This window comes from Pseudovibrio sp. W64 (assembly GCF_001623145.1).
In the GTDB taxonomy this organism is placed as follows: domain Bacteria; phylum Pseudomonadota; class Alphaproteobacteria; order Rhizobiales; family Stappiaceae; genus Pseudovibrio.
Genome location: NZ_LMCI01000001.1, coordinates 113,633 through 170,304 on the forward strand (window position 1 = coordinate 113,633; position 56,672 = coordinate 170,304).

A 56,672-nucleotide genomic window follows, 5' to 3' on the forward strand; every position below is an offset into this window, starting at 1 on the left:
TTGAATATGGTGCCTATTGAAGACGGGGACAAGTAAATTTCCTGTCACTTTTGTGGTGAAAGAGGCGCTAAAATAGCTTCATGACTGAGATTTTATGGACACGTCCTGAAGGTGAGTGCCATGGCACTCTTGTGTTGGCTCATGGTGCGGGTGCGCCGATGGATGCCAATTTTATGAACCGGTTTGCGGAAGCTGCGGCTGCGAATGGCATTGCTGTTGCGCGGTTTGAATTTGCTTACATGGCGAGGCGTCGGGAGACAGGCAAGAAGGCTCCTCCTCCACGGGCGGACAAACTCATTGGCGAATTTCAGAGCGCTATGCAGGATATTCTTGAACAAACTCAAGGCCCTGTCCTGATTGGTGGCAAGTCCATGGGTGGGCGCGTTGCAGCTATGCTGGCGGGTGGAGAGAGCCTGCCGAAGCGTATTGCTGGCGTTGTGTGTCTTGGGTATCCGTTCCATACAGAAGCGAAGAAAGAGTTGGCGGACTGGCGGCTTGAGCCGTTGCAGAAATCCACTCGTCCTATCTTGATTGCGCAGGGTGATCGGGATCAGATGGGGCATCAGGCTGAGGTGGAAGCTGTTGATTTACCTGAGTTTGTTCGGCTTTTCTGGTTGGAGGATGGAAACCACGACCTTGCCCCGCGCGGTGCTTCTCCCGCGACCTGGAAAGGCAATATTGAACAATCTGCCAGAGAGACGGCAGAGTTCTTTAAGTCGCTGATTTCCTGATAGTATTTTGCCCTGCGCCTTGTTGTGCGGGGCTTTTTTTTATTCGATTTATTGCGGAGTGGTTGAAGTGAGTGATGCTGTTTGGACGGCGCGTCAAAGCGGTTGGGTTCCCAAGTCGGATGATGCGCGGACACCTTATGACGTGGATTATGCCCGCATCGTTCATTCTCATGCCTTTCGCCGCCTGCAGGGGAAAACCCAGATCCTCAATCTGGGTGACAGCGACTTTTATCGCACGCGCCTAACGCATACGCTGGAAGTGGCACAGATCGCTTCGGGCATTACCCGGCAGTTCCGGGCGTTCTTCAAGGATCATCCGGCTTACGATTACATCCCTGAGGAAAGCCTCGTAAAAACAATCAGTTATTGCCATGATATCGGGCATCCACCTTTCGGGCATGGGGGTGAAGTGGCACTGAATTACTGCATGCGCGAGGCTGGTGGCTATGAAGGCAATGGCCAGACCCTGCGCATTGTTTCAAAGCTGGAGAAAATGTCGGAGAAGCATGGGGCTGATCTAACGCGGCGGGCATTGCTTGGCATGATGAAGTATCCAGTGGCGTTCTCAAAGGTCCATAATCCTGAGTTATCCCCGCGGCTTAACCCCAACACCTCCACAGTGAGCCTGATTGACCGGAAGCGCTCTGCTCCGCCCAAGTGTTTTATGGATGGGGAACAAGAGATCGTCGACTGGGTGCTGGAACCACTCTCTGAGCGGGACCGCTCACTGTTCTGCAGCTTTACACGCAAGGACGGTAAGCACGGGAAATCTCGTTTTAAATCATGGGATTGCTCCATCATGGATCTGGCTGATGACATTGCCTATGGAGTCCATGACTTTGAAGATGCGATTGCTTTGGGGCTGGTTCGGGAAGAGCAGTTCCGGGAGGATATCTCTGCAGACGTTTGCGCGGCATTTTTGGATGATCTGATCGAGAGCAATCCGAAGAAATATTCTGGCAATGCCTATGAACAGATGATTGCAGGGCTGTTCGGCAATGCTAATCGGCGAAAGCAATTCATCGGGAAGCTGGTTCACTTCTTCATTGTAGCTGTTCAGATCAAGGCTCAGGAAGCTTTCAGCGAACCACTTTTGAAGTACAAAGCTGTTCTGCCAGAGGGGCATGCCAAGGTGCTGGATGCGCTGAAAGGCTTTGTGTTTGAACGGGTTATTCAGGCACCGAATGTTCAACATCTTGAGTTCAAAGGGCAGACTATGGTGGTGGCTGTCTTTGAGACGCTTATGAGCGAGCCCAAGGCGTTCTTACCGGAAGATGTTTATGCTGACTTCGTTGAGACTGAAGACGGTTCACGGATCGTCTGTGATTACGTTGCCAGCATGACCGACATGATGCTCCTAAAAACCTACGACCGGTTGTTCAGCCCGCGCATGGGGTCGATCTTCGACCGCGTTTAGTTAAGGTTCTCATTCAATATCAATGAGTTAAAGAAAAACGCTGCCAGTGATTTTCTGGCAGCGTTTTTTTGTGCGTTGGTTTGCGTTTTTTACGCTTTTCCTGAGCTGTTGTGTCAGGCAGCAGTCATGTTCATTCACACTGCCTGCCACAACTTTTTACCTAAGCGAATTCTAGTCGCTTGATTGAATCCAACCAAGCGGAACGCGCTTTAGTCTTCGAACACCTTGTTCGCGTCCAGCTCATAATCCTTGGAGCAGAAGTCGCACTTGATGTGAACGGTTCCTTCCGCTCTCATCTCGGTTTTGTCTGCCTCAGAAAAGTTCTGCATCATGGCAGTGATCTTTTCTTCAGAGCAGGTGCATTTGTCTGCCATCTCCTGCGGGGAGAAGACGGATGCACCACGTTCGTGGAACAAGCGGTACAGAAGACCTTCGACAGTCAGGCTTGGATCGATGAGCTCGTCATCTTTTACGGTCTCGACCAGCGAGCGCGCTTCAACCCAGGCATCGTCCTCGTCAATCTCGTGAGCTTCATGTCCTTCCGGTGCGTCGCCCGGATGGATGTCAGCCTGCTTGAGGCGATCCAGAGACTGAGGCAGGAACTGAACCATGATGCCACCAGCAGCCCAGGAGTGATCAGCACCACCCTCTTCGGCTTTGGTCAACACTTCAGCCACGCCGAGGCGGACGAAAGTCGGGATCTGCTCTGACTTCTGGAAGTACTCGTGAGCCGCCTCTTCCAGGGTGGTGCCGTTCAGGACCACGATCCCCTGGTAGCGACTGGTGTGTGCTCCCTGATCAATGGTGAAGGCCAGATGGCCTTTACCGAGCAGGTGGTCTGGTTTGAACCCATCTTTGGCTGCAACTTCGGCGACCTTGTCTTCGCTGAACTGCGCCATAGCACGCAGCCCGTCAGGCGCGTTGAAATCAACAACGAGCGTGGAGACTGCACCATCGGTCTGGGCTTGCAAGGTCAGGCGACCTTCGAATTTGAGGGTACTGCCAAGCATGGCTGTCAGGACAATTGCCTCTGACAGCAGCTTGTTGACTGGCGCAGGGTACTTGTGCCGCGCCAGCATAGAGTTCAGCACCGGCCCCATATTGATAACCCGACCGCGAACGTCCAATGCTTCAACAGCAAAAGGAACAACAGCGTCAACGCCAGCGGCGGTCGGTTGAGCAGGTGTATTTGTCATCTTGTTCTTTTATCCTTGCACATATCTTTGTCTGAAAACCGGAAAACCACTTTTCAGCGATATGCTTTATCCTTCAGGCAAAGCACCCATGCACCACGCCATAATGCCTTTTTGGGCGTGGAGTCGGTTTTCTGCCTCGTCGAATACCACAGAATGCGGGCCGTCGATTACCTCATTTGTCACTTCTTCCCCACGATGCGCAGGCAGGCAGTGCATAAACAAAGATGAATCGTTGGCTTCGCTCATCAGGCGTTCATTGACCTGATAAGGAGCCAGCAGGTTATGACGCGTTTGTGCTTCGTCATCTCCCATGGACACCCAGCAATCGGTGATAACACAATCACTGTTTTTCACAGCAGCAAACGGGTCGTCTGTCACGACGAGTTCAGCACCGGATGTATAGGCCTTTTCGATCCATTCAAGAGGTACTGTCAGTTCATTTGGTGCGGCGACGTTAATTTTGAAGTCAAACTTTGCTGCCGCTTCGATCCAAGAGTAAAGAACGTTGTTGCTATCGCCCACCCAGGAAACGGTTTTACCCTTAATGCTTCCGCGGTGTTCTTCGAATGTCATAATGTCAGCCATGATCTGACAAGGATGCGAAACCTTAGTCAGGCCGTTGATGACCGGAACGGTAGCGTACTCTGCCAGTTCTCTCACAGCATCATGGTCCAACATGCGGATCATGATCATGTCCACGAAGCGGGACAATACGCGGGCGGTATCTGGAATGGACTCGCCGCGGCCAAGCTGCATCTCTGCGCCAGTCAGCATCAGGGTTTCGCCGCCCAGTTCCCGCATGCCCACATCAAAGGAGATGCGGGTTCTGGTGGAAGGCTGCTCAAAGACCATGGCGAGCACTTTGCCTGCCAACGGCCCCTGCCCGCGATGAACGCCATTGCGGGTGGCTTTGATCTGATTGGAGACCTGCATAATCTGGCGAAGGTCATCACCGGAAAAATCGCTGATATCGAGAAAGTGCTGTGGTTTTGTCATAGTGGTCATTTGGCAGTCTCGGCAGTTTTCAGCTCGGTTTCCACGTCCGCAGCAGCGGCTTCGATTTTTTGGACGAGCATGTCAATTTCTTCAGCGGTAATGATCATTGGCGGCATAATACGGAGCACGTTGTCTCCGGCACCAACTGGCAGCAGGCCGTTGTTGCGCATGTGTGCCAGTACTTGTGTGTTCGGCACTTTGCATTTCAAGCCAAGCATCAGGCCTTCACCGCGCACCAGCTCAAACACATCGCTGTGCTGATCAACAGTGCAGGCCAGCTTCTGCTTCAGCTGCAAGCCTTTTTCCTGCACAGCTTCCAGAAAACCCGGTTCCAGAACCGTTTCCAGAACAGCATTCCCAACAGCCATCGCCAGCGGGTTGCCGCCGAAGGTGGTGCCGTGAACGCCAGGAACCATGCCACTGGCCGCTTCATTTGTTGCGAGGAACGCCCCCATTGGGAAGCCGCCACCGATGCCTTTTGCAATCGCCATCAGATCCGGTGCAACGCCTGCCCATTCATGGGCAAAGAGTTTGCCGGTTCTGCCAACGCCTGTCTGGATCTCATCGTAGATCAGCAACAAGTCATTTTCATCACAGATCTGGCGCAGACCTTTCAGAAAGGCCGGGTCCATGGTGCGGATACCACCTTCACCCTGAACCGGCTCCAGCATGATAGCTGCAGTTTCCGGTCCGACCATCTTCTTAACCGCGTCCAGATCACCAGCGGGCACCTGATCGAACCCTTCTGGCGCAGGGCCGAAGCCTTCGAGGTACTTTTGCTGGCCACCAGCGGCGAGCGCTGCCATGGTTCTGCCGTGGAACGCATTTTCAAAGGTGATAATGCGGTTCTTTTCCGGATTGCCCTTGGCAAAGTGATAGCGCCGTGCGGCCTTCATGGCCCCTTCGGTTGCTTCCGTCCCGGAGTTGGTGAAGAACACAACATCAGCAAAGGTGTTGTCTGTCAGCAGCTTTGCAAGCTTCTCACCCTCTGGAATTGTATAGAGATTGGTGACGTGCCACAGCTTTTCAGCCTGAGACTTCAGCGCCTCAACGAGCTTTGGGTGTGCATGACCCAAGCCGGAGACGGCAATACCCGAGGCACAATCCATGTATCGTCGACCATCAGCCGCAATCAGCCAGACACCTTCCCCACGCTCGAACGCGAGGTCTGAGCGTGCATAAGTCTGCATTAGCGACGAAGTCGTCATTTCTTACTCCTCATGGATTGAGCTTTCTCGATATGCTCAAAAGTCCTGGTTGCTACAAAAACAAAAAAACGCCGTGTGGCGTTTTGAAACTAAGAGAAGCGACATATAAACCGCGTTCCCTCAGGGCAGTCAATAACACGTATTACCAGCAATACCTTACTCCCGTTCAGGAATTGACTGCCAGCCTTGTGTCTCTCCCTCTGGTGCAGCTTAAACAGGCTGCTACCGGAAGAAGCATGCATTGTGGCATTTTTAGAGGATGGAGTAGAGATTAAATCCCATGCTCTATGACCAGTTTTTTTCCACGGTTCTTAAGGTTTATTCAATACACCTCTAGCGTGTACTACGGCATATGAGAGAGGAGTGCGCTTAGTTCTTGTGTTATGCAATTTGTAGTTTACTAGTGTTTTTTACTAGTTGTTTTTCAGTGGTAAATATATGTATTAAATATCAACGGGGTAACGCTATCAGCTCTTACTTTGTGTTGGAAAGAATGCGGTGGAACTTGGTTTAACAAACAGCTCCTATTCTTTAGATTGATAATCTTCTCCCACCACAAGAAGGCTGTTATAGGTAAGTAGTAGTACGGCAATTCTGGGGAAAACCAGAGTCTTCCCCACCTCAATTCTTTGAGGTTATTGCTCGTATCAACGCCCATATAGTACTGTGTGACAAGAGTTATACACCATCTCGTAGTTACTGAACGCTGCAAGCACACACGCTCAGGTAAGCGGCACTTTCGGATGCGTCCGAACTGAGCGAATGCTGTTTTGCGCGCCACTGAAGGAAGACGGGGCCCTTTAATGAGCTGGACAGCAGAACGTGTAGAGTTACTAACCAAACTTTGGGCAGACGGGTTAAGCGCCAGTCAAATCGCGGGGGAACTTGGCAATGTAACCCGTAATGCGGTGATTGGTAAGGTTCATCGCCTTGGTCTTTCAGGTCGCGCCAAATCGGGAGGTGGTGCAACCAAAACGAGAAAGGCACCTGCCCCAGCGGCAAGGGTCGTCACCTCAACCAAACCAACAGTGGCTGAAGCGATTGCAGCTGTTGCGCCTTCCCCAAGTCCCCGACAAATTCAGCCAACGATAGCCGGTGCCAACGCCCTTAAAGTTGAACCGATTGAAGCTATCCAACCAGAAATTTCTCCAGTCCCAACCTCCGATCTCTTTATTCCGGTTTCAGAACGCGCCTCCATCCTGACTTTGAATGAACGCACCTGTAAGTGGCCGATTGGTGATCCGAGTTCTGATGACTTCTATTTCTGTGGGCGCCAGTCAGATGCAGGCACACCTTATTGTGCGCATCACCGCAGCATTGCCTATCAGCCCGTCAGCGACCGCCGCAACCGCCGCGCAAGCTAATTTGAGCTGAAAAAGCAACGTATTGAGCCGGGTCCAAAGCCCGGCTTTTTGCCGTTTGCGTGTCGTTCTGATCTGACGCTTGTCGCTCTGGCCTGAGAACTAGTGAGCTTTAAAGGTTTGGCGGGTGACGGCGCCCCAGTATGGGTCCGTATAGTTTTCTTCCAAAAATTGGCCTGAGGTGTAAGTGCTGATAACGGAACGCCAAAAGGCAATGGCCTGATCAGCGCCTTCAATCTGCTTGATCTGCCAGTGACCGGGCATTTGATCAAACAACGCAGCGGCAAAACGCTGTCCTAGTTTATGTCTGCGGAACACTGGCACCACGTAAAACTCGCAGACTTCAAAGTCGTGATGATCTTGCCGCTTGATTGCAGCTAACCCGGCCGGGATATCATCATTTAAAGCCAGATAGCCGGTGATGTTGCCTTCAAGGAGCGTGTCTTTGGCAAACAAACCATCCGCGTTTGGATGTTTGTGTGTGAGAGGTGAGAACTCTGCCTCATAGGCCTGACAGAGATTGTCGTAGATATGAGCGGTCGCTCGATCAACCGTCTTGATTATCATTTGTTATCCGCATTGTTTTTATTCTGCACCTCTGGAAGGGAGATGCAGTTTCACAATGCGCATATAGCAGAGATCAATTACCCAACAGCGAACTGGTCGTTGAAAGCGTATCCGGCGCCGCGAACGGTGCGGATCGGGTCTTTCATGCGGCCTTTGTTGATGGCTTTGCGCAGGCGGCCTACGTGGACGTCCACGGTGCGCTCATCTACGTAGACATCATGGCCCCAGACACCATCCAGCAGCTGTTCACGGGAGTAAACGCGGCCCGGTGCGCTCATGAGGAACTCCAGCAGGCGGTATTCTGTGGGGCCGAGGTGGATTTCGCGGCCTGTTCTGCGCACGCGGTGGGTTTCGCGGTCGAGCTCAATGTCGCCAGACTTGAGCATTGTGGAAACAACTTCTGGCAATGCACGGCGGAAGATCGCACGAACACGGGCCATAAGTTCCGGAACGGAGAACGGTTTGACGACATAATCGTCGGCCCCGGTTGCCAGACCGCGGATGCGCTCGGATTCTTCACCGCGCGCTGTGAGCATGATAATCGGCATGCGCTCGGTTTCTGAGCGTGCCCGCAAACGACGGCAAAGCTCGATGCCAGAGAGGCCCGGAAGCATCCAGTCCAGCAACAGCAGGTCCGGCTGGCTTTCCTGCAGCAGGACTTCCGCCTCATCTCCTCTTGCGCACACGTCAACAGTGTAGCCCTCTGCTTCAAGGTTATAGCGCAGCAGCAGGCTTAGCGGTTCTTCGTCTTCTACAATCAGTATCTTAGGCATATTAAAGTGCTCTCTTTGCACCTTCTCTTATAAAGCAATTGCGTGTGTTCTGCTCGTTATAAGTGAACACACTCTACACGGTTGTGCTCTGCGCCAGCTCGTCCGTCTTTGGACGATCTGTTGGAAGGTGGCTTCCGGAGATCATGTAGTAGATGTTTTCTGCGATATTGGTTGCATGATCACCGATGCGCTCAATATTCTTTGCGCAGAACAACAAGTGCGCGCACATGGTGATGGAGCGCGGGTCTTCCATCATGTAGGTGAGCAGCTGACGGAACAGGCTTGTATAAAGCGCATCCACTTCGTCATCGCGAACATGTACGCGCTGGACAACCTCAAGATCGCCAGAGGTGTAGGCATCCAGAACGGCTTTGAGCTGCTCAAGCGCCAGATCAGACATGTGCTCAACACCAACAGCGAGCTGCTTGTTGTTGAACTCAGATTCAATCGCCAGCGTCCGCTTGCCGATGTTCTTGGCCATGTCACCGACGCGCTCCAGATCGTTGGAGATGCGCATGGCGGCGATGATGTCGCGCAGATCGCTTGCCATTGGCTGGCGGCGTGCGATCACGGAGATGCACAGCTCTTCCAGCTCGGCCTGCATGTTGTCCAGGCGCTGGTCGGCGGCGATGGTGCGGGTTGCCAGTTCGCGGTCCTGTCTCAGCAGTGCAGTGACAGCGTCGTGAACCAGGGTTTCTGCCAGTCCGCCCATTTCAACGACACGTCCGGCCAGTTCTTTCAGCTCTTCATTGAAGGAAGAGACAATATGATCTTTCATCGGATATCTCCTTAGAGTACCGCTCTTTTATTTTTAACCAAAACGGCCTGTGATGTAATCCTGCGTGCGCTGGTCTTTTGGGTTGGTGAAGATGTCGTTGGTCAGCCCCTCTTCCACCAGATTACCCAGATGGAAGAACGCGGTGCGCTGGGATACACGTGCGGCCTGCTGCATGGAGTGGGTTACGATGACGATGGTGTAGTTCTGGCGCAGTTCGTCCATCAGCTCTTCCACTTTCGCGGTGGCAATCGGGTCGAGCGCAGAACACGGCTCATCCATCAGGATCACTTCCGGAGACACAGCGATTGCGCGCGCGATGCACAAACGCTGCTGCTGACCACCGGAAAGGCCTGTGCCTGGCTCGTCCAGACGGTCTTTCACTTCTTCAAACAAACCTGCACGCTGCAGGGAACTTGCGACGATATCTTCCAGATCCGACTTGCCTTGTGCCAGACCATGGATGCGTGGGCCGTAGGCCACGTTCTCAAAGATTGATTTTGGGAACGGGTTGGGCTTCTGGAACACCATGCCAACACGGGCCCGCAGTTCCACCACATCAATGCGCGGGTCATAGACATCGTCATTGTCGAGGAGAATATCGCCTTGCACGCGGCAGATGTCGATGGTGTCGTTCATGCGGTTCAGACAGCGCAGGAAGGTGGACTTGCCGCAACCGGACGGGCCGATCAGCGCGGTCACCTGATTTTTGCGGACATCCAGATCAACACCATGAAGGGCCTGCTTGTCGCCGTAAAACACTTTTACATCGCGGCCACGCATCTTGAGTGTTTCGCCTTCAGCTGAAACGGCTGGAGGGGCGCTCATTGTTGTATCCATTGCACTCTCGGTGTCTGTGGTCATTTCCAATGCCATGATCTTGCCTTTCAAATCACCAGCGGCGCTCAAAACGTTTACGAAGGACGATTGCGATTGCATTCATCGAGATCAGGAAGCCGAGCAGCACCATGATCGCGGCAGAGGTTTTCTGCTGGAAAGCAGGCTCCGGGAAGTCTGCCCACATGAAGATCTGCACGGGCAGCACGGTAGAGGGATCAACCGGACTTGCCGGGATGTCTACAATGAAGGCCACCATGCCGATCATGAGAAGTGGTGCGGTCTCACCCAGTGCCTGTGCCATGCCGATGATGGTTCCGGTCAGGATGCCCGGCATTGCCAGTGGCAGCACATGATGGAACACGGCCTGCAAGCGGGAGGCTCCGACGCCGAGCGCGGCTTCGCGAATGCTTGGTGGCACGGCCTGAAGCGCTGCACGGGAGGCGATGATGATGGTTGGCAGGGTCATGAGCGCCAGCACCATACCGCCAACAACGGGTGCCGATCTCGGTAATCCAAAGACGTTGAGGAACACCGCCAGACCAAGCAGACCAAACACAATAGACGGCACGGCTGCAAGGTTGTTGATGTTCACCTCAATCAGATGTGTCCAACGGTTCTTTGGCGCGAACTCTTCCAGATAGATTGCAGCGGACACACCAATTGGAAACGAGAGGGACAGGGTAACGAGCATGGTCCAGAAGGAGCCAACGGCTGCGCCCCAGATGCCAGCCATCTCCGGCTCACGGCTTGCGCCGGACTTGAAGAAGATGGAGTTCCACTCGTTTGCAACAGTGCCTTTGGAGACCAGATAGTCGGTGTAGGCGATTTCTTTGTCTGAAAACTTGCGGAAACTTTCTGGCGTTTCCAGCTCTTCAACGCCCCACTGGCCAGCAGGCACGGCAGCATCCGTAGACAGCGGAATAAAGGCTGTTCCGGTGACGCTGGTTGGTGTCACCTTTTCTGCTTTAATGGTTCCGCCGTTCACCTCTACAAAGAAACTTGGCATGTTGGCGTTGAGTGTGCCGCCCGTGCCAGTGTTGGCAAGATGGCCCTGCAGAGTGACCAGTTCAGCTTTTTGCTTTTCCAGCGCACTCATGATCTTGACCAGAGCGGCTTTATTGCCTTCAACCTCAGAGGTCAGGCGCTGTGCTACCAGAGGATCTTTCTCGTTGGCCAACCGGGTTTCCAAGCCTGCGATCTTGGTTTTCACGCTGATTTCTGATCGGCCACGCGCTTCGATCTTGCCTGTCAGCAGTTCGATTTCGCGATCATAATAGGTCTTCAACGCCGCAAGGATCTTCTCAAACTCAGGCTTCTGCGCACTGATGGTCACCTGACCGTCCGTGCCGGAAACTGTTGCTGCGCTTGAGGTGGCGATCTCGGTTTTCTTTGTGATCAGGCCTTTGACATAAAGGTCGGCAAAGTCGGAGAGCGGGATTGCAACCGGACCAGTCCCACCCAGTATGGATGGGTCGGCTATTGCCTGCTTTTGCAGCGTGACATTGGCACCGGAAGACACCAGAGAGTAGAGCACACGGCGGTTTTTGCGGTCGGAAGCGAATGGCAATTCTGCCTTCAGACCGTCGCGAATGATCTTGTTGTAGCTTGCGCCAGCCGGATTGGCCGGATCGACCTTTTCTGCGCTCAGATTGAGCGGCACGCTTACGTAGTTGTAAGTGAAGGCAGGCAAGCCTGAGCCGACAATTGTGAAGAGCAGCAAAACCAGAAATGTTGCGGCCAGTGCGATGGCACCCATGCCGTAAGCTTTGAAGCGCGCTTCCATGCTGTAGCGCTTTTTCAGGCGCTTGCGAGCTTCGTCTGTCGTATGGACGCCGGAAGGAATGCCTTTGACACGCCCGCCAATGGCAGTACCGGCAGTGTCCTGAGCGATATCAATCATACTGTTCCCTATATTTCTTCACGACGCGCAGAGCGAAGATGTTCAGAGCAAGTGTGATGCAGAAGAGGAGAAGACCGAGTGCAAATGCTGCGAGTGTTTTCGCGCTGTCGAATTCCTGGTCACCGACCAGCAAGGTGACGATTTGCACGGTCACGGTTGTTACAGCCTCCAGCGGGTTTGCCGTTATGTTTGCGGCAAGCCCTGCAGCCATCACCACGATCATGGTTTCACCAATGGCGCGGGAGATGGCGAGGATGAGAGCAGACACGATGCCCGGAAGCGCGGCTGGCAGAACAACCCGGCGGATTGTTTCCGACTTGGTGGCACCAAGACCGGCAGAGCCATCGCGCAGTGACTGTGGTACCGCGTTGATCACATCGTCAGAAAGGGAGGAGACGAACGGAATGATCATAATGCCCATGACAAGGCCAGCAGCCAGCGCAGATTCTGAACTGACTGACAGGCCGATGCTTTCGCCCCAGCCACGGATAAAGGGTGCCACAGTCAACGCCGCGAAGAAGCCGTAGACCACGGTTGGAATGCCAGCCAGAATTTCAAGAACCGGCTTTGCAATGGCGCGCACTGGCGTGCTTGCATAATCGGAGAGGTAAATTGCGGAGAGCAGACCAACGGGCGCGGCTACGAAAATAGCAATTGCTGTGATCAGCATGGTGCCAACCAGAAGCGGGATTGCACCGAAGATTTCTGTATTGGCTTCGCCTTGCTCGGCCCCTGCCCCTTCAAAGGCGCTTTGCGGGCTCCAGTGAGTGCCGAAGACGAAATCCAGAATTGGGATCTGGCGGAAGAACATCAAGCTTTCGAAGATAAGCGAGAGAACGATGCCGATGGTTGTGAAGATCGCGACAGCGGAACAAAGGATCAGCAATCCCATGACGGTGCGCTCTACAAAATGACGGGCTCGCATTGTCGGTGTGATGGTGCGATTGCCGTACCACAGACCACCAGCAACCAGGGCGATGATCAGCGTTGTTTTAAGAATGAATGATGTTTGTGCGAGCGAGCTGAACACTTCTGCCGCCTGCTCCTTGCCGGCATCAGAGAAGGCTACAATGCCGCCGAATGCGATGGCGCGTGCGTCCCGCAAGAATGCCTGAAGTTCTGCTTTCGACAGTCCTGCAACACTCTCGGCCTTCGCGCTGATCACCATTGTGTCAAGCAAGCGCGGCTCAACGATTGCCCATGCAATCAAAAGGACAAATGCTGGAAGAGCGGCCAGAATGGCCAGGTATCCACCATGGTAGCTTGGACGGGAATGCAGTGCAGAGAGCTGATGACCAGCAACCTGCATAGCCCGGAAACGCCCGTAGACATTAGCGGTTACGAAGACCAGTAGAAGAAGGGCAGCGTAAGTCCAGAACATTTGTTGTGTCGCCTTATCTGGCTTTAGAGCAAGTTGCGTTCATTTGCATTCACGCATTTCGCTCTAACTTCTTTGCCTGAGCGAATTCTTGTCGTTTAATTCTATCCAATCAAACGGAACGCGCTTTAGTTTTTGGAGGATGCAGGAAAGCGGTCAGCTGGACATGCTGACCGCTCTCTTAGCGTTTGCAATTAGAATGCAAGTGGTGTCAGCGCTGCTGCAGATTTGGAAACTGCTGCGCGGTCAGCTGCTGGCATCGGGATCAGACCCTTGTCAGCCAGATAACCTTCGTCACCCCATGTGTCTTCATTGGTGAACTCACCGAGGTATTCAGCGATACCTGGGATTACGCCAACGTGCTCTTTCTTGATGTAGAAGTACAAGGAGCGGGACACTGGGTAGTCGCCTGCAGCAATTGCATCAAATGTTGGTGCAACGCCTGCAATGTTTGCGCCCTGGATCTTGTCAGCGTTCTGATCAAGGAAGGAGAAACCGAAGATGCCGAGTGCATTCGGGTTCGCATCAAGCTTCTGAACGATCAGGTTGTCGTTCTCACCAGCTTCGATGTACGCGCCATCTTCACGGACTTCGTGACACGCTTTTTTCTTCAGACCGAGGTCAGCAGCACCTGGTACCATTTTACAGCCGCCCTGCATTGCCAGCTCGGCAAATGCGTCACGGGTACCGGATGTTGGTGGAGGGCCGAGCACTTCGATCTTCGAGTTAGGAAGGGAAGGATCGATGTCGGACCAGGTCTGGTATGGGTTTGCAACCAGTTTGCCGTCCACTGGAACTTCTTTCGCAAGCGCGAGGAAGATCTGAGCCAGTGTCAGGTCCAGCTGAGTGCCAGCCTTGGAGTTCGCAAGAACGATGCCGTCGAAGCCGACAGTAACTTCTACTGGGGTTACGCCAGCTTCGTTACACTTCACCAGCTCCTTGCCCTTCATGCGGCGGGAAGCATTGGTGATGTCAGGAGTGTTTTCGCCAACGCCTTCACAGAAGAGCTTGATGCCGCCACCTGAACCAGTGGATTCAACAACTGGTGTTTTGAAGTTTGTCTTCTGACCAAACTGCTCAGCTACAGCTGTTGCAAATGGGAAAACAGTGGAAGAACCAACGATCTGAATCTGATCACGAGCCTGTGCGGAACCAGCAGCAATGGTACCTGCGAGAGCGAGCGCTGCAACGCTTGCGAATGCCTTGATTTTCACCTGAAGTCTCCTGGGAGTCTTGGTTTAAGAGCGCGTTGCGTTCATAATATTCACACAACGTGCTCTCATCTTTGCTTGAGCGAATTCTTTTCATTTGATTGGAACCAATCAAATGGAACGCGCTCTAAACTGTTTAACTACGTTCACCTCACAGCGCCCCGGCTGCGAGCTGGCTGTAACCTAGCGTTTGGCTGTGATGGTTATATGAACGTTGCGTATCAGTTTTATGACATTGCAAGCATTTGAATTTATTAGATTATTTTAATCGATATCATTTTCATCATAAATAACAGCGCCGGGTATGAACACGCGGAAGCAGGCGCCTTCATCTGGTTTGCTCTCAATTTCCAAGCGAGCCCTGTGCCTTGTCAGAATGTGTTTTACGATGGCCAGACCGAGGCCTGTGCCCTTCATCTGACGGCTTGTGACCACGTCAACCCGATAGAAACGCTCGGTTAACCGCGGCAGGTGCTCTGGATCAATACCCGGACCGAAGTCGCGGACCTCTGCAATCCAGTGCGGTGTCTCAGTGGAATCAGGGTCGAGGCGGCATGTGACATCGACTCGGCCCCCGCTTGAGCCGTATTTCAGCGCGTTTTCGATGAGATTGCTGAAGACCTGAACGAGTTCGTCCTTCTCACCGCGAATCTCGGCAGGTTCCTCAGGCACATTCACATTCACCTCAACACCCGATTCTTTCGCGACCGGGAGCAAAGTCTCTACGGAATGACGCATGATCAGGCTGAGATCCACGAGGGTTTCCGGCTGCACGTGCACCTTCATTTCAATACGGGACAGGGACAGCAGGTCGTCGATAAGACGGCGCATGCGCTCTGCCTGATCCAGCATAATACCGAGAAACTGGTCCTGTGCCTTCGGGTCGCCCTTGGCTGGGCCCTGCAGAGTTTCAATGAAGCCTGTCAGAGATGCCAGCGGGGTGCGCAGCTCATGGGAGGCGTTGGCGACAAAGTCAGCCCGCATCCGCTCTAAGCGGCGGGCTTCGGTCAGGTCGCGAATGACAACGAGAATGAGGCCCGGACGTCCGCGTGGGACGGCGAGGTTTCCGCTGGAGACGGACCAGAGCGGCGCGATGTGCGCTTCCAGCCAGAGTTCCATCGGTACTTTCTCGGTCCAGTCGATGACTTCTGTGGAGCCACCATTGGAGACACGGTCCAGCGCTTCCAGCAGCGATGGCGCGCGGATACGGAAGGACAGAGGATCGCCAACTGCAATGGTGCCGAAGCGGCGCTGTGCCGCGAGGTTCACGTATTGGGTGGTGCCGCGATAATCGACGACAAAGCACGGGTCTGGCAGGGCGTTGACGGCGGACTTCATGCCGCGGTCAACAATCTCGCTGGCTTCCTTGCGACTGACACCGCTTGGTGCTTTGACCTTGGTGCGGCTTTTCATGCCACCGCCGATGACCAGAACAAAAATGAGAGCGTAGGCGAAGAACGAGGCCCAGACGGGTACGTCAAAAGCTATGGAGAAGAGAGCGAAAATGCCGGCAGATGCCAGAAGGATCCAGCGCACATCAACGGGTTTGCGATAAACCGCCCGCCGGTTGAGACCCAGTCTCAACGGCTCCTGATTGGCCTGCTTTTCTTCCTTGTCGGTATCCAGGGACATACGTGCCACTCTCTAAACGCCGCTGTGCGTTTACGTTGTTTTTCTTTCAAGACTGGCCGAGAATTTAACAGGGCCAGCATGACATTCTCGCGACGGCGGCACCTCATTTCTTCAGTTTTCCCAACTGGAGATTGTCAAAGACGTAGCGAAACCAAGGATCTTAGAGGGCCTGCGCCCAAGGGCAAACAATGTTTATCCGCTGAGATCGTATCGACGAGTTGCTGCGGTTATATATTTAGCAGGTTTAACAAATCAAGCAGAAGAGAAGCTGAGGAATAATAATTAATCGGCAAACCTTCATTTGCGGCAGTGCAGACGTCATGCAACTATCATGTTTGGCGTTTAGTGCTCAATTGAAGTGCAGTGTCCTCCCCCTCTTACCTTTGGTAATTGTATTTAAATGGCCTGCGTCTTTAAATAGGTCATGCGAGCGGTGTTCGGCTTCTATGATTGGACCGCTTTTGTGGGGTGTAACGAAGGGCGAACGATGGAAGAGATTCTCGAAAAGCTGGAAGCTGCGATTGCACAGGAGGATTGGGCGGTAGCGGAAAAGTACATTCTTCTCATGCTGGAGGAGGATGAGACCAACCCGAGCCTTTGGTACAACCTTGGCCTTGTGCGCCGCCGTGCGGGCAACAATGTGCAGGCCCTTGAGAATTTCGAGAAGACACTGGACCTCAACCCGCAACACAAAGGCGCGATGTTTGAACGGGCTGCGGCTTGTCTGGACATGGAGGATTTTGCCTCAGCGCTCAATGACTTTGCCGAGTTCACCGCCGCCTACCCTGATGATAGCGACGGATTGCTGAACCTTGCCCGCATCGCGCTGCACATGGAGGTTCCGGATCTCGCCCTGCAAGCCTTCCAAAAGCGGGCTGAGCTGGAGAATGATGCTGAGAACATTCTTGGTGCAGCAGAAGCCATGCAGATGCAGGGCAATGATGAAGGCATCAACATGTTGCGACGATTGTTTGCTAACAATCCGCCTGTGCGCCCTGAATTGCTGAAAATTATGAGCCAAGGATCCTTCGGGCGCATGCCATTGAACTCGAAAGCTATGCTTCCATAAAACGGTCGTTGACTGGCCTCTTAAGCCTCAACGGAGCGCTTGGCACGGACAGATTTGCGGTAGTGACCCGGTTCTGCCTGCAGTTTACCTTGTGTGTCCAGATGGGTTTCGAACTCAGCTTCATCCATCGGAGCACAATCTAACTCCAACGCCTCACGCTTAAATGGGAAGGCCTGCGCTATCGGCGTGCCTGCTTTTAGCGTGCCTTCGAACTTTGGGTCTTTCCAAAGCGCTGGAAAATGAACAAAGCCACCTTTGAAGCGGTCACAATCCACCACTCCGGCCAGTGTCCTGAACGGCAGTTCTTCGCGGTTAAGCGGATGAGTGAAGAGCAGCGAGATGCCTTCAGGGGCTTCGATACTCCAGAAGTTGTTGAGCTTGATGATGAAATCGCCCGGGTTCGTGCCCAGCGGTGCACCGGTTGCCTGTTCTGGCACATGCAGGCCGATGGGTGATCGGGTTTGTTGTGCTTTTGGTGAGACGGGCTTCGGCCAGTGCCATGAGAACTCGCCGCCTTTCATCGTCACATCACAGGGCAACTTGAAGAGGATACCCGTTGAAAAGCCATCAATGATCGGCGGGCAGTGCTTAAGCGTGCGTACCTGTTCGCTGCCCAGCAACTCGCTTTCGACCGTTGACGGGATGTCTTTCAACCAGTCGGGCAAAGCTGCCTTTGCTTCTACAGGCTCTGGGATATGTCCATGTAGTTCTGGCAGGCAACGAAACGTGAGCTTCATGAAGGCTCCTAAATGTGGCTCTTGATCCGAAATCCAGCTCCTCTTTTCAGCGAGATGCTTAGATTTTCACGATGGCAGTTTTCAGCTTGTTCAGGCAGTAGGCCCATCCGGCGCTGGAATTCATGGCACGCAGGTATTCCCGCCAGCCGTCTCCGTAGCGCTCAAAATGACTATGCACCAGTTTGAGCTGCGCTCCACCTTCAACATCTGAAAACTGAATTGTGACGATGCCAGCTTTTTGCGGGTCTTCAATCAAAAGGCGTTTGGGAGAAATCTGCCAGGCGAGGACAATCTTGCTGCCCTCCTCCAGCTCCTGAATGGTGCCCCAATGGAGGCGCCTGCCGTCTTCAACATCCTCAAAGCATGAGCCGCCGACCAGAGGCTCGATGCCGAGCACGCCCTCATGTGCGAACCTGTACTCTGCGGGCCACCAGGCGTCGATTTTCTCCAGAAAACATGCGTAGGCGCTTTGAGCTGATGCAGGCAGAAGCACCTCTGCCTTGCATAGTGAAAATTGCTCCAAGACGCCCATTTCGCCTGATGTCATCGCATCCCCCAATTACACTCAGCCGCGTCCCTTCCTGCGGCGAGCCATCACGTAGACTGTAGCAGCAATTATCGTAATTGCTACAAAGAGAACACCGATGACATTGATGACAGGGGATATGCCAAACCGCATGCGAGCACCAATCTCCGTGACCAGTGTCCAGCTTGGGCCAATGGCAAAGAAGGTGGTGTTGTAGTTCTCAATAGACTGCAGGAACGAGATTGCAGCGGCTGTGAGAATGGTCGGCATGAGGAATGGCAGTGTGATCTTGCGGAACACAAAGAACGAAGAGGCTCCCAGATCCAACGCTGCCTCTTCCTGCACAATATCCTGCCGTTGCAGGCGTGCCATGAACATGAGCATGCAGTAGGAGGCGATGAAGCTGGACTGAGCAATAGTTGCGGTCAGCAGGCCACCTTCCACCCCGAAGGCATCGCGCCAGAAGATGAGCGTGGTTGCCCCCAGCACGATGCCCGGTGTGAGCATGGGCGACACAAGGACGGTATAGAGGAATGTGGTGGCTTGGGATTGCAGGCGTGTGAGCAACAAAGCCCCAGCCAATCCAAGAGGGATTGAGATGACGATGACGCCCAGCGCGATAATCAGCGAATGCCATAACCCGTCTATGAAACGCTGATCCTCCGGAAATGCACGAAACCAGTCCAGCGTGAAGCCTTGCCAGTCGATGACAGATGGAGTCGGCGATGCGTTGAAGGCTGCAATCACCATGAAGATCATGGGCAAGAACATATAGGCGAAGAAGATCACCAGATAGCCATTGAGGATGGTGGCGGCCCAATCAATAGGAGATTTCACCTGTTCTTTCATGGCGCCGCTTTCAAGTGTTGTTGTTGTCATTTCGCGATGTCCCGAATGCCGACGCGGAAGACCCACATGTTGAACAGAATGAAGACAATACAGGCCACCAACAATGCCAGCGAATAAGCGGCGCCCTGGTTCCAGCTGTCGGCCTCAAAGAAACGGCGATAAATCACCTGAGAGAACCAGTCGGGGTGCAGGCCACGGCCCACAGCACTTGGAACGGCGATGGAACCCGCAGAGAGCATGAAGGTCATGATCGCGCCAACGGCAATACCGGGTTTGGCGTGCGGAAGAACCACGCGCCAATGAATACGCCATGTGGACGCGCCCAGATCCTTTGCCGCTTCGATCTGGTTTTTGTCGAGCGTATCAACCGTGTTGTAAATTGGGAAAACCATGAAGAGCACGTAGGCGTAGACCATTACGGTGAACACGGCACCATTGGAGGCAACAAAGCGGAAGCCTTCGCCAGCTTCCATGTTGATGATGCCCAGCAGGTCCAGCAAGCCGTTGAGCACGCCTTGCTTTTCCAGGATCATGATCCACGAGAAGATGCGCAGCAGCTCGTTGATTGCGTAGGGAATCAGAAGGCCAAGCATCAAGATTGCAAGCTTGTTACGGTTCGTGGTCATCGCAACGGCGTAGGCCACTGGATAGCACAGTGCAAACGCCAGAATGGTGACGCAGAGCGCGTAGATGATGGTGGCAAGGAAGATTTGGAAATGCACAGAACTCATCATGGTGAAGTTCTTGAGCGAATAAGAGGTATCCAAGCCGACAGCGTCTGTCGTGGATTTCTCAGTTATTTCCAGCGCAGCAATTTGGGCTTCCAGCTCGCCTTTTTGCGCGAGTAACGGTGCTTCTTCGGCCTCAATTTCAGCAAGGCTGCGGCTTACCGCGCTTGTGTTGCCTGGTGATGGTGCGCCAAACGGGTTCAGGCCTGATGTATCGTTTGCTTCTGGTACCGACGGCGTTCCGAATGGATTGAGGCCGGAGGTATCATCAGAGGGTGACTGTGTACCAAACGGATTGAGTGCGGAGGCACTGTCTTGCTGAGGAGCAGTGGACGTGCCAGCAATCAGATCTTCTTTTTCGGCCTGAAGCTCCACCAGTCTGGTGTTGATCTGGAACACGTCTTCATAGGCGCGGTCAATTTCCAACGCCAGCGTTGCTGCTGCTCCGCCCCTGTCTTCATAGGTGAAGGCGCGGTCGATCATGGACATTTGCGGCAGCACAATCAGCACCACAATCCAGATCGCAGCCAGGCCTATAAAAAGTGTGGTCAGGCCTTTGCCATAACTCTTGATCAGACTATTCACTGGCCAGCTCTCCCGGACGCATCACTACGGCATCTTGCGCAGCAAACCAGAGTTTCTGGTCAGCGCCCAGAGGCTGGTGGGTTTGCTCAACATTGGTCACGTGGATTGCAACAGGCTGATCCCCTGCCCGCATATGGAGGTTCACAAAAGGGCCTTCCATGTCTCGGCGCTCTAGAATTGCGGAGAGGCCGTTTTGCTGGCCCTGCTTTTCTTCCAGGGTCATTCGCTCAGGACGTACGAAAAGGATGGCCTCCTCTCCCTCATTCAATCCGTGTGCGTTCTGGCCAAAGAGCTTGCCTTGCGATGTTTCCAGAATTGCGAAGTCGCCTTCTTTGCCAATGACTTTGCCTTTGAAGATGTTCTGCTCACCCACAAAGCTTGCCACAAAGGGCGTTTTGGGGTGCGCGTAAATCTCGTCAGAGGTGGCAACCTGTTCCACCACGCCTTTGTTCATGACTGCAACACGGTCTGACATGGTCAGTGCTTCGCCCTGATCGTGTGTGATGTAGATGAAGGTTACACCCGTTTTACGCTGCAGGTCTTTCAACTCTGCGCGCATGTGCTGGCGGAGTTTGAGATCGAGTGCGGAGAGCGGTTCATCAAGCAGGAGCACGGAGGGCTCAACTGCAAGGGCGCGGGCAATAGCAACGCGCTGGCGCTGTCCGCCTGATAATGCAGTTGGCAGTTTGTCGCCCTGACCATCCAGCGCGACCAGAGACAAAAGCTCCTGCGCCTTTTCCAGCCGGGTCTTCTTTGCGATGCCGCGTGCTTCCAGACCGAAGGCAATGTTGTCTCGTACGCTCATGAGCGGAAACAGCGCAAGGTTCTGAAAGATCAGAGCGGTTGGTCTGGCGTTTGCACGGATGCCGGACATGTCTTTCTCGCCGATCACGACACGGCCCTGTGATGGGGTGAGAAAGCCGGAGATCATGCGCAAAATGGTTGTTTTGCCACAACCAGACGGGCCGAGGATGGAGAAAAACTCACCAGCGTTGATCTTAAGGTCAGTGGGCTGGACGGCGACGAAATCGCCAAATTTCATGGAGAGGTTTTCAAGAATTACATCATTGCCGTGCATGAAGTGCCTATTGCTTCGCTTCAATCTCTTAAAGATTGGAAATTCAGAGGTTTTCTGCGTGCCTGACATTTTGACCAGTGCACAGTCCGTGCTCGTAAGGTGCGCAGTCTTGCTGCTGCATTTCTTAGGAGCGGATGTGCAAAGCGCGGCTGATGCCGCGCTTTGCTTTCAACGCCCTTAAGCGTTGGTGATCTTGTCAACGTATTCCTGACGCAGCGGAGCGAACCACGGCGTATCTGCCGGGTACCACCACAGGTTCGCCAGCGTGTCGTTGTTGTAGATTTCCAGGAACTGCTTCTTGTAGGTTTCGCCTGCATGGTTTGCAGCACCAACAACAGCGGAGTTGTAGCCGGTGTTTGAGCTGAACATGCCTGCCATTTGCGGATCAAGCATCGCATTGATGAAGGCGTAGGCCTGCTCTGTGTTGGCTGCGCCGCTTGGAATGCCCATGGAATCCATCCAGGTCATGCCGCCTTCTTTTGGCATGCGGTACTTCCATTTTGCATCTTCACGGCTGAGCAGCAGACCGGTTGTGTCCCATGTCTGACCGATAGACGCGCCAGCCTGTTTGAAGGCGTTTGTTGCTTCGGTTGCGTTGTTCCAGAACGCAGCAATATTTTCTTTGCGCTCAATGATGAACTTGGCCACTTCGTCCCAAACGCGGCGGGCGTCTTCCTCGGTCTTGTAAACATCGAGCATACGGTCAGATTTCACTTTGCCGATTGCATCGAGGTATAGGCCGGTGCCGATCAGAGCGGACTTCTGACGGAAGGCAGCCTTGCCTTTTGCTTCCGGTGCCCAGAGGGAGCCGAAGGAAACTTCGTCGTTTGACAGCGGGAACACGGAGCTGTCGAAGGTGATTGCCTCTGTACCCCAGTCGAATGGCAGCAGCATACGCTTGCCGCGGTAGGTGCCGCCCAGCTTCACGCTGTCGCGCAGCATGGAAGGCACAACAGCATCCACCTTGAGTTTGCTCTCATCGAGAGGAGCCAGCAGGTCATCCGGATAGTAATTGGCACCGTTGGTGATGGACGGGAAGATCACGTCAAAACCCTTGCCGCCAGCTGCTTTCAGCTTCTGCTCAGCTTCATCGTTGGAACCAAAGGTGGACAGGTTGATCTTGATGCCTGTGTCACCTTCAAACTTCTTGATCATGTTGTCCTGAACGTAATCGCCCCATGCGAACACATTCACCTGACCAGAAGATGCCAGCGCATCAGAGGCCTTCAAAATTGCAGGAGCGGCAATCGCAGCAGCGGAGGCTGCGGCAGTGCCTTTTATAACCGAACGACGAGAGATAGACATTTACGGACCCTCAAGAGACAAAGAATTCTTAATAGCAACCGAGGCGCGATACTTAGATTCGGCGCCTCTCCGGTTCCATCACCTAGGCAGCTAACTGCAACCTGTGACAGACCCATGACAATTTACGTATATTAACTTATGGAGCGTAGCTCATTATTAGCGGGCTAGGCAATATTGTATTTATATTTCTATAGGTTGACCTGAAAACTCTAGGTAATTTCAATCTGTTATTTATTTGGCAAACTAAAAAGGGAGCACCTTTTCAGGTACTCCCTTTCAATTGTCGAAGGCTACAGGCTCTATCAGACGCTTGCGTGCGCTCTTTGCCGGCGACGCCGCATAACGACGCCATAGTGCGGAGCAAACAACATGGCAAGCACCTGCTGCAGACCAGCGACAACCGCAATCATACCAGCTGCGGACACAGAGAATTCATAGCCAAGCAGGCCCGGGCCGAACGCTGCCAGCAGGTAACCAAACAGGCCAGCGGACAGGGATGCGATGCCGGAGATGAAGAGCTGGACTTTCAGATTATCTGTCAGCATGCGAGCCGTTGCTGCCGGGCAGATAAACATCGCAATCACAAGGATCGACCCTACAGCTGTAAATGCAGCAACAGCAGCGATTGCCACCATGACAATGAGTGAAAGGCCAAGCCATTTAGGCGAGAATCCCAGGCTTGCAGAGAGCAACGGGTCAAAGCTGGAGATCTTCAACTCTTTGAAGAACAGCACGATAAACACGATCACCAGCATGTTAACAACAAACAGCTGCTTGATGCTTTCCGGCAAGGTCATGAGCACCTGCCAGTTCCACAGGTCTGAGAGGGAATAGGCATCCAGCCAGATTGCACTTTCCAGATTGCCGTAGAGCGCGTGTTCCACATCCAGATGGACGCCAGCGGTCCCGGTTTGCTCCAGAATCACAACGCCTGCTGCGAACATGGTGGTGAACACCACGCCCATGGCTGCCCCCGGCTCTACATTGCCGATACGCCGGATAAGCTCAATCAGAAGGACTGCGAAGATAGCTGCTCCCCCTGCTCCGAGCATCATGGCCCAGGAGCTGGTCTCATGGGTGAACAGGAAGCCGATCACGATACCTGGCAGAACCACATGGGAGATTGCATCGCCCATGAGCGCCTGCTTGCGCAGAACAAGAAAGTTGCCGAGAAGACCGCAGGCGAGTGCTGCCAGAGACCCGAGCAGGATGCTTGGGAGGTCAAATTGCAGGAAAATATCCATCAGACTGCTCCTCCTCTGCTTGTTTCACCACCGCGCACAACATGCGGGCTTAGTTCCTGTTCCAACACTCTGACTGTATCAGCGGGCAAAACTTCTCCGATTGGCTTCAGGGACCAGTCGGCCAGTGCATGGGATTCTTCTGGGTGCATTTCGCGGTAGAGGTTCCAGAGCTTCTGATCCCGTTCAATGAGACGCGCCTCAGACTGGCCTTTGACCGTCGGCTGGCCGTCGCCTCCCATGAAACCGCCACGGCGGAGGATGGAACGGGTGAGAGGTTCCAGCACTGGTTCATCGTGTGCGATGGCAAGCAAACCCTGACGCAAGTGCACGATGCGTTGGAAACGATAGTGCTTGAGCGCAGCTGCCAGAATGCCTCTGACAGGCGAGATGAGGAGGGAAACTACAAAGAAACTGAAGAGCACCAGTACGATCAAACCGCCTGTTGGCATGTTTGGTGCACTGGCTGAGAGAGCAGCTCCGATGTAGCTTCCCGAGGCGCCAATACCTGCTGCAATGGCAACCAACACCGGCACGCGGTCTGTCCAGAAACGGGCAGCCACAGGTGGGATGATTGCCAAAGCAATAATGAGAACGAGGCCTACTGTTTTAAGGCCGATCACCACAATGCCCAGCAAAAGCAGAAGCAATGTGCGGTCCAGCCAGCGCACGTTGTAACCACAGGCTGCTGCAAAGCTTTCATCAAAGCAAAGCAGTGAGAATTCTTTCATGCGCAGCACAACGGCAAGGCCAACGAGTGCTGCTGCCACTGAGATGGTCAGCGCCTCAGACTTAAGCATGCCGGAGGTTGCACCAAGCAGGAAGCCTTCCAGACCCGCTTGCCCTGCAATGGACATGGACTGGATGATCGTCAGCAGTACCATACCCACGGCAAAGAAGGTGGAGAGTACGGTGCCGATGGCGGCATCTTCTGTGAGGCGGGTGTGGGTTTTGATCCAATCCACGGCCAGAACGCCAATACCAGCAGACAAGGCCGCACCAAACAGGAGCACTGGCAGGGAGCGACCAGAGTCAAAGTAAACCTGTGCGATGATGAAGGCGAGCGCCACGCCAGGAAGTGTTGCGTGACTGACTGCGTCCGAGATCAGCGTCCGCTTTCTAAGCAAAACAAAGACACCGATGGCACCACTGGCCGCCCCCAGAAGGGCTGCGCCGATGCAAACCAGCGCTGTGTTGTAGCCTGCGGACAAAGTAAGGGCGGCAAAGAACTGTTCCATGACGTTGCCTTACGCGTTTGAGGCTTCAGAGAGACCATCCAGCTGCGTGCTGGCAAGGCGTCCGCCATACGCTTTTTGCAGGTTCTCAGCGGTGAAGGTTGTCTCCACCGGGCCGTCTGCCACGTGCTGCCCATTGAGCAGCAGGATGTGGGAATAGTAATCACGCACGGTTTCAAGATCGTGGTGCACCACAAGAACGGTCTTGCCATCTGCTACCAGTTGGCGGAGCACTGCCACGATTGCTTTTTCTGTTGCAGCGTCCACACCGGCGAACGGTTCATCCATGAGATAGACTTCAGAATCCTGCGCCAAAGCTCTTGCAAGAAACACACGCTGCTGCTGGCCACCGGAAAGCTGACCGATCTGACGATTTGCAAAGTCCTGCATGCCAACGGATTTCAAACAGTCCATCGCCTTTTGACGGTGCTTGCGGGATGGCCAACGGAACCAACCGATTTGCCCGTAAAGGCCCATCAGCACCACATCAATGGCCGTTGCCGGAAAATCCCAATCCACGGCTGAGCGCTGCGGAACGTAGGCGATGCGCTTGAGGTCCTTTTCAATTGGCGCACCAAAGACTTTGGTGTCGCCAGAGAGTTTCGGGATCAGGCCAAGAGCTGCTTTCAGGAATGTGGACTTGCCAGCGCCATTGGGGCCAATGATGGCTGTCAGGCATCCCTTTGGAGCTGAGTACGACACGCCCCAAAGCACAGGTTTGTGGTGGTAAGCGACCGTCATGCCCTGCACGGTGAACGGCAGGTCCTGCGGGTTCACAGTTTTTGAGCTGTCGGTGTCATGCAACAAGTGCAGACCGGAGGAACTTCTATCATGCATCTTAGTGACCTGCTCCAAGTTTACCCTGCATACCCTGAGCAGGTGCTTCTCCACCCAGAGCGCGTGTAATCGAGGTCATGTTGTGGTCGATCATACCGATATACGTTCCTTCATAGGTATTGGACTGGCCCATCGCATCTGAGAAGAGCTCGCCGCCGACCTCGACCTTGTGGCCTTTGGCTGCGGCACCTTCGACCAGCGCACGTATGTTTCGCTCTGACACTGACGATTCAACAAACACTGCTGTGACTTTGCGGTCGACGAGAAGGTCAACCAGTGTCTCAATCCGCTGCAAACCAGCTTCTGAGTTGGTGGAGATGCCCTGAATGCCAACCACTTCCAGATTGAAGTCGCGGCCAAGGTAGGTGAACGCATCATGCGCGGTTACAAGAACACGGCGCTCCTGAGGTACCGTCTGGAGGATCTTATCGCCATAATTTGCGAGTTCCTGCACCTGCGCCAGATAGGCTGCTGCGTTGTCGCGATAGTCCTGCTCGTTTTCGGGGTCCATGGAGACGAAGGCTTCGGTCACACCATTGATCGCGCCTTGCCAAAGGGTCGGGCTCATCCAGACGTGCGGGTCATAGCGACCAGCGTACGCGGTTGAACCTTCAAGCTTGGCAGAGTCGATGGTTTCACCGATGAAGAAGACAGGCTTACGTTTTTGAAGCTTCAGCAGCAGATCTTCCATCTGCGCTTCCAGAAACAAACCGTTTGCGAAAATCGCATCTGCGCGGCCCATCTTCACCACGTCAGAGCGGGTCTGGCGGTAGGAGTGCGGATCAATGCCTGTTCCCATCAGCGCTTCCACAGTGACGTTGTCACCGCCAACGGCACGCACAGCGTCAGCAACCATGCCCACTGTGGCAACCGCATTGATCGGAGCCTTTGCAAGTGCCGCTGACAGGCTGGAAAAGCCTGCGAGAACCATCACTGTCACTGCAAACACAGCAGCTTTGAAGTAGCGCATAAAATCCAACTTTCTAAAACGACTAGAGCAAACTTTCAGGCTCTTCATCTTTCGCAGTTCTCCGACCTAGCCACTTTGTTCCTGGCCAATATCTTCGCCCTGAGCTCTTTAAATAAAGATACCATCAGAATTTCTGCGGGCATCCTGTTTCTTCCTGCAGTCTAGTTGCAACTCATTCTTAATTGCAATATAAAAATGAAAGTTTCTGAAAATTGGTATCTTGCCCTCTCTTTGATGAACTGTGGGACGTGAGCAGAAAGTCGACCATCAATCAGGCCTAGTTGCCATTGCCTCTTATTTGCCAAAGGCTTATTTATAAGAGCAATGGGAGAGACCTGACATGAGCAAGATGGACTTCAATCGCGAATTTGATGCACGACACGGTGAGCTTGTTGCAATCACCAATGAGCTGTCGCGCGTGACCTGCAATAACCCCGGTGCCCTAACGTTTGCAGGAACTAACACTTTCCTTGTTGGTAAAAACGAGGTTGTTGTCATCGATCCGGGCCCGATGGATTTGGAGCATCTGGACGCTTTGATGAAGGCCATTGATGGCCGACCCGTGAAGGCCATTCTCGTCAGCCACACCCATGTGGATCACTCTCCACTTGCCGGCCCTTTGAAGGAAAAAACGGGTGCGCCCGTGATGGGGTGCGGACCTCACAAACGAGCTGTTTCATTTGCTGATATGGCCGAAACGCCCATGGATGCGAGCTCACAGAAGGACTTTACGCCCGACGAAGAGTTGGAAGATGGCGCCAAAATCTCTGTTGATGGTGTGACAATTGAAGTGGTTGCAACGCCGGGACACACAGAGAATCACCTGTCTTTCGCCCTTCCTGAACAAGGTGTGATGCTGCCCGGTGATCACGTGATGGCCTGGTCGACAACCATTGTGGCGCCGCCAGACGGGTCTATGAACGCCTATATGAAGTCACTGGACAAGCTCATGGCGCGCAGTGAAACCCGCTATTTCCCGTCTCATGGCGGCGAGGTAAACAACCCGAAGGTCTTTCTCCCCCAGCTGAAGCAGCATCGCCAGATGCGCTCCGATGCTATTCTTGAGCGTTTGCGTGCGGGGGATGATGAGGTCATGACCATGGTGAAAGCCATTTACACAGATGTGGACCCAAAGCTGCATGGCGCAGCAGCGCTCAATGTTCTTGCACAACTGGATGATCTCATCGCTCAAGGGGTTGTCATGTGCGATGCGAAGGTTACACTCTCCGCAAAATTCACGTTGCGTGAGCTGACATAGCTCAGCTTACACACTGTCAGGACACCCCAGAGAAACCGATCTCTCCAACACTTAGAGACGTAATGACCAGTATTTTTGACCAGAAGATCGATCGCAGAAACACTCATTCCCTTAAATGGGATGAGATGGAAAGTCGCTATGGCATCAGTCCTGATGACGGTTTGCCGATGTGGGTTGCAGATATGGATTTCCGCCCCCCGCAAGCCGTGAACGACATGGTTGCCCGCGCTGCGGAGCACGGAATTAACGGCTATTACGGTAATGATGCGCCTTACAAAGAGGCTGTCATTTCCTGGATGAAGCGTCGTCACCAGTTCGATGTCTCTCCAGACTGGATCACAACAGTGCCGGGTGTTGTGGCTGGTTACTCCATGGCTATTCACGCGTTTTCTGAGGAAGGTGATGGCGTCCTGGTGTTCTCACCAGTTTACCATGCGTTTGGCCGCGCCGTGCGCGACAACAACCGCCGCCTTGTAGAAAGCCAGCTGATTGAGCGTGATGGCGCTTATTACATGGACTTCGACAATCTGGCTGATCAGGTTGATGAACGCACCAAGATCCTGTTGCTGTGCAGCCCTCACAACCCGGGTGGCCGGGTCTGGACTGCAGAGGAACTGACCCGTATTTGCGAATTCTGCCTTGAACATAACATCCTGATCATCTCTGATGAGATCCACCACGACCTCATTCTGGATGGCTCCAAGCATGTGGTCACCTCGACCTTGTCTGAGGCGATTGCAGAGCGGACGATTACATTTACATCTGCCTCCAAGACCTTCAATCTGGCCGGTTTTGCGACGGCTGCGTGCATCATCAGCAACAAAGAGCTGCGTGATCAAATCCGCAAGGTCTTTACAGCTTGTGGAGTTCACGCCACCCCGCTCGGTTCACAAGCCACAACTGAGGCTTACAACCATGGCGATGAGTGGCTCACTGAGGCTTGCGATTACATTGCGGCTAATCAAGAGCTGCTGATTGAGGGGCTGGAAGCTGCTATCCCCGGCGCTAAAGTGATGCGCATGGCGAGCACCTATTTGCAGTGGGTCGATTTTAAAAATGTTGACCTGCCGTTTGATGAGATCGTCGCTCGAATCCAGAAACAGGCGAAGGTCGCCGTCAACATCGGCAGCACGTTTGGAAAAGGTGGCGAAACGTTCCTGCGGTTCAATCTGGCCTGTCCAAAATCGACTGTTGAAGAGGCTATCAAACGTTTGGAAGATGTTTTTGCAGATCTTCGCATCCAAACAAACGCTTGATTTCAAAGCTATATTTTGAGTTATCAAAGATACGCCCATTTCTGGGCGTATTTTTTGTGAGGTCGTGACAATTATCACACACATATGCTATTAAATGAGTCATATTGAATTTATAGAGTTCAAGGGCTTCCCCGGCTTCAGAACTCTCAGAGTTTCGCGATAGCCTTAAAGCGGTACTCGTTGTTCACGCAAGCTTTCATAACCAGTGCTTCCCCGGCGCTGGTTATGTCGTTTCTGGGCCTGCTTTTATCTCCGGATCATACTCCACCAAACTGGCAGCAGCTCCTTTGACAGGTGCAGGCAGTTTACTGTGCAGGCTTTTGTGAGGGAATTGGCGCGGTCCCACGCTCTTTCAACATGGATGCAATTGAAGGTGGCAGTTCTAGCGGAACTTCCAGCAGTGGCACGCTCTCTGAGACTTTTATCCGAGGCGGCTCTTCGGCCTCGTCCTGCAGGACCAACTCTGGCTCTTCAACCCGGGCTGTGATGCCGTAATTTTGCAAGAGCACTTTATCCAGACTTGCCAGAAATCCTCTTATACGGCGGGCATTGGTGCCAAAATCATGGCTGCCGAAGCGGGACGCAGAGCGGATATCCAAAAGTGTACCTACTCTATCGGGCTGGATGCGAATGGCGACATCATCCTTCAAAGAGAAGTATGGCATGCGTGCTTCCATGAGCAGGTAGGTGGGCTCATCCGGGAAACCCGCGGGTAACTCGTAAATCACCTTCCACCCCATGCTGGAGGCGACGCTGGAAACGGCGTTGTGCAGCTCAGGAGGAGGCAGGCGGAACCGGCGTGGGACGATGTCAGGATAGCTGGCCTTTTGCATGAGCTGCTTGTCCTGCCCGATTTCATCATCAATACGATCTCCGGCAATCAGCGCAGGCGGCTCATCCATATCTGTTGAGACATCATTGAGTGGCGGGAACAGGTAGAGCCCCAGTGTGGCGATGAAAAGCGGGGCGAGGACGATGGCACCATAAAACGTGCCCAGAAAGCTGTTGCCAAACCCTTTGCCGCCGTTGTTCCACAAATCAACCACGGCCATGGCAGCCAGCGCAATTGCGGCAGCGCCCATGAAAAAGCCAATTACAAAGAGAACGAGCAGCACTTCTGTATTGAACAACTCGAAGTAATGACCGGCAACGGAGATAATGAGGAACGGGATCGCAATTGCGCCAATGCGGCGACTGCGCAAGGCAGTGCGAGAATGTTTCGAGGGCAATTGCAGGGTCATTCTATCCCACTCTCTTCAATCTGCAGCTCAGAGTTCAACTTAACCGTTCGGCATGAAGGTTACAGCTCTTTACTTTACGATACCAGATAGTAGCAGTTCAGAATTACCGAGGGTTGAATACTGCCATTATTTTCGCGCAAATTTTGAGAGAGGGAGTTGCGGCGGATGAACCGCCGCATTCGGGAGCTGATACTAAGCAGCAGCGCCCTCTCCTGCCGCCTTTAGGCCAACCAGGTTCACAAGATCAGTCAGGCTGTCGAGCAGGTGGTCACAGTGATCCTTCAGCTCTTCAGCGGTCAAAGCGCCAGTTGTTACGCCAACGCGCACCATGCCTGCGTTTTGGGCTGCATGCATGTCGTGAAGGCTGTCACCCACCATTGCGATGTGCTGAGGCTCGATACCTGTGTGCTCTGCAAATCCAAAAAGCTGGCCCGGTTCTGGTTTTTCACCATGTCCGCTGTCGTAGCCCACAACGAAGGTGAAGTAGTCGAAAATGCCAAGGCGCTTCAGCTGCGCAACGGCGCTTGCTTCTGTGCCATTTGTCGCCAGACCGATCGGCAAACCAGCCGCAGCCAGAGCCTTGATTGATGATGCTGTATCATCAAATGCTGCAACACAGTCTGCAGCATGGTCCAGAATAAGGTCTTCAATACGATCCAGAAACGCGCGGTTGAACTCAACACCAAGATGATTGGCCCATGGCTCGCTGTAACCGCTTGGTGGATTAGTCAGAATTGGGCTACCCGGTTGGCAGGCACAGCTGGCGTAATCAAACTTCACGAGATGGCCTAGCTCAGTGGCCAGTTTCAGATTTCCATCTGCCAGATCCATCAGAACATGTTGGAGCACCGTGCCCCATGTCCTATTGAAATCAATGAGAGTTCCATCGCGATCAAACAGTACGGCGCGCACGTTCATTGTCATTTTCCTTCAGCGCATTTGACGGCTTATATGGGAGACCGTCTTCGGGCGATTACCCGAGCAGAATAGTTCTTATGCAAGCGGCTCAATCTACGCACTTATACAGAGTATTACGAGCACCAATCACTATGAGCGATGCTAATCAATCGGCCACAAGCTTCCTGGCACACTAAATACACAGTTTTTTGTCAGTTTCGCAGTCTGGGAAATCGCGGCCAAATGTCACTCAAAATAGCCTGATACATTAATGGTTTAGTCGCGATAATTTTAACTAGCTCACAACCTGATATCCTATCCTTTTGTATAATAATAATAATTTCCAGAAAGGCCGCTGAGCAATTAGTTAACGTCATGTTTCATGCATTCAAATTGCTGAGTTTATTGGGAAATTCCCCCCTCGAAATTAGATTGGCTTTTTTAGTTTTTTTGGCGCTAACATATTCATGCCCGATTTGAGTATCACTCCTGCATATGAGCTGACGCTTATATCGGGTTATCCGGCTACTCATTCTGGATAAGCATCACGATTTCTGCAACACAACTTGTCCCAAGGGGACGGACTAAAATGGCCTTCGGAACGACTGAGCAACAAAAGAAAAACGCTAAACCTGATCTGGACAAACTTTATCGTCCAGTGGGCATTCAGGCTGTCAATGCTGCGAACTGCTGTAACGGCAAGCAGAAAGAGGCATATCAGCCTAAGGTTCAGGAAGAATATCCTCTTCCGACGGACTGATGCGTCAGGGCTACAAATCAGAGATTCCAGCTTGTTTTTCAAGAACCGAATTGCTTGATTATGTATTCCAATCACATTGATGACTACTTCAATGCGTAAGCCACGCCTTATTAGGGCATGGCTTTACAGAGACTTGATGGCCTAAACGGGCATCTGGTTATCTGAGCAAAAAAGGCGACCCGCAGGATTGCGAGCCGCCTTATTTCTTGCCGAGCCTGTAGAAGCATCAACCGTTATGTCTTCTGCATGACGATCCCACGGCCCTGCCCCATATCTAATTTTGCTTTCAATAGCGGCTCATGTTCTAGCGCTGATAAATGACCAGGCGCACCATGTTTGTGATGCGCTCTGCCTTCATCTGAAATGCATTATGGATACAGGCGTACCTTATCCCACTGGTCTTCTGCACTGTCTCTTTTGAAGACAAATCTGTCATGCAGGCGGAAGGCACGATCGTGCCAGAATTCGATTTCCAATGGTTGCAAAATGCAACCGCTCCAATACCCAGGACGCGGAATATCACCAACAGCATATTTAGCAGCGTATTTGGCAACTTCTTTTTCAAGCGCGAAGCGGCTTTCCAATGGGCGGGATTGTTTGGACGCCCACGCACCAATGCGGCTTTTTCGTGGCCGTGAGTTGTAGTATTCGTCAGCCTGGTCTTCAGTTACGTGGATAACATTGCCACGTACCCGGACTTGCCTTCGCAAGCTTTTCCAGTGAAAACACAAAGCAACCTTAGGGTGAGCAAGAATTTCGCGGCCTTTTGTGCTTTCAAAGTTTGTATAAAACACAAAACCCTGTGGACTGTAACCTTTAAGGAGTAACATCCGTACATTGGGCATGCCATTCTCATCTACAGTCGCAACTGACATGGCATTAGGATCATTGGGCTCGCTCTTTTCTGCAAGCGCAAGCCATTCACCAAATAGTTGAAAAGGAACCTCTACGCTTTCAGAGTAACTATTTGTAAACTTTTCTTCCAGATTTTGGATGTCACCATTCATAGTTAATAGTCCCTTTAGGATCCTCACACTGTGGATGAACCGGAATTCGTTAAAACAACGGATTCAACCTGAGGCTCTAGTAGTAATATGGCAGTTTTGTATAGCAAGAAAACCCGTTTACGCCAGTCGTGTTTTGTCTCGGCTGCGCTCTTGCTGACACTTCCTGCCTGCACTCAAATGTCCATATCTGTGAACAACAGTGAGTATCAAGAACCTCTGAACCTGACAGAGGCAGTTGATACCAAGCAAAAGGTCGCGGATAGCGAGATTCATCGCACCGACCGTACGGTTATTACGAATACCATTGAGGAAGCTCTGAACGAGAGCGGGCAAACCAAGCACCGGTTTGCACCTATGGCCTGGACCAATCCTGTCAGCGGCAATAGCGGCACAATCACCTCTCTCATGTCTGTTGATAAAACAGAAAGCATTGCGGGTTGTACCGATTTTGTGACCAGCGCGAACACTGTTGGCGGCATCAGAGCCTATCAGGGGCGCAGCTGCCCGGATACCAATCGTAAAATGAAGATTGTCCAGCTTGCTCCGTTCCAAACCGATGCAACAGTCACTGAATAACTCTTCCTCGCTTCAGTTTCGCAAATGCGACGTGGCCTACTAGATTAAAACCACAGAAATACTCACGTCTGATTAGCTAAGTTCGGCTACGGCTGCTTGCGCCCCATCGAACTCAAGGTTATGTAATGGGTGAGTTATAAACTGCCCTTATTTCAATTTGATGGATGACGATGAGAGATCCCTATTCTGTTCTTGGTGTTAGCAAAAATGCCAGTGAGGCAGAGATCAAGAAAGCGTTTCGCAAACTGGCCAAACAGTTCCACCCAGACCAGAATGCAGACAATCCAAAGGCTAAGGAGCGCTTCTCTGAAGCGAACCAAGCCTATGAAATTTTGGGCGACAAAGATAAGCGCGGACAGTTTGATCGCGGTGAGATAGACGCGGATGGCAAACCCAAGTTTTATGGCGGCCCGGGTGGCGGCGGTGGCTTCGAAGGTTTCCGGAATTCAGGGCGTCGTGGTGGTTTCCGGTTTGAGCAGGGCTTTGGCGAAGGCCACGGCGGTGCCGGCGGCCCTCAGGATGCTGGCGGTTTTGACGATATCCTCAATGATATTCTTGGTGGCTTTGGCGGCGGCAAACGCCGCAGCGCAGGCGGTGGAGAATCTCATTTCCATGCTGGCCCTACCAAGGGAGCTGATGCCAACCTGATTGCACGGGTGACACTTGAAGACCTTGCCCACCATGGCAAGGTTCAGGTGAAACTGCCAAGCGGCAAGACTGTGAATGTAAAAATTCCGGCTGGCACGCAGAGCGGCGACAAGATTCGCCTGAAAGGGCAAGGTTTTGCTTCTGCCAAGAGTGGTCAGGCTGGTGATGCACTGGTAGAAGTTCGCATTTCTACACACAAGCTCTTCAAAGTGGATGGAGAGGATGTTCGTGTTGATGTCCCCCTCACCCTTTATGAAGCCGTTCTTGGTGGCAAAGTACGCATTCCAACTCTCAGCGGTGCAGTTAATCTGACAATTCCTGCCAATACCAGCAGCGGAAAGACCATGCGCCTTAAAGGCAAGGGTCTGCCGAAGAAAGAAGGCGGTCACGGTGACCTTCTTGTTGGGCTTGAGATTGTCTTGCCAGAACAGACAGATGAAGAACTTGAAAATCTGATGCGCGTCTGGAAAGAAGTGAAGCCGTATTCGGCACGCGGTCCAGAGTTCGACTGATCACTACCAATGATAAAGGCGGGTTACCCCGCCTTTTATTTTGCCACACTTTGAATTTCTCAGAAGCAGAGTGCCACAACAATCAGAGCTAAGTTTCGATTGCAGCCAGGCTGACTGGCGCTACGCTGTCGCCTGGTACAAAGAAATCTGGCTGCAGATTCACTTTCGGATTCACGCGGTACTTGTCAAAGTCGGTCATACCGTTTTCCGCCAGCAATGTATCATCAATGAAGAAGTTGCCGGTGGTATCTGCTGCCGGTTTTGTGAAGATCAGATGCGCTGCATCTGCCAGAATGTCTGGTGTCCGGCTTGCCTGAACCATCATATCGCCGCCAAGTAGATTCTGAACAGCAGCCGTAGCAATGGTCGTGCGCGGCCAAAGAGCGTTTACAGCAATCTTCTTAGAGCGCAGTTCTCCGGCAAGTCCCAGTACAACAAGGCTCATGCCGTACTTGGCAATGGAGTACGGTGTATGGTTTTTAAACCACTTCTCCTGCATATCCAGCGGCGGAGAAAGCATCATGATATGCGGGTTTTCTGCTTCTTTCAGATACGGAATTGCCAGTTTTGAGCAGAGCAAAGTGCCGCGCGTGTTGATCTGGTGCATCAGGTCAAAGCGCTTCATGTCGATTTTCTGAACCGGTGTCAGGTTGATCGCACTGGCATTGTTGACCACAATATCGATGCCACCGAACTTTTCAGCAGCCGCCTTCATTGCATTCTCAACACTCTCTTCGCTTCGCACATCAACCACGAGCGGGAGCGCCTGACCTCCGGCATCCTCAATCTCTTTAGCTGCTGTGTAGATCGTTCCTTCCAGCTTAGGATGCGGTTCTGCCGTTTTTGCAGCGATCACAATGTTCGCGCCATCTTGTGCTGCTCGCTTGCCAATCGCGAGGCCAATTCCACGAGATGCACCGGTAATGAATAGTGTTTTACCCTTCAGACTTCCCATGTTTCCCCCAAATTCCTGAAATAAGATGCGGTGCTGAACACCGCATCTGAACGAGTTAAGCTTTGCTCATGAACTTCATGAAGGCTTCGCGGGCCTCATCAGACTTGAGCAGTTCAGCAAAGAGGCCGATTTCTTCAAAAATGCGCTTTTCAAGCGGCTCACGCTTGCCACGCAGCAGTTCTCTGGAAATGCGCAGGGCGTTTTGAGGCTTGGATGCAACCTTCTGCGCGATCGCAAGCACACGGCCTTCCAGCTCATCAGGAGAGACCACGTGATTGACGAAGCCTGCTTCCTTTGCCATTTCGGCGGTGAAGCTCTCACCCAGTGCCAGCAGTTCGAACGCCTTGTGGTAGCCCATTGTCTCTGGGCCGATCAGCGTTGAGCCCGCTTCAGGAATGATGCCAAGGTCGGTGAACGGCGTTTTGAAGAGCGCGTTTTCTGTCGCAAACACCATGTCGAAGTGGAACAACATGGTGGTGCCCACGCCGATAGCAGGACCATCAATGCCTGCGATTACAGGTCTGGATGGCTCATGAAGTGCGCCGAGGAATTTGCCAACACCGCCAGCTTCCAGGCCTTCGCCTGACATTGCTGCCTTGAGGAAATCTGCGATGTCGTTGCCTGCGGTGAATACGCCTGGGCGGCCAAGCATGACATGGCAGCGGATGCTTTCGTCTTCTGTCTTCAACGCATCTGCCATATCCATGTACATGGCCTGTGTCAGTGCGTTTTTCTTTTCTACGCGGTCCATGCGGATGATCTGGACTGCGCCGTCCCGTTCAATACTGATCATGTGTCCCTCCCAAACTGATTGGTGAGGCCTGTTCCGCCTCACCTTTTAAATACGGTTGACTGCCTCTTGGATCAGGCAAGTTCAGCAGCGTCGAATGCAAGGATTGCTTCAGCTGCGCGTGTTACGTCGTCTTTCAGCGGAGCGCTCTCACCCAAAACAGTTTCTGCAAAGCTGCGCGCCATCAGGTAGCGCGGCTTCTTCAGCGTCTCTGGTGCATCCCTGGATGCCAGCGCGCCTTTTGCCAGCAAGCCTGCCCCCAGGGTGATACCTGCCAGACGCAAGTATGGCGTCGCACCTGCAAGCGCTTCAGGAACCTTCCCATCAGCCTGCGCGGCCAACATCCATTCGGTAGCGGTTTCCAGATCAGCAACGGCTGCATCAAGCTTGGTGCCAAGATCACCCAGCTCGCCGGTATTGTCTGCGTTTACACTTGCAGCGATCTCTTTGATCTCAGCGATGAGGCTGCGGACCTGATCACCACCAGACATTGGCAGCTTGCGCATCACCAGATCGATGGACTGAATGCCGTTGGTGCCTTCATAGATCGGAGCGATGCGCGCATCACGCAGATGCTGGGCTGCGCCGGTTTCTTCAATGAAGCCCATGCCGCCGTGGATCTGGATACCAAGAGAGGCCACATCGACACCAAAGTCGGTGGAGAGGGCTTTTGCGATTGGTGTGAGCAAGCCAGCACGCTCTGCCCAGAACTTCTTCTGATCCGCATCTGGCGCGACTTTTGCCATGTCCAGTGCATGTGCGCAGGCATAACAGATTGCGCGGGCGACCTGTGTCTGCGACTTCATGGAGAGAAGTGTACGCTTAATATCCGGATGAACTGCGATCGGATCCATACCATCGGTCTTAGATCCGATACCGCGGCCCTGCTTGCGATCCAGTGAGAACGCCAGAGACTCCTGGAAGGCACGCTCTGCGATGCCGAGACCCTGCACACCCACGGCAAGGCGGGCGTTGTTCATCATGGTGAACATGCAGGCGAGGCCTCTATTTTCTTCGCCGATGAGCCAACCGATTGCACCGCCCTTATCGCCAAAAGACATAGTGCAGGTTGGAGAGCCGTGGATACCGAGCTTGTGCTCCACACCAGCTACGGTCACGTCATTCTTCTCGCCAAGGCTGCCATCGTCATTGACGAAATACTTTGGCACAGCAAACAGTGAGATGCCACGTGTTCCAGCAGGCGCGTCCGGCAAGCGAGCCAGCACCAGATGGATCACGTTGTCCGTCATGTCGTGATCGCCATAGGTGATGAAGATCTTCTGACCAGAGATTTTGTAGGACCCGTCTCCCACAGACTCTGCTTTGGCACGCAGAGCGTTCAGGTCTGAGCCAGCTTGTGGCTCAGTCAGGTTCATTGTGCCTGTCCACTCGCCGCTAATGAGCTTTTCGAGGTACTTTGCTTTGAGTTCCGGGGAGCCGTGCTTCTCGATAGCCTCTACAGCACCTGTGGTGAGTGTTGGGCACAAGGTAAAAGCCATGCTGCCCGCATTCCACATTTCGAACACAGCGACGTGGAGCATGTTTGGAAGGCCCTGCCCTCCGTACTCCGGATCACCTGTCAGTGCGCTCCAACCGCCCTGACGCCAACTGGTGTAAGCCTCTTTCCAGCCCGGTGAGGTTTTGACGCTTCCATCGATCAATTGTGCCGGATTTTCATCTCCAACTCTATTGAGAGGCGCGATCTCTTCCTCTGCAAACTTTGCGGCCTCGCCCAGAATAGCTTCGATCAAATCATCCGAAAGCTCTTCTTGTCCCGGCTGCGCCTGAAGCTTTCCTAAACCGGCTACTTCTTTCAGCGTGAATACAATTTCACTCAGTGGTGCACGATACATTTTGTTTTCCTCCCCTTCTAAGGCCGCCTGCCTTCCATATAGGGCCAGCAAACCGCCTTAGAAATGTATTTACGCGTAGTCCTCACCGACAGCTGGCGGCCACTCCTCGGAAATACGCGTACATTTGCGCATACTCTCATCCGAAAACCGACGCTCACGTCTCGGGAATACGCTATAGCGACTTGACGAATTGGCTTTTGCCCATCAAAAGGCCGCTACAGAATTTTTCCTGTTTGGGACAGTAGTGTGATTAACCTATACGTCAAGCGTCCCTTAGAGGCAGGTTGCCCCCTACATTCGTCTTAGTAAGAAAGAAAAGGTATGAAACTCTGGCGCTTACACCCATCTGACACCCAGTTGGAAGACACGCAAATTTTTCAGGATATTTGCGATGCGCTGAGCGATGGGAAACTCGTCGCGATACCTACTGAGACGGTATATGGATTGGCTGCAGATGCAACCAATGGCAAAGCCTGTGCGAGTATATATGAGGCGAAAGGGCGTCCAAGTTTCAACCCCTTAATTTCTCATATAGACAGTCTGGAAGCAGCACAAACCCACGCTTTTTTTGATGACCGTGCTCTCAAACTGGCCGAAGCCTTCTGGCCGGGGCCGTTGACTCTTGTGTTGCCGAAGCGGCCGACCAGCCCGGTCTCTGATCTTGCTGTAGCAGGCCTTGAGACAATCGCACTCCGAGTGCCTCGCTCCGAGGTGATGCGGGCATTGTGCAAGCATACCGGGCGCCCATTGGCGGCACCTTCGGCCAACCTTTCCGGGCGGATCAGCGGCACGACCGCAGAAGATGTTATCAACGATCTTAAAGATCACTTGTGTTACCTCATCGATTCCGGGGCGACCTCTGTAGGTGTTGAATCAACAATCGTCTCGCTTGTGGGGGACCGCCCAACACTTCTGCGACCGGGTGGTCTGGCCCGTGAAGACATTGAAGCTGTGCTTGGTGAAACATTGGTGCGTGCAGGAACAGACGACAGCGCCCCAATGGCGCCCGGGATGCTGACATCCCACTACGCTCCCAACTCCCACATTCGCCTGAATGCAGAGGATGTGGCGGAAGGGGAAGCGTTGATTACCTTTGGCGCTAATCTGCCCAAAGGCTCCGATAAAGCTGCCAAGCTGGTTCCTCTCAGCGACTCAGAAGATCTGACCGAGGCTGCTGCACGCTTGTTTACTGCATTGCGTCAGGCCGACCTTGGAGAAAACGGAAAAATTGCGGTCATGCCAATCCCTCATCATGGACTGGGGGAAGCTATTAATGATCGCCTTGCCCGCGCTGCTGCTCCCCGCGATTAAACGCTGTTCAGAACACTGAAAACAGACAGCGCTTTGCCTTCTTCTTTGTATTTTCCCAAGATCTCTCTGGCGCAACCCGTTGAGAGCACAGGATAACTACCCCTGAATACTTTGGGCTTATTGTAGAATTCCTTGTATTTATGCAACACCTAAAGAATAGGTGTTAACCTTTTCTCTTTCCGCTCAGTATGAATTCAAGGAGTGGGGGAATAATCAGCGTGCAAATTTAAAGAATTGGCCCAATATTACAGTCATGTATTTCTTAGAGATGCAGCGGACCTCCCCCACGAGCAACACAGATTGCTCGCACCTTTAATCCGGGGTTGCGTGTTATACACGCACTCCGGATTTTTCTTGTCTTACTCACGGGACAGCTGGGCATTCCACGCAGGCATAACCACTGAGATTTATCGGCACCTCATCCCAATTACCGAGATAAACTGGAGGGGTGTACAATTGACAGACTGCTCGGCAATGTGGACTTGTATATGTAATTCGCCCAATTTTTCACAGGATTGGATTTAGGTGCCATCACACTAGAGTAAGTGTGCTCACTTCACGCTCCAACTTCGCTACTGGAACGAGCTCTAAAATTGGCTGTGTACCTGACTTCATTTTTTAACGGGTTCAATATCTTGAGTACTTTGCTGCTGCACCATCAGGCTTTTTTAAATCATCTTACTCCGCTTGGTCATCCAGAACGTCCCGACCGTTTGCGGGCTATTGATCGTATGCTGGAGAACGAAAGGTTCTTCATGCTGGATCGCGATATTGCGCCATTCGGAACCTTTCAGGATATTGCCCGGGTTCACAGCTCTGACTACATCAACTCCATCCACAATATGAACCCTGAAGAGGGGCTCATCGACTTTGCGCCAGACACCAATCTGTCTCCGGGCAGCTGGGAGGCGGCGATGCGAGCTGTGGGTGGCTCTACACGCTGTGTGGATGAGGTGATGAGTAAACGCGTTTCCAACGCTTTTGCGGCATGCCGGCCTCCAGGACACCATGCGGAGTCAGCTCTTACCTCTGGTTTTTGCCTGTTTAACAATGCGGCAATTGCAGCCCGCTATGCACAGGACGTTTATGGGCTTGAGCGTGTGGCGATCATGGATTTTGACGTTCACCACGGAAATGGCACTCAGGAAATCTTCTGGAACGATCCAACCGTGATGTACACCTCCACTCACCAAATGCCGTTGTTTCCGGGCACCGGTGCCGTGAATGAAACGGGTGAGCACAACAACATTGTCAACGCCCCACTCACGGCAGGCGATGATGGAACCCAGTTCCGTGAAGCCCTTGATTACGCGATTTTGCCGCGCATCCGTGAATTCTCACCAGATCTGATCATTATCTCCGCAGGTTTTGATGCTCATGAGCGTGATCCACTTGGTGGCCTGCGCCTCACAGAGCTGGACTTTGCGTGGGCGACCCGCAAACTCATCGAAATTGCAGATGATTGTTGTCAGGGACGTGTCGTTTCGCTTTTAGAAGGTGGGTATGATCTGGAAGGTCTTGCGCGATCTGCCGCCGCTCATGTAATGACATTGATGGATTACTAATTGGGAGTGCACCTACTCCCGACTGAGCGAGGACAGTTTGGTGACAGAAGAAGCAGCCGGTTCCATTGAAAACCTTTCCTTTGAGCAAGCATTAGCTGAGCTGGAAACCATTGTTCGCAATCTGGAGCAAGGCAACGTGCCTCTGGAAAAGAGCATCGAGCTTTACGCTCGGGGTGAAGCCTTGCGTGAAAAGTGCGATGGCTTGCTCAAAGCTGCTGAAGAGAAGGTAGAGAAAATCCAGATGAACACATCTGGAAACGCAGTTGGTACAGAAGCGCTGGATGACCAATAAATTCAGCTAATATGGAATTGAAATTCTAGTTCTAAACACAATAACTAGAATTCTCTCTCCAGTACACGCGTTCATTTTTTCAACAGCCCCCGCCTTGAGCGGGGTTTTTGTTTGCACCGGATTCATCAGGAACGTCGTTTTACTTAAATGATAAAAATTTCGTGATAATTTATTATTTAGCCTACTAAATAAAATTGGACAAAAACTATTGAGCACATAACACAACCGTTATTCTATTGAGCCGATAAGTTTTAATTGGAACAATACTTAACCGGAGATATTTCACAGAATATTATTTCAAGACAGAGAATACAAAGCACTGGATAGATCGTATAACCGACCGGACGGTCTAGTTTAAATCGACAAGTATTCTTCATTTATCGCCGGATATTGGTATAGGCAAAAAAAAGGGGGCTACGAAAACCGTAGCCCCAAGTCGATCACTGTGCACGTGGCCCCATCGACCACACATTCGACATAGGACGTTTCGTCGCAGATTGCATCACCCCATGGGGTGACAAAAGCGCAATTAATACTAGCAAATGAAAAAAAATACGTTCTCATCCCCTATTGACACAGGTTTTGAAGAGGCATCCCTACAAAAGGACCTAGCATAAACGATCAATTATTCATGACAGGCAATTGCACAGAGGGCAGGCTTGCTATAATCGTGGTCAATTACGGAAGACAGTCGTTTCGGCCATAATTTAGAACATATGCCATGGTCGGGTCGTTCTGTGTTAAGCTGCCAAATAGTCAAAAGACTTAAGAAGACCCTGATGTCCCTGCTAGATCAAATTCAAAACCCATCTGATCTCAAGAAGGTCCCCGAGGACCGCCTTCAACAAGTTGCTGAAGAGCTTCGAGAGGAGATGGTTGATGCTGTTTCTGTTACAGGAGGGCATTTAGGAGCTGGATTAGGTGTTGTTGAACTCACCGTTGCGCTCCACCACGTCTTCGACACGCCCAAAGATCGGTTGATCTGGGATGTAGGACACCAGTGTTACCCGCACAAAATTCTGACTGACCGCAAAGAGCGTATTCGCACACTGCGTCAGGATGGCGGCTTGAGCGGCTTCACCAAGCGCTCCGAGAGTGATTACGACCCATTTGGCGCCGGACACTCTTCCACTTCTATTTCAGCTGGCCTTGGCATGGCTGTGGCCCGCGACCTTGCCGGTGGCGACAACAACGTGATCGCTGTGATTGGTGATGGCGCGATGTCCGCTGGCATGGCTTATGAAGCCATGAACAATGCGGGTGCGCTGAACTCGCGCCTGATCGTTATTTTGAACGACAATGACATGTCGATCGCTCCACCTGTTGGTGCCCTTTCCGCGAGCCTCGCGCGTCTTGTTTCCGGCAAGACTTATAAGGGCTTCCGCGAAGCAGCTAAGCAGGTCGCGAGCGCATTGCCAAAACCTCTGCAGGAAAAAGCAGCGCAGGCAGAAGAGTTTGCCCGCAGCTTCTTTACCGGCGGCACATTGTTTGAAGAGCTTGGCTTCTACTATGTTGGCCCCGTTGATGGGCACAATCTGGATCATCTTTTGCCTGTCCTGAAAAACGTTCGGGACGCTAAAGAAGGTCCAATCCTCGTTCATGTGGTGACCCAAAAGGGTAAAGGCTATCTGCCTGCTGAGAACGCCAGCAACAAGTATCACGCTGTTGCCAAGTTTGATGTTGTGACAGGTGAACAGTCCAAGCCGAAACCGAATGCACCTGCCTACACTCGCGTTTTTGCCAATGCGTTGATTGAAGAAGCAAACAAAGACGAGAAGATCGTTGGCATCACAGCCGCGATGCCGGACGGAACTGGTCTGGATGTGTTTGAGAAAGTTCACCCAACCCGCATGTTCGATGTGGGTATTGCTGAACAGCATGCTGTGACATTCGCTGCTGGTCTTGCCTCTGAGGGCTTCAAGCCGTTCTGTGCAATTTACTCGACCTTCCTTCAGCGTGGCTACGATCAGCTTGTCCACGATGTTGCGATCCAGAAACTGCCTGTACGCTTCCCGATTGATCGCGCTGGTCTCGTTGGCGCGGATGGTGCGACCCACGCCGGCTCGTTTGATACTGCGTTCCTCTCTTGCTTGCCGGGCATGGTTGTTATGTCACCGGGTGATGAAGCAGAGCTGGTTCATATGGTTTCCACCGCTGCAGCTTATGATGAAGGCCCTATTGCCTTCCGTTACCCGCGCGGTGAAGGCATTGGCATTGACCTACCGGAAGTCGGCATGCCTTTGGAGATCGGCAAAGGCCGCATCGTTAAAGAAGGCTCCCGCGTTGCTCTGGTTTCACTGGGTGGCCGCTTGCAGGAAGCCTTGAGGGCTGCTGATACGCTTGATGCGGCCGGTCTTTCAACAACAGTTGCCGACGCACGCTTTGCCAAACCGCTTGATACAGAGATGATCGGGCGCCTTGCTAAAGAGCACGATGTGCTGATCACCATCGAAGAAGGTTCCATTGGCGGCTTCGGAAGCCAGGTGCTTCAGTTCCTCTCTGACAACGGCTTGCTTGATGGATCCCTTAAAGTTCGCAGCATGATCCTGCCGGACGTTTTCCAGGACCATGCGAAGCCAGAGACAATGTACAAAGATGCCGGACTAGATGCATCAGGGATTGTGCGCCGTGTCTTTGAAACCCTTGGTAAAGCAGAGGATTTGCCGTTAAGGCTGGTGTAGAACATTGTATTTATGTTCATAACTCATCAAAAAATTAAATGAGGGGCAGCTTTCGCTGCTCTCCTTATTTTCTTTTTGCATATGATATGTAGTGTGAACTCAGTTTTACATCGTTGGCTGGTGCGCGCATGATACTGCTGCTTGCAACCTTTGCGTCCTTGATGCTGTCCACCGCCCTGATTCTTGCAGGGCATGGACTTTCTTCGACGCTTATCCCCCTCAAAGCTGATTTGGCCGGATTTGGAGACCTCCAAATTGGTCTGATCTCGTCCAGTTTTTACATTGGCTTTGTGATTGGGTGTCTGTTTGGTCCGTTTCTCATTCTACGGGCCGGTCATATCCGTGCATTTGCTGCACTGGTTTCTTTGATGTCTGGCGCCGCACTGCTCCACCCTATTCTGGTGGATCCTTTGGCGTGGGCGCTTTTCCGCATCATTACTGGTGTGTGTTTTGCCGGCATCGTTTTGGTTGTCGAAAGCTGGTTGAATGACCGGGCAACTAATGAGAACCGTGGCACAGTCATGTCGCTTTACATCATCTGCTACCTGGGTGCGACCATGGGTGGCCAGCTGATGATTGTTGGCTTTGACGTTAGCACCTTTGTACCATTTGCAATTGCGTCCATTTTTGTCAGCGTTGCCGTGGTTCCCGTTGTGCTCACCAAAGCAGTACAGCCAGCTCCTATTACGCTGGTGCGCTTCCGCCCGATCAACCTTTATCAGACCTCCGCTGTGGCCCTGATTGGTTGTTTGCTGATTGGTCTTGCCAACAGCTCCATGTGGGCGCTGGCTCCGCTTTATGCCAAGCAGATCGGTTACAGCACCAACGAGGCAGCATATTTTGCAGCGGCCATCGTTTTGGGTGGTGCGATTACGCAGTGGCCGATTGGTCGTCTGTCTGACCGTGTAGACCGTCGTATCATTATTTTGCTCCTGGGCTTTGCTGCGGCAGCGGCGGCACTAGTGCTCTTTACGCTTGAGAGCGGAAACTTCTGGACTACATTCACCGTATTCCTGATCCTTGGCATGGCCAGTCAGCCGACATACGCGATTGTTGCTGCCCACGCCTTCGACTATGTGGAAGCAGAAGACTACGTCGAGACATCTTCTGGTGTTCTGATGTCAAACGGAATCGGGTCGATGATTGGACCGACCGTTGCAGCAGGCCTGATGTTCAGCATCGGCCCTGAAGGCCTATTCATATGGGTGGCACTTGTTGAAGTCGCTCTTGCGCTCTTCGTTGTCAGCCGCCTGGTTATTCGCCCTGCGGACGAGGATCTGGAGAAGACAGACTTCGAATACGGTGCAACATCCAACATGGGTGCCGTGCTTACACCTGATCCGCTAGATATCGAAGATCCTTACGTTATTCCGCCTGAAGAGTTCCCTGCCTACGAGCAGGATGAGGGCATGGCCTCAGAAGAAGTGGGTGATTTGCCAAATCGCAATGATGAGGATGAGAATCCGCCTACAACTGATGAGACTCAGGATAATTCCAGATTCCCTTCTGGCTGAGTGTAGACACACTCAGCGGAAGCAACTAAGAAAGACTCATGGTCAAGCCGAGTAATACATTACATGTACTCAGAAGCGAGCGGCATCCGCTCGTTTTGCTTGCTGGCGTTGCGATGCTGGCCCGAGTACTGTTGCTTGTCCTGAGTTTTTCCGGTGCAGCTGCTGATCCTTCGGTTGCTGCGCTCATGCAATTGTGCGCCCCTTCAGGCGGTTCGCAGATTGCAAAGATTGAAGGCTCCACGCATACCGAAAATCCGCTGGGAATAGGCTGCGATTGCACGTTCATGTGCCCGCATACGTCCAAACAGGCGACTTATTTTTCGATAGAGCCCGAGAACTGGCAGTGTCCTACCCTCGTGGTTGCTGGTTCTCTCTCCCTTGATAGCGCTCTCGTAATTGACAGAAGCCTCCGTGGTCATAATTTCCTCATCCGGGCTCCTCCAGTCGCCTAGGTTTTCCCTTGATCAACAAAACCTGATTTGACTGATCTCTTCTGCCTGAGTTTACAGGTAGGGAGCTATTCCTTGGATGACTATTATGAAAACACGTGCTCTTCTTGTTGCAGCAGCTCTTGTTGCATTCACCGGTTCTGCTGCTCTTGCGGACAGCATACAACACGGTGAACTGACCATTAAAGATGCCTGGACACGCGCTACTCCACCAAAAGCAAAAGGTGGCGGGGCCTTCGTTTCCATCACCAACAATGGCAGCGAAGATGCGCGCCTGACAGGTGCAGTTTCCGGCTATGCCAAGCGCACTGAAATTCACGAAATGGCTGTGAACGATGGCATCATGAAAATGCGCAAGCTGGACGATGGCGTAGTTATTCCTGCTGGCGAGACACTTGAGTTGAAGCCTGGCAGCTACCACGTCATGTTCATGGGCCTGAACCAAGCATTCAAAATGGGCGAAGAGCTCAAAGTTACGCTGGAATTCGAAAAAGCCGGTCCAGTTGAAGTAACATTCCCAGTTATGAAAATGGGTGCAAAATCCGGCAAAATGCACCACTAACCAATTGAACTGTGCACGGGTGGATTAAGATGAACGTTGCGAAAACAATTCGATATGGAGCGTGGGCTGCAGTCGCATTGCTCGTTGCCGCAGTTTCTGCTGTAACAGTAATGAAGTTTGTGAAAGAGGATGTCCCGCAGGCTGCTACTGTGCAGATCGGTGGCCCGTTTGAGCTGGTTGATGGCAAGGGACAAATCTTTACAGACAAGAACCTTGATGGCAAACCAACTCTGATGTTCTTCGGCTTCACATACTGTCCTGATGTGTGCCCAACAACCCTCTCTGATATGCAGGGATGGATTGATAATCTGGGTCCGAAGGCAGATGATCTGAACTTCGTTTTCGTCAGCGTTGATCCTGAACGCGATACACCAGACGTTATTGCGGATTATGTTGCTGCGTTTGGGTCTCACGTCGTTCCACTGACTGGCTCCGTCGACCAGGTTAAAAAAGTCGTTAAAGACTACCGCGTTTATGCGAGAAAAGTACCATTGGAAGACGGTGATTACACCATGGACCACACCGCAGCGGTTTACATGCTGAATGGTGACTTGGATTTCGTGGGAACCATCAGCTATCAGGAACCTGAAGAAACAGCGCTTCCAAAAATCAGAAAGTTGCTTGGTAGCTCATAAAAGTTTAGGGTGTCTGGGAATTCAGGCACCCTTTTTTGGATGAAGATATGAAAGATCATGCAGCTCTCTATGCTGGCACAGCTGCCGTTGGACTTCTGCTGATCGCAGCCACCGCATTCCTTTGGATGCGCTATGGCAATTTGCTTTTCTCAGACAAACTGTTAAATGCACTGGCTGGTTGCTTCGGCCTTTAGGCTAAGCTTTTAATCATCCCAGTCAGGTGACATATGCGGCTTGATCAATTCCTCGTCGAACATGGCTATTTTGAAACGCGTGCCCGTGCTCGTGATGCAATCTTGCGAAACACGGTCGTTATAGATGGTACGCCTGCAAAGAAGCCTTCGCAGAAGATCTCAGGCAAGCCCGACGTCTCTATCGATGATCCGGCCTCTGACTATGTATCCCGCGCCGCTTTGAAGCTCATCAAAGGCCTGGAGCATTTTGAGCTCGACCCTGCTGGTAAGGTTTGCCTCGATATTGGCGCCTCGACAGGAGGCTTCACGCAGGTTCTGCTGGAGCATGATGCTCAGATCGTTCATGCCATTGATGTTGGGCATGATCAGCTGGCAGATAAGATCTCCAACAACCCACGCGTTGTCCGTAAAGACGGCCTGAATGCCCGTGAGCTGACGCTTGAGCATCTTGAAAGCCAGCACCCGGAGTTTCTAGTTTCCGACGTGAGCTTTATCTCTCTGAAGCTTGCCCTCCCACCAGCTCTTGAGCTGGCTGCTGATGGTGCCTTAGGGGTCTTCCTCGTCAAGCCACAGTTTGAAGCAGGGCGTGAGCGGATTGGGAAAGGTGGTCTTGTTGCACCAGAGATTGCGGAACAGATCTCTGTAGAACTGCAAGAGTGGATGAATGCACAGCCGGGCTGGTCCGTGCTTGGCATCACCTCCTCCCCGATCAAGGGTGGAGATGGAAATGCAGAGTACCTGATGGCCTGCCAAAAGAAGCCATTATAGTTTTCATGAAACCCTTCTCCCGAGGCATAGAGGTCTCGGGAAAAGGTGTTCCTGTGTGCTTTATGCACGCAACTGAGACACGAAGCCTTCCACGCGGTCTTTGAGCTCATCTGCCAGATCCGTGAGATCCACAGACGCCTTTTTCACACTCAAAGCAGAGTTGCTGGTGTCTTCAGCCGCTTTGCCAATGTCATTCACGCTGGCAAAAACTTCCTTGGTCCCATTCGATGCAAGTTCAGCGCTGCGGGCAATTTCACTGGTTGCCACGCCCTGCTCTTCAACTGCAGCAGCAATGTTGGAGGCTACTTCATCAAGTTCGCTGATGGTTTTGGAAATGCCCGCAATCTCATCAACAGCACCTTGCGTTGCTTCCTGAACGCCGCTGATCTGTTCGGCGATGCTTTGGGTTGCCCGCCCTGTTTGATTGGCCAGATCCTTCACTTCATTGGCAACAACGGCAAACCCTTTGCCAGATTCCCCAGCTCGGGCCGCTTCAATGGTGGCATTCAAGGCGAGAAGGTTGGTCTGATCGGCAATCGCATTGATGATGTCAATCACTTCGCCAATTTTCAGCACAGCCTCGGAAAGACCACGCACGGTGATGTTGGTTTGTTCAGACTTAGAGACAGCCACCGCAACCGTTCTTGAGGCCAGGTCGACCTGCATCCCAATTTCGCGAATGGATGCTGTCAGCTCCTCCGCAGCAGAACTCACGGTTTGTACGTTAACAGAGGTCGCCTCAGCTGCATTTGCCCCCGCCTGGGCACGCGACTGTGCTCTTGAGGCAGCTGGCTCCAGTATCTCTGCATGTGACTTCATGCCTGTGGCAGCGGATGAAACAGTTTGAACAACACTGCCTACGCTCTTTTCAAAATCAGAGACAATCTTGGTCCGCGTTGCCTTTTCAGCGGCTATGCGTTTGTTTTCCTGCTCTTTTTTGTCTGCCTCCATCTCCTTGACTTTGATGGCGTTGTCTTTGAACACGCCCACAGCTGTGATCATGTCAGAGATCTCATCTTTCTGGCGGCGCTCCGAGATATCAACCTGCAGATTTCCTGATGCCAACTCACCCATAACCCGGGTCAGAGAAGAAATTGGCTTGCTCAACGAACTGGCAAATATCCATGCGCCCAGAGCTGCAAGGAGCGCGAGTACAACGCCCAAGACAGAGACAAGTGAGAACATCTGATTGGACGCCTCAAGGATTTTACTGCGTGGGATGGTGATGACCAGCAGCCATGGCTCTTCGGTTTTGGCAATACTGATTGGAACGCCCACTTGCAACATTTCAACATTACCGACTTCCGTGTTGGGTAGAATGCGCGTTTTTCCAGAGGTTAACGGCTCAAGAATTGCTTTTGAAAAACCCGCTGTACCAGCAGCTTTGGACACAAGCAGACTGTCTGGATTGGAAACAATTGTTCCGGAAGAGCTGATCAGTGTGAGGTAGCCCTCCTCATAAGGATGCATTCCATTCAGTCGCTCCTGAATATCAGAAAGAGCGATATCAACACCAGCAACACCGTCTCTAGCGCCAAAGCCATCCACCGGCACAACAAGAGAAGTGATCAGGGTATCGACGCCGCCAACAGAATAGATGTAGGGCTCCAGGATGATCTCATCGCCACTTCTTTGAGCAAGCAAGTAGTAGTCACCTGCTCCATCCTTTTCATAATCGACGAGTGCTTCCCGGCCTATCTGTCCACCTGAGCGGAACCAGTATGGGATAAATCGTCCGGTCTGGTCATGAAACGGCTTGTTGGCCCAGTCCTGATCCTTGCCATCAAACGCATCAGGTTCCCAAGCGGCCCAGCTGCCAATCAGCTGCTCGTTGCTCTGGAGGACACCTTTGAGGATCTCTGCTGAAGCTGCGCGATTGGCGTCCCCGCTTTTTCTGAGTGCGTCCAATGCATTGGCTGTATTGCGCGCAACAGCAAAAGATTGATCCAGTTCAGCTTTAACGACGGCTGCACTTTCCTTGGCAATTTCGTTTGAGAGCCTGATTGCTTGTTCTTCGATAACTCCTGCCCCAATGAACAAGACAGACCCCGATGAGGCAACCATCGACACCAGTGCAATCACGACAACCCAAAATGTCAATTTCCCTTTTAATTTTAAAGACGGCATTGAAAACTCCTACAGAACATCGCCGATTTTTTTGGGAAAGTTGCAGCCATAGAATGTATCACCATACGCATGCAACCCGCATATTCCGTTGGGAAATCGATCAAATAGACAAACAAAAAGTTTATTTCAGAGAACATTTTAAATAGATCGGCAAAATCTATTCAGAAACTCAGTATAAAGTGTCGCTCAGCACGCCTATACAGTAATTTTCCACATTACCTTTGCGTCACAGACGATGACTTCCCCTAGATCAAATCGAAGACTAAACATCGCCATCCAATCACGCTCGAACGGAATGCCAAACTTCGCGACATCAAGCATTGCATGTATCGGAGCGGCGCTGTAAACGCAGTGCCATGTCTAAGAAGCCTGAAGCCACTGTAGAAATCCTCCGTATTGCACGCCTTGCCCATAAGGGTGACGGTGTTGCTGAGACCGATGCCGGACAGATCTTTGTTCCCTATACACTTGAGGGCGAGCTTGTCAGCGCCCAAGTGCAAGGCGCTCGTGCGGAACTTAACGAGATCATTGAGCCGAGCCCGCATCGCGTCGCGTCCGTGTGCAAGCATTTCAGCACATGTGGTGGCTGCTCTTTGCAGCATATGGATGAGGCTTCCTATAAGGACTTCAAGCGCCAACAAGTGGTGGACGCTCTGGCCTCCCGTGGCATCGAAACGCCAGTGGAAGATGTCGTGGTTTGCGGCAAGGGCAGTCGCCGCCGTGCAGTCTTTGCAGCTGTGAAGGCAAGCCATAAAGTGCTGTTTGGCTATCACACAGCCAAGTCCAACCGCCTTGTCGACATTGAAGAATGCCCTGTGATTGCACCTGAGCTCATGAAGGCTGTGCCGGGACTTCGCAAGCTTGCCGGCGAAATTCTGCCGCGTAAGGGCGAACTGAAGTTCACCGTGACGACAACACAGAGCGGCCTTGATGTTGCTATTGGTGGGTTGGGTAAAAACAAAGACAAGCATTACCTTGAACTCTCACAGGCTGCTGTTGAAAATAACTTTGCGCGCCTGACTGTCGATGGTGAAACAATTATCGAGATCCGCCCTCCTCTGCTGGATATGAGTGGTGTGGCTGTTCCAATTCCGTCCGGCGGGTTTATTCAGGCAGCCTTGAGCGCCGAAAAAACCATGGGTGATCTTCTTTCAGAGGGTCTGAGTGGTTGCAAACGCGTGGCTGACTTGTTCTGCGGTGCGGGTACTCTGACTTTCAAGATCGGGCAGTTTGCCAATGTGCATGCGGTGGAAGGCGAAGCAACATCGCTGAAAGCGCTTGATCTTGGATTGCGCCGTGCCAAGGGCCTTAAGAAGGTTACGACTGAACGCCGGGATCTGTTCCGCCGACCAATTGTTGCAAAAGAGCTCGATAACTTCGGCAAGGGGTTTGATGGCGTGGTGTTTGATCCACCGCGTGCTGGTGCGCTTGCCCAGGCACAGGAACTTGCGAAGTCTCCAGTCAAGAAGATCGTTGCTGTTTCGTGTAGCCCTGCCAGTTTTGCTCGTGACATTCGAGAGCTGCTGGACGGTGGCTATCAGATCAAGCGCGTAGTACCGATTGATCAGTTCCTCTACTCCCCTCACGTTGAAGTGGTTGCCCTGCTGGAACGCGGCGCATAAGGGGTAATTATGCAGGCGGCAAGTTGCGAGTAATTTGCCGTCTTCCCTGAATTTTCAATATTTGCCCTAAGTTGGGAAGAGCGTGTTACGTAAGTTTCACGAGTACTGAATATACTCTCACTTGTTGTTAACACGAACAGGTGGCCGAGCTATTGATCAAGGGCCTTTCGGTTTTTGCAGCTATCATTTGCATTGTGCTGGGCCTGCTGACGGTCTGGACGCCCATCCCTACCGGCGTACCGCTGCTGGCTCTGGGGACGGTTCTACTGATCGCTACAAGCCGCAGGTTTGCCAAGTTCGTGCGGCGGCATCGGAAAAACTTTGTTTGGCTCAATCAGGCTCTGCATTGGATTGAGGTGCGTTCCAGCGGGCGGTTTAAGAAGATCATCAGACGAACGCGTCCACGCTATTTCAGGAAGCGTCAGGGTAAAGGTCAACCCTCGCCTAAAGATAACAATACTAAGTCCGCAGCATGATTTCCCAGAGCAAGCAAATCAGATAGGATCTTTTCCAATTACAGGAGAAGTATATGCCGGCTTACGTCATTGTTGATACAAAAATTGAAGATCCTGTCGTCTATGAAGATTACAAGGCTCAGGCTCGCCCGATTGCTGAGAGCTTCGGCGGCATCTACAGGGCACGTGGCGGTGATATGGATGTGGTTGAGAGTGATTTATGGACACCACACCGTCTCGTCATCGTGGAGTTTCCAAGCATGGAAAAGGCGCAGGCGTTTTTGAATTGTCCGGAGTATGCCCCTGTTGCCAAAATCCGTCATGGTGCTGCTAAGTGTAGCCTGACGATTATTGATGGGGTGTAAGTTCTGGGAGCCTGAGGAGCGTTAGGTGCTCAGGCCACCGCTGACGATAATGAAAGGCGCAGCATCATTCAGGTTGAGTGCTGACCAGTCCCCATAGGAAGCTGTTGCGCGCAGGCCAACGGCTTCCAACAGGTCGCGGATATGATCGCGATGCACGAAGCGGCGCATGTTGTTTCTGGAGTAATGCTGTCCATCGCTGTCGTAGTGGGTTTGCATGGACACGAGACCGTTTTTGTCTGGCCCGGCTGTATCCTGCCACAGAGACACTCTTTGCCCTTCAACCGAGCGGACCAAAAGAGGTTTGCCTTTCTGGCCCCACTTCTCCCATGGGCGCGCTTTCGGGTTTTCCATGCCAAAAGCGAATTTGCCATTTGGTTTCAGATGAGCGGCGATGGTTTGGAGAACGAGGATCTGATCCGTATTGGTTGCAAAGGCCTGGAAAGCATTGCCAGTGATGATAATGCGGTCGAATTTCTGATTGAGGTGCACCGTTCGGGCATCTGCCTCCAACCATGTTACCGTCTCTGAGCGTTTAACAGCTTGTGCAATTTTCTTCGGATTTCGGTCAACACCAACAGTGTTTACACCTTGTCTGGAAAGCGCGTTGGACAGCGCACCTGTGCCGCATGCAATTTGCAAAACGCTTCCACCCGGCGTGCAAGCGAAGTTGAAAAGATAGTCATCATCTGCCCCCCAATCCTTATCCAGACTGGTAAAGCTGCATGTGTTTCCCTTTGTCTCCGTGCGGTTCAGCTGCATGATAATTGCCTTCCGGGTGCTGTCCTTCCTAATAAAAGTTAGGTTAAGAGTGTTAACGTCTTGTAACAGGATAAGCGGATTTGCAGCCAAACAAAGAATTCTGAGGTATTTAATCTGCTCAATGATTGTTTATAGATCAGTGTTGCAGAGAAACATCATTGCCCCCGCCAGAACTGTCTAGTTCTTTGCAAGAGGATCTCAGGGTCACATGCAAGGAGATGTAAATCCACTTCAAGTACTGGTGCGTTCGACTTGGCTTGCTTCAAGCGCCAGTTCTTTCTCATAGCCCGTCTCGGCATAGACTGGGGCTCTCGCTTTACGAGGCAGTCGTCAATCGGGCCTTTGAGTTTGATGTGCAGCTGGTTGAATTCCATGGTGCGGACAGCTGTTTTGTAAAGGGAAAGCTCAGCAATTGCGGACCAGCGCAGAACACCAAGCCTTTCCAGATAGAGCCCGGTCTCATTGGCTGCGATTTGAGGGCGTTTATCAACGAAAGGGTAGTGCCAGTGAACGCTGAGAAAAACGGGTAGTGATGCCAATGCAGGGATCAGTGAACCGCTTACAATGCCCGTACCAAGAAGAGCTGCCCCGAGCAACAGGCTGCCGTAGACAACAGGCTCGCCCGTCCCTTTTCGATAGCCCAGTGTGAATGGTTCAGCCGAGCTTTGCTCTTCCTGCCATGGATCAAGATCAAACTGAGACATGCCCCCGCCACTTTCCATATTGCGCCGGGGGCCTGTTGATTAGTCCGCCGGAGTTTCTGTTGCTTCAACTTTCAAGCCGAAGCCTTCAAGGCCAACATAGTGGCGCTCACGCGATGCAATAACCCGAATGGAATTGGCTCCCAGATCTTTCAGGATCTGCGCACCGAGACCAACTTCGCGCCAGTCCTCAGACCGGCCCTGAGCGGAAACGTGCTGCTCATGCTCAGCAGCTTCCAGGTTATCACGATGACGGTTGGACTTGCTTGCAACGCCTACCGCACCTTCACGCAGGTAAACAATAATGCCTCGGCCTCGTTCAGCAAAGTCTTCCATGATTGCTTCCAGAGGTTTGGTTTGCCCAAACACATCATCCAGAACGTTTTCCAGATGAAGTCTGACCGGAATATCCTGACCATCGCGCACGTCGCCGTAAACCAGCGCCAAGTGGCCAACATTGTCGAACGGAGTAGAATACACGATGGCGCGCGCTTTGCCTGCTGTGGTCTCTACGTCGAACTCATCGATACGGCTTACGAGGTTTTCATGACGCTGACGCCATGCAATGAGATCCGCGACTGAAACCATTTTCAGGTTATGCTCACGGGCGAAAGCTTCAACTTGCTCACCGCGCTTTACAGTACCATCGTCATTCACCAGCTCGCTGATGACGCCGACTTCCGGCAGGCCAGTCAGTTTACACAGGTCGACCGCTGCTTCTGTATGGCCAGAACGCATTAGGACGCCGCCCTCTTTTGCCACCAAGGGGAAGATGTGACCCGGACGAACGAAGTCAGCTGCGCCAGCATTTGGGTTAGCAAGGCCGCGAACAGTTGCACAGCGCTGCTCAGCGGAGATGCCAGTTGTCAGGCCCGGCGCATAGTCCACGGAGACGGTGAACGCAGTTGCCAGTGGAGCGTCGTTGTTGGCGACCATCGGCTCAAGGTGCAGGCGTTTTGCTTCTTTGAGCGTCATCGGAGCACAGACGATCCCAGAGGTGTGGCGGATGATGAATGCCATTTGCTCAGGGGTGATCATGTTGGCTGCTACAATGAGATCGCCTTCGTTTTCGCGATCATCATCATCAGTTACAACAACCATCTCGCCGTTTTCGAAGGCGCGCAGGGCTTCGGCAACTCTTGTTTGAGACACGACGTACTCCTTGTTTTCTTTTAGTCCGAGAAAATCGTTGGGGGTCACCTGATGGCCCGTCGCTTCAGCGATTTTCTGGGCCATTTCTCGAGAAATCCATGCGCTTGGGTCGTTGCACAGAGCCGTTACAGATGCAGGAGACAAACCAGCGCGGCGTGCAAAGGCACTCCTGCTTTCACCAGCGTCTTCCAACCATTCAGTCAAGCGCATAATTCCAGCCCCTTGGCTATATAATTTTCAGTGATACTGAAATCGCGCTTTTGCCGCTGGAAATCAAGAGGAAAACTGAAAAAAGCTTACCGCTTTCTACCTAGGTCGTATCTGTTCCTGATCTTGAGGTGAATAAACGGTTTGCGGCTTTGCGCGAACGCGCTCGGTTACAACTATGTGCCCTGCCTCGGCTCCGTATTTCAGGAGAGCAAGCACTGAAATCACCACATGACCTCTCATGCAGTGTTGAACCAGAGTTCCCGGAAGTCGGGATGAGCAAGGCGGCAGGCAATGCCTGCGCTGTTTGTTAGTAATGAGTCTTCGGCATCAGCTACACGCCTTGCCCGGGCTTTTTATAATGAACAACGTCGCCTCTTTTGCCTATAAGGCACGATAGCCGGTTTCCCGGAAA

General features: G+C 52.5%; 53 protein-coding genes. 22 read left to right on the top strand and 31 right to left on the bottom strand.

Translation table 11 applies throughout. The features are described 5' to 3' along the window. The first annotated feature begins 80 nt into the window (after positions 1-80). Both PsW64_RS00570 and PsW64_RS00575 read left to right on the top strand, forming a co-directional pair. Positions 81-731 carry an alpha/beta family hydrolase gene (locus PsW64_RS00570; protein WP_057464923.1) on the top strand — a complete coding sequence of 217 codons (651 nt, stop codon included), beginning with the start codon at positions 81-83 and terminating at the stop codon, positions 729-731. A 67-nt stretch (positions 732-798) separates the two neighbouring features. After that, the gene (locus tag PsW64_RS00575) at positions 799-2,148 is read left to right on the top strand and encodes an anti-phage deoxyguanosine triphosphatase (protein ID WP_063302391.1); all 1,350 of its coding nucleotides are present in this window, start codon (positions 799-801) and stop codon (positions 2,146-2,148) included. A gap of 209 nt (positions 2,149-2,357) precedes the next feature. Here the strand turns inward: PsW64_RS00575 and PsW64_RS00580 are convergent, their stop codons facing one another. The 3 genes from PsW64_RS00580 to PsW64_RS00590 all read right to left on the bottom strand — a co-directional run bounded on the left by PsW64_RS00580 (position 2,358) and on the right by PsW64_RS00590 (position 5,548). Next, complete coding sequence (locus PsW64_RS00580; protein WP_063302357.1) at positions 2,358-3,344, bottom strand: Hsp33 family molecular chaperone; 987 nt, start codon at positions 3,342-3,344, stop codon at positions 2,358-2,360. 66 nt (positions 3,345-3,410) lie between these two features. Further along, the gene (gene argF / locus PsW64_RS00585) at positions 3,411-4,349 is read right to left on the bottom strand and encodes an ornithine carbamoyltransferase (RefSeq protein WP_057464921.1); all 939 of its coding nucleotides are present in this window, start codon (positions 4,347-4,349) and stop codon (positions 3,411-3,413) included. Next, a complete protein-coding gene (locus PsW64_RS00590; RefSeq protein WP_063302358.1) occupies positions 4,346-5,548 on the bottom strand; it encodes an aspartate aminotransferase family protein in 1,203 nt (400 codons plus the stop codon). Before PsW64_RS00590 ends, argF begins: the two co-directional genes overlap by 4 nt. A gap of 803 nt (positions 5,549-6,351) precedes the next feature. On the opposite strand from PsW64_RS00590, the gene PsW64_RS00595 reads away from it, so the two are divergent. Further along, positions 6,352-6,912 (top strand): GcrA family cell cycle regulator, encoded by a 561-nt coding sequence (locus PsW64_RS00595; protein ID WP_057464919.1) that lies wholly within the window; start codon positions 6,352-6,354, stop codon positions 6,910-6,912. A gap of 99 nt (positions 6,913-7,011) precedes the next feature. On the opposite strand, the gene PsW64_RS00600 is transcribed toward PsW64_RS00595, so the two are convergent. The 8 genes from PsW64_RS00600 to PsW64_RS00635 all read right to left on the bottom strand — a co-directional run bounded on the left by PsW64_RS00600 (position 7,012) and on the right by PsW64_RS00635 (position 15,985). Further along, positions 7,012-7,476, bottom strand: coding sequence for a GNAT family N-acetyltransferase (locus tag PsW64_RS00600; protein WP_063293816.1), 465 nt, complete (start codon positions 7,474-7,476; stop codon positions 7,012-7,014). A gap of 77 nt (positions 7,477-7,553) precedes the next feature. Then, the gene (phoB, locus tag PsW64_RS00605; RefSeq protein ID WP_063287300.1) at positions 7,554-8,249 is read right to left on the bottom strand and encodes a phosphate regulon transcriptional regulator PhoB; all 696 of its coding nucleotides are present in this window, start codon (positions 8,247-8,249) and stop codon (positions 7,554-7,556) included. Positions 8,250-8,322: 73 nt separating this feature from the next. Further along, positions 8,323-9,027: a phosphate signaling complex protein PhoU gene (phoU, locus tag PsW64_RS00610; protein WP_057464916.1), complete on the bottom strand. Its 705-nt coding sequence runs from the start codon at positions 9,025-9,027 to the stop codon at positions 8,323-8,325. A gap of 33 nt (positions 9,028-9,060) precedes the next feature. Next, positions 9,061-9,852: a phosphate ABC transporter ATP-binding protein PstB gene (gene pstB / locus PsW64_RS00615; protein WP_373456178.1), complete on the bottom strand. Its 792-nt coding sequence runs from the start codon at positions 9,850-9,852 to the stop codon at positions 9,061-9,063. Between the two features lie 64 nt (positions 9,853-9,916). After that, complete coding sequence (gene pstA, locus PsW64_RS00620) at positions 9,917-11,764, bottom strand: phosphate ABC transporter permease PstA (protein WP_063302359.1); 1,848 nt, start codon at positions 11,762-11,764, stop codon at positions 9,917-9,919. Then, positions 11,757-13,145, bottom strand: a complete 1,389-nt coding sequence (gene pstC, locus PsW64_RS00625; RefSeq protein ID WP_063302360.1) for a phosphate ABC transporter permease subunit PstC — start codon at positions 13,143-13,145, stop codon at positions 11,757-11,759. Before pstC ends, pstA begins: the two co-directional genes overlap by 8 nt. A gap of 191 nt (positions 13,146-13,336) precedes the next feature. Further along, entirely contained in the window at positions 13,337-14,356 is a 1,020-nt protein-coding gene (locus PsW64_RS00630; protein WP_063302361.1) for a PstS family phosphate ABC transporter substrate-binding protein, read from the bottom strand. A 261-nt stretch (positions 14,357-14,617) separates the two neighbouring features. Continuing rightward, a complete protein-coding gene (locus PsW64_RS00635) occupies positions 14,618-15,985 on the bottom strand; it encodes an ATP-binding protein (RefSeq protein WP_057464913.1) in 1,368 nt (455 codons plus the stop codon). 487 nt (positions 15,986-16,472) lie between these two features. On the opposite strand from PsW64_RS00635, the gene PsW64_RS00640 reads away from it, so the two are divergent. Then, the gene (locus PsW64_RS00640; RefSeq protein ID WP_063302362.1) at positions 16,473-17,054 is read left to right on the top strand and encodes a tetratricopeptide repeat protein; all 582 of its coding nucleotides are present in this window, start codon (positions 16,473-16,475) and stop codon (positions 17,052-17,054) included. Positions 17,055-17,074: 20 nt separating this feature from the next. Here PsW64_RS00640 and PsW64_RS00645 read toward each other — a convergent pair whose 3' ends face one another. From PsW64_RS00645 to PsW64_RS00695, 10 genes are all read right to left on the bottom strand, one after another. Next, positions 17,075-17,791: a hypothetical protein gene (locus tag PsW64_RS00645; protein WP_063302363.1), complete on the bottom strand. Its 717-nt coding sequence runs from the start codon at positions 17,789-17,791 to the stop codon at positions 17,075-17,077. A 58-nt stretch (positions 17,792-17,849) separates the two neighbouring features. Next, entirely contained in the window at positions 17,850-18,338 is a 489-nt protein-coding gene (locus PsW64_RS00650; RefSeq protein WP_063302364.1) for an SRPBCC family protein, read from the bottom strand. 18 nt (positions 18,339-18,356) lie between these two features. Next, entirely contained in the window at positions 18,357-19,196 is an 840-nt protein-coding gene (locus tag PsW64_RS00655; RefSeq protein ID WP_063302365.1) for an ABC transporter permease, read from the bottom strand. Further along, on the bottom strand, positions 19,193-20,479 hold the full coding sequence (locus PsW64_RS28075; protein WP_063299151.1) for an ABC transporter permease subunit: 1,287 nt from the start codon (positions 20,477-20,479) through the stop codon (positions 19,193-19,195). Before PsW64_RS28075 ends, PsW64_RS00655 begins: the two co-directional genes overlap by 4 nt. Further along, on the bottom strand, positions 20,472-21,557 hold the full coding sequence (locus PsW64_RS00665; RefSeq protein ID WP_057464909.1) for an ABC transporter ATP-binding protein: 1,086 nt from the start codon (positions 21,555-21,557) through the stop codon (positions 20,472-20,474). The genes PsW64_RS28075 and PsW64_RS00665 overlap by 8 nt, the downstream gene beginning before the upstream one ends. A 177-nt stretch (positions 21,558-21,734) precedes the next feature. Continuing rightward, positions 21,735-22,862, bottom strand: a complete 1,128-nt coding sequence (locus PsW64_RS00675; protein WP_063287289.1) for an extracellular solute-binding protein — start codon at positions 22,860-22,862, stop codon at positions 21,735-21,737. Between the two features lie 302 nt (positions 22,863-23,164). Beyond that, positions 23,165-24,106 carry a metal ABC transporter permease gene (locus tag PsW64_RS00680; protein WP_063302366.1) on the bottom strand — a complete coding sequence of 314 codons (942 nt, stop codon included), beginning with the start codon at positions 24,104-24,106 and terminating at the stop codon, positions 23,165-23,167. Further along, complete coding sequence (locus PsW64_RS00685) at positions 24,106-25,341, bottom strand: metal ABC transporter permease (protein WP_063295582.1); 1,236 nt, start codon at positions 25,339-25,341, stop codon at positions 24,106-24,108. The genes PsW64_RS00680 and PsW64_RS00685 overlap by 1 nt, the downstream gene beginning before the upstream one ends. Positions 25,342-25,350: 9 nt before the next feature. After that, positions 25,351-26,175, bottom strand: coding sequence for a metal ABC transporter ATP-binding protein (locus PsW64_RS00690; RefSeq protein ID WP_063302367.1), 825 nt, complete (start codon positions 26,173-26,175; stop codon positions 25,351-25,353). A 1-nt stretch (position 26,176) separates the two neighbouring features. Next, entirely contained in the window at positions 26,177-27,145 is a 969-nt protein-coding gene (locus PsW64_RS00695; RefSeq protein WP_057464903.1) for a metal ABC transporter solute-binding protein, Zn/Mn family, read from the bottom strand. Between the two features lie 340 nt (positions 27,146-27,485). Between PsW64_RS00695 and PsW64_RS00700 the strand changes: the two genes are divergently transcribed. Beyond that, positions 27,486-28,403 carry an MBL fold metallo-hydrolase gene (locus PsW64_RS00700; RefSeq protein WP_063302368.1) on the top strand — a complete coding sequence of 306 codons (918 nt, stop codon included), beginning with the start codon at positions 27,486-27,488 and terminating at the stop codon, positions 28,401-28,403. A gap of 62 nt (positions 28,404-28,465) precedes the next feature. Next, positions 28,466-29,659 (top strand): MalY/PatB family protein, encoded by a 1,194-nt coding sequence (locus PsW64_RS00705; protein ID WP_063302369.1) that lies wholly within the window; start codon positions 28,466-28,468, stop codon positions 29,657-29,659. A 305-nt stretch (positions 29,660-29,964) separates the two neighbouring features. Here PsW64_RS00705 and PsW64_RS00710 read toward each other — a convergent pair whose 3' ends face one another. Both PsW64_RS00710 and PsW64_RS00715 read right to left on the bottom strand, forming a co-directional pair. Then, positions 29,965-30,900, bottom strand: coding sequence for a DUF1499 domain-containing protein (locus PsW64_RS00710; RefSeq protein WP_063302370.1), 936 nt, complete (start codon positions 30,898-30,900; stop codon positions 29,965-29,967). 192 nt (positions 30,901-31,092) lie between these two features. Continuing rightward, on the bottom strand, positions 31,093-31,818 hold the full coding sequence (locus PsW64_RS00715; RefSeq protein ID WP_208980481.1) for an HAD family hydrolase: 726 nt from the start codon (positions 31,816-31,818) through the stop codon (positions 31,093-31,095). A gap of 568 nt (positions 31,819-32,386) precedes the next feature. Between PsW64_RS00715 and PsW64_RS27500 the strand changes: the two genes are divergently transcribed. After that, a complete protein-coding gene (locus tag PsW64_RS27500; RefSeq protein ID WP_167550269.1) occupies positions 32,387-32,557 on the top strand; it encodes a hypothetical protein in 171 nt (56 codons plus the stop codon). A 368-nt stretch (positions 32,558-32,925) separates the two neighbouring features. Here the strand turns inward: PsW64_RS27500 and pdxH are convergent, their stop codons facing one another. Continuing rightward, positions 32,926-33,552 (bottom strand): pyridoxamine 5'-phosphate oxidase, encoded by a 627-nt coding sequence (gene pdxH / locus PsW64_RS00720; protein WP_373456179.1) that lies wholly within the window; start codon positions 33,550-33,552, stop codon positions 32,926-32,928. Positions 33,553-33,651: 99 nt separating this feature from the next. Between pdxH and PsW64_RS00725 the strand changes: the two genes are divergently transcribed. After that, positions 33,652-34,140 (top strand): RT0821/Lpp0805 family surface protein, encoded by a 489-nt coding sequence (locus PsW64_RS00725; RefSeq protein ID WP_063302372.1) that lies wholly within the window; start codon positions 33,652-33,654, stop codon positions 34,138-34,140. A 170-nt stretch (positions 34,141-34,310) separates the two neighbouring features. After that, the gene (locus PsW64_RS00730) at positions 34,311-35,300 is read left to right on the top strand and encodes a DnaJ C-terminal domain-containing protein (RefSeq protein ID WP_063302392.1); all 990 of its coding nucleotides are present in this window, start codon (positions 34,311-34,313) and stop codon (positions 35,298-35,300) included. Between the two features lie 88 nt (positions 35,301-35,388). Here PsW64_RS00730 and PsW64_RS00735 read toward each other — a convergent pair whose 3' ends face one another. The 3 genes from PsW64_RS00735 to PsW64_RS00745 all read right to left on the bottom strand — a co-directional run bounded on the left by PsW64_RS00735 (position 35,389) and on the right by PsW64_RS00745 (position 38,898). Then, positions 35,389-36,255 carry an SDR family oxidoreductase gene (locus tag PsW64_RS00735; RefSeq protein WP_063302373.1) on the bottom strand — a complete coding sequence of 289 codons (867 nt, stop codon included), beginning with the start codon at positions 36,253-36,255 and terminating at the stop codon, positions 35,389-35,391. Positions 36,256-36,310: 55 nt separating this feature from the next. Further along, on the bottom strand, positions 36,311-37,048 hold the full coding sequence (locus PsW64_RS00740) for a crotonase/enoyl-CoA hydratase family protein (protein ID WP_063302374.1): 738 nt from the start codon (positions 37,046-37,048) through the stop codon (positions 36,311-36,313). A 71-nt stretch (positions 37,049-37,119) separates the two neighbouring features. Continuing rightward, positions 37,120-38,898, bottom strand: a complete 1,779-nt coding sequence (locus PsW64_RS00745) for an acyl-CoA dehydrogenase (protein WP_063302375.1) — start codon at positions 38,896-38,898, stop codon at positions 37,120-37,122. 321 nt (positions 38,899-39,219) lie between these two features. Here PsW64_RS00745 and PsW64_RS00750 point away from each other — a divergent pair, with 321 nt between their 5' ends. The 10 genes from PsW64_RS00750 to PsW64_RS00790 all read left to right on the top strand — a co-directional run bounded on the left by PsW64_RS00750 (position 39,220) and on the right by PsW64_RS00790 (position 48,869). Then, complete coding sequence (locus PsW64_RS00750) at positions 39,220-40,209, top strand: L-threonylcarbamoyladenylate synthase (protein WP_063287279.1); 990 nt, start codon at positions 39,220-39,222, stop codon at positions 40,207-40,209. A 644-nt stretch (positions 40,210-40,853) separates the two neighbouring features. Next, on the top strand, positions 40,854-41,774 hold the full coding sequence (locus PsW64_RS00755) for a histone deacetylase family protein (RefSeq protein ID WP_057465023.1): 921 nt from the start codon (positions 40,854-40,856) through the stop codon (positions 41,772-41,774). A 37-nt stretch (positions 41,775-41,811) separates the two neighbouring features. Beyond that, positions 41,812-42,066 (top strand): exodeoxyribonuclease VII small subunit, encoded by a 255-nt coding sequence (locus PsW64_RS00760; protein ID WP_208860096.1) that lies wholly within the window; start codon positions 41,812-41,814, stop codon positions 42,064-42,066. A gap of 779 nt (positions 42,067-42,845) precedes the next feature. Further along, on the top strand, positions 42,846-44,747 hold the full coding sequence (gene dxs, locus PsW64_RS00765) for a 1-deoxy-D-xylulose-5-phosphate synthase (RefSeq protein WP_063302376.1): 1,902 nt from the start codon (positions 42,846-42,848) through the stop codon (positions 44,745-44,747). Positions 44,748-44,875: 128 nt separating this feature from the next. Further along, a complete protein-coding gene (locus tag PsW64_RS00770; RefSeq protein WP_057465021.1) occupies positions 44,876-46,261 on the top strand; it encodes an MFS transporter in 1,386 nt (461 codons plus the stop codon). A gap of 38 nt (positions 46,262-46,299) precedes the next feature. Beyond that, positions 46,300-46,713 (top strand): hypothetical protein, encoded by a 414-nt coding sequence (locus PsW64_RS00775; RefSeq protein WP_063302377.1) that lies wholly within the window; start codon positions 46,300-46,302, stop codon positions 46,711-46,713. A gap of 85 nt (positions 46,714-46,798) precedes the next feature. Further along, the gene (locus PsW64_RS00780) at positions 46,799-47,272 is read left to right on the top strand and encodes a copper chaperone PCu(A)C (RefSeq protein WP_208980483.1); all 474 of its coding nucleotides are present in this window, start codon (positions 46,799-46,801) and stop codon (positions 47,270-47,272) included. A 29-nt stretch (positions 47,273-47,301) separates the two neighbouring features. Beyond that, positions 47,302-47,907, top strand: a complete 606-nt coding sequence (locus PsW64_RS00785) for an SCO family protein (RefSeq protein WP_063302379.1) — start codon at positions 47,302-47,304, stop codon at positions 47,905-47,907. A 47-nt stretch (positions 47,908-47,954) separates the two neighbouring features. Next, entirely contained in the window at positions 47,955-48,101 is a 147-nt protein-coding gene (locus PsW64_RS27505) for a hypothetical protein (protein ID WP_164845264.1), read from the top strand. A gap of 33 nt (positions 48,102-48,134) precedes the next feature. Next, the gene (locus PsW64_RS00790) at positions 48,135-48,869 is read left to right on the top strand and encodes a TlyA family RNA methyltransferase (RefSeq protein WP_063302380.1); all 735 of its coding nucleotides are present in this window, start codon (positions 48,135-48,137) and stop codon (positions 48,867-48,869) included. Positions 48,870-48,929: 60 nt separating this feature from the next. Here PsW64_RS00790 and PsW64_RS00795 read toward each other — a convergent pair whose 3' ends face one another. Beyond that, positions 48,930-50,996 (bottom strand): methyl-accepting chemotaxis protein, encoded by a 2,067-nt coding sequence (locus PsW64_RS00795; RefSeq protein WP_063302381.1) that lies wholly within the window; start codon positions 50,994-50,996, stop codon positions 48,930-48,932. A 356-nt stretch (positions 50,997-51,352) separates the two neighbouring features. On the opposite strand from PsW64_RS00795, the gene PsW64_RS00800 reads away from it, so the two are divergent. The 3 genes from PsW64_RS00800 (at position 51,353) to PsW64_RS00810 (ending at position 53,438) form a co-directional block, all read left to right on the top strand. Beyond that, on the top strand, positions 51,353-52,618 hold the full coding sequence (locus tag PsW64_RS00800) for a class I SAM-dependent RNA methyltransferase (protein WP_063302382.1): 1,266 nt from the start codon (positions 51,353-51,355) through the stop codon (positions 52,616-52,618). A gap of 152 nt (positions 52,619-52,770) precedes the next feature. After that, positions 52,771-53,094 (top strand): hypothetical protein, encoded by a 324-nt coding sequence (locus tag PsW64_RS00805; protein WP_063287442.1) that lies wholly within the window; start codon positions 52,771-52,773, stop codon positions 53,092-53,094. Between the two features lie 53 nt (positions 53,095-53,147). Then, entirely contained in the window at positions 53,148-53,438 is a 291-nt protein-coding gene (locus tag PsW64_RS00810; RefSeq protein WP_063287271.1) for a DUF1330 domain-containing protein, read from the top strand. Between the two features lie 21 nt (positions 53,439-53,459). Here the strand turns inward: PsW64_RS00810 and PsW64_RS00815 are convergent, their stop codons facing one another. The 3 genes from PsW64_RS00815 to ribB form a co-directional block, all read right to left on the bottom strand. Beyond that, the gene (locus PsW64_RS00815) at positions 53,460-54,197 is read right to left on the bottom strand and encodes a class I SAM-dependent methyltransferase (RefSeq protein ID WP_063287270.1); all 738 of its coding nucleotides are present in this window, start codon (positions 54,195-54,197) and stop codon (positions 53,460-53,462) included. 155 nt (positions 54,198-54,352) lie between these two features. Beyond that, positions 54,353-54,901, bottom strand: a complete 549-nt coding sequence (locus PsW64_RS00820; RefSeq protein ID WP_208980484.1) for a hypothetical protein — start codon at positions 54,899-54,901, stop codon at positions 54,353-54,355. 39 nt (positions 54,902-54,940) lie between these two features. Next, a complete protein-coding gene (gene ribB, locus PsW64_RS00825) occupies positions 54,941-56,260 on the bottom strand; it encodes a 3,4-dihydroxy-2-butanone-4-phosphate synthase (protein ID WP_063287268.1) in 1,320 nt (439 codons plus the stop codon). Positions 56,261-56,672: the final 412 nt, after the last annotated feature.

Excerpts from the sequence above, each read along its gene's own strand:
- PsW64_RS00595 (WP_057464919.1), top strand. The coding sequence starts at position 6,352 with ATGAGCTGGACAGCAGAACGTGTAGAGTTACTAACCAAACTTTGGGCA.
- PsW64_RS00780 (WP_208980483.1), top strand. The coding sequence starts at position 46,799 with ATGAAAACACGTGCTCTTCTTGTTGCAGCAGCTCTTGTTGCATTCACC.
- PsW64_RS00675 (WP_063287289.1), bottom strand. The coding sequence starts at position 22,862 with ATGTCTATCTCTCGTCGTTCGGTTATAAAAGGCACTGCCGCAGCCTCC.
- PsW64_RS00820 (WP_208980484.1), bottom strand. The coding sequence starts at position 54,901 with ATGTCTCAGTTTGATCTTGATCCATGGCAGGAAGAGCAAAGCTCGGCT.
- PsW64_RS00645 (WP_063302363.1), bottom strand. The coding sequence starts at position 17,791 with ATGAAGCTCACGTTTCGTTGCCTGCCAGAACTACATGGACATATCCCA.
- PsW64_RS00640 (WP_063302362.1), top strand. The coding sequence starts at position 16,473 with ATGGAAGAGATTCTCGAAAAGCTGGAAGCTGCGATTGCACAGGAGGAT.
- PsW64_RS00570 (WP_057464923.1), top strand. The coding sequence starts at position 81 with ATGACTGAGATTTTATGGACACGTCCTGAAGGTGAGTGCCATGGCACT.
- PsW64_RS00775 (WP_063302377.1), top strand. The coding sequence starts at position 46,300 with ATGGTCAAGCCGAGTAATACATTACATGTACTCAGAAGCGAGCGGCAT.
- PsW64_RS00815 (WP_063287270.1), bottom strand. The coding sequence starts at position 54,197 with ATGCAGCTGAACCGCACGGAGACAAAGGGAAACACATGCAGCTTTACC.
- ribB (WP_063287268.1), bottom strand. The coding sequence starts at position 56,260 with ATGCGCTTGACTGAATGGTTGGAAGACGCTGGTGAAAGCAGGAGTGCC.
- argF (WP_057464921.1), bottom strand. The coding sequence starts at position 4,349 with ATGACCACTATGACAAAACCACAGCACTTTCTCGATATCAGCGATTTT.
- PsW64_RS00695 (WP_057464903.1), bottom strand. The coding sequence starts at position 27,145 with ATGCGCTACTTCAAAGCTGCTGTGTTTGCAGTGACAGTGATGGTTCTC.
- PsW64_RS00770 (WP_057465021.1), top strand. The coding sequence starts at position 44,876 with ATGATACTGCTGCTTGCAACCTTTGCGTCCTTGATGCTGTCCACCGCC.
- PsW64_RS00730 (WP_063302392.1), top strand. The coding sequence starts at position 34,311 with ATGAGAGATCCCTATTCTGTTCTTGGTGTTAGCAAAAATGCCAGTGAG.
- PsW64_RS00725 (WP_063302372.1), top strand. The coding sequence starts at position 33,652 with ATGGCAGTTTTGTATAGCAAGAAAACCCGTTTACGCCAGTCGTGTTTT.
- PsW64_RS00650 (WP_063302364.1), bottom strand. The coding sequence starts at position 18,338 with ATGACATCAGGCGAAATGGGCGTCTTGGAGCAATTTTCACTATGCAAG.
- PsW64_RS00635 (WP_057464913.1), bottom strand. The coding sequence starts at position 15,985 with ATGTCCCTGGATACCGACAAGGAAGAAAAGCAGGCCAATCAGGAGCCG.
- PsW64_RS00590 (WP_063302358.1), bottom strand. The coding sequence starts at position 5,548 with ATGACGACTTCGTCGCTAATGCAGACTTATGCACGCTCAGACCTCGCG.
- PsW64_RS00705 (WP_063302369.1), top strand. The coding sequence starts at position 28,466 with ATGACCAGTATTTTTGACCAGAAGATCGATCGCAGAAACACTCATTCC.
- PsW64_RS00795 (WP_063302381.1), bottom strand. The coding sequence starts at position 50,996 with ATGCCGTCTTTAAAATTAAAAGGGAAATTGACATTTTGGGTTGTCGTG.
- PsW64_RS00800 (WP_063302382.1), top strand. The coding sequence starts at position 51,353 with ATGTCTAAGAAGCCTGAAGCCACTGTAGAAATCCTCCGTATTGCACGC.
- PsW64_RS00735 (WP_063302373.1), bottom strand. The coding sequence starts at position 36,255 with ATGGGAAGTCTGAAGGGTAAAACACTATTCATTACCGGTGCATCTCGT.
- PsW64_RS27500 (WP_167550269.1), top strand. The coding sequence starts at position 32,387 with ATGGCCTTCGGAACGACTGAGCAACAAAAGAAAAACGCTAAACCTGAT.
- PsW64_RS00655 (WP_063302365.1), bottom strand. The coding sequence starts at position 19,196 with ATGACAACAACAACACTTGAAAGCGGCGCCATGAAAGAACAGGTGAAA.
- pstC (WP_063302360.1), bottom strand. The coding sequence starts at position 13,145 with ATGTTCTGGACTTACGCTGCCCTTCTTCTACTGGTCTTCGTAACCGCT.
- PsW64_RS00710 (WP_063302370.1), bottom strand. The coding sequence starts at position 30,900 with ATGACCCTGCAATTGCCCTCGAAACATTCTCGCACTGCCTTGCGCAGT.
- PsW64_RS00600 (WP_063293816.1), bottom strand. The coding sequence starts at position 7,476 with ATGATAATCAAGACGGTTGATCGAGCGACCGCTCATATCTACGACAAT.
- PsW64_RS00685 (WP_063295582.1), bottom strand. The coding sequence starts at position 25,341 with ATGGAACAGTTCTTTGCCGCCCTTACTTTGTCCGCAGGCTACAACACA.
- phoU (WP_057464916.1), bottom strand. The coding sequence starts at position 9,027 with ATGAAAGATCATATTGTCTCTTCCTTCAATGAAGAGCTGAAAGAACTG.
- PsW64_RS27505 (WP_164845264.1), top strand. The coding sequence starts at position 47,955 with ATGAAAGATCATGCAGCTCTCTATGCTGGCACAGCTGCCGTTGGACTT.
- dxs (WP_063302376.1), top strand. The coding sequence starts at position 42,846 with ATGTCCCTGCTAGATCAAATTCAAAACCCATCTGATCTCAAGAAGGTC.
- PsW64_RS00665 (WP_057464909.1), bottom strand. The coding sequence starts at position 21,557 with ATGCACGGCAATGATGTAATTCTTGAAAACCTCTCCATGAAATTTGGC.
- PsW64_RS00810 (WP_063287271.1), top strand. The coding sequence starts at position 53,148 with ATGCCGGCTTACGTCATTGTTGATACAAAAATTGAAGATCCTGTCGTC.
- PsW64_RS00750 (WP_063287279.1), top strand. The coding sequence starts at position 39,220 with ATGAAACTCTGGCGCTTACACCCATCTGACACCCAGTTGGAAGACACG.
- PsW64_RS00785 (WP_063302379.1), top strand. The coding sequence starts at position 47,302 with ATGAACGTTGCGAAAACAATTCGATATGGAGCGTGGGCTGCAGTCGCA.
- PsW64_RS00680 (WP_063302366.1), bottom strand. The coding sequence starts at position 24,106 with ATGGATATTTTCCTGCAATTTGACCTCCCAAGCATCCTGCTCGGGTCT.
- PsW64_RS00745 (WP_063302375.1), bottom strand. The coding sequence starts at position 38,898 with ATGTATCGTGCACCACTGAGTGAAATTGTATTCACGCTGAAAGAAGTA.
- PsW64_RS00700 (WP_063302368.1), top strand. The coding sequence starts at position 27,486 with ATGAGCAAGATGGACTTCAATCGCGAATTTGATGCACGACACGGTGAG.
- pstB (WP_373456178.1), bottom strand. The coding sequence starts at position 9,852 with ATGAGCGCCCCTCCAGCCGTTTCAGCTGAAGGCGAAACACTCAAGATG.
- PsW64_RS00740 (WP_063302374.1), bottom strand. The coding sequence starts at position 37,048 with ATGATCAGTATTGAACGGGACGGCGCAGTCCAGATCATCCGCATGGAC.
- PsW64_RS00690 (WP_063302367.1), bottom strand. The coding sequence starts at position 26,175 with ATGCATGATAGAAGTTCCTCCGGTCTGCACTTGTTGCATGACACCGAC.
- PsW64_RS00580 (WP_063302357.1), bottom strand. The coding sequence starts at position 3,344 with ATGACAAATACACCTGCTCAACCGACCGCCGCTGGCGTTGACGCTGTT.
- PsW64_RS00715 (WP_208980481.1), bottom strand. The coding sequence starts at position 31,818 with ATGAACGTGCGCGCCGTACTGTTTGATCGCGATGGAACTCTCATTGAT.
- pstA (WP_063302359.1), bottom strand. The coding sequence starts at position 11,764 with ATGATTGATATCGCTCAGGACACTGCCGGTACTGCCATTGGCGGGCGT.
- phoB (WP_063287300.1), bottom strand. The coding sequence starts at position 8,249 with ATGCCTAAGATACTGATTGTAGAAGACGAAGAACCGCTAAGCCTGCTG.
- PsW64_RS00790 (WP_063302380.1), top strand. The coding sequence starts at position 48,135 with ATGCGGCTTGATCAATTCCTCGTCGAACATGGCTATTTTGAAACGCGT.